Source organism: Methylorubrum populi, from assembly GCF_002355515.1.
Classification (GTDB): Bacteria; Pseudomonadota; Alphaproteobacteria; order Rhizobiales; family Beijerinckiaceae; genus Methylobacterium; species Methylobacterium populi_A.
The window spans coordinates 3,433,456-3,488,419 of the sequence record NZ_AP014809.1 but is presented as its reverse complement, the minus strand read 5'-3'; the positions used below and the strand labels follow the sequence as shown (position 1 = coordinate 3,488,419).

General features: G+C 69.0%; 54 protein-coding genes (1 of these 54 cut by a window edge). 23 read left to right on the top strand and 31 right to left on the bottom strand.

Translation table 11 applies throughout. From position 1 onward, the window contains the following. The 12 genes from MPPM_RS16035 to MPPM_RS15980 all read right to left on the bottom strand — a co-directional run. Positions 1-573, bottom strand: partial view of an outer membrane protein assembly factor BamD gene (locus tag MPPM_RS16035; protein ID WP_096485899.1) — the 5' portion only. Its footprint begins 303 nt before the window's first position; 573 of the gene's 876 nt are visible here — the first part of the coding sequence; it begins with the start codon at positions 571-573; its stop codon lies beyond the left edge, outside the window. 164 nt (positions 574-737) lie between these two features. Beyond that, a complete protein-coding gene (lpxC, locus tag MPPM_RS16030) occupies positions 738-1,679 on the bottom strand; it encodes a UDP-3-O-acyl-N-acetylglucosamine deacetylase (protein ID WP_096485898.1) in 942 nt (313 codons plus the stop codon). A gap of 363 nt (positions 1,680-2,042) precedes the next feature. After that, positions 2,043-3,806 (bottom strand): cell division protein FtsZ, encoded by a 1,764-nt coding sequence (ftsZ, locus tag MPPM_RS16025; RefSeq protein ID WP_096485897.1) that lies wholly within the window; start codon positions 3,804-3,806, stop codon positions 2,043-2,045. Positions 3,807-3,909: 103 nt separating this feature from the next. Continuing rightward, positions 3,910-5,232: a cell division protein FtsA gene (gene ftsA, locus MPPM_RS16020; RefSeq protein WP_096485896.1), complete on the bottom strand. Its 1,323-nt coding sequence runs from the start codon at positions 5,230-5,232 to the stop codon at positions 3,910-3,912. A gap of 62 nt (positions 5,233-5,294) precedes the next feature. Continuing rightward, positions 5,295-6,233: a cell division protein FtsQ/DivIB gene (locus MPPM_RS16015; protein ID WP_096485895.1), complete on the bottom strand. Its 939-nt coding sequence runs from the start codon at positions 6,231-6,233 to the stop codon at positions 5,295-5,297. After that, complete coding sequence (locus MPPM_RS16010) at positions 6,200-7,123, bottom strand: D-alanine--D-alanine ligase (RefSeq protein WP_096485894.1); 924 nt, start codon at positions 7,121-7,123, stop codon at positions 6,200-6,202. Before MPPM_RS16010 ends, MPPM_RS16015 begins: the two co-directional genes overlap by 34 nt. Before the next feature lie 67 nt (positions 7,124-7,190). After that, complete coding sequence (locus tag MPPM_RS16005) at positions 7,191-8,093, bottom strand: SMI1/KNR4 family protein (protein ID WP_096485893.1); 903 nt, start codon at positions 8,091-8,093, stop codon at positions 7,191-7,193. Positions 8,094-8,130: 37 nt separating this feature from the next. Next, on the bottom strand, positions 8,131-9,063 hold the full coding sequence (gene murB, locus MPPM_RS16000; RefSeq protein WP_096485892.1) for a UDP-N-acetylmuramate dehydrogenase: 933 nt from the start codon (positions 9,061-9,063) through the stop codon (positions 8,131-8,133). Continuing rightward, positions 9,060-9,659 (bottom strand): endonuclease domain-containing protein, encoded by a 600-nt coding sequence (locus MPPM_RS15995; protein WP_096485891.1) that lies wholly within the window; start codon positions 9,657-9,659, stop codon positions 9,060-9,062. The genes murB and MPPM_RS15995 overlap by 4 nt, the downstream gene beginning before the upstream one ends. A 3-nt stretch (positions 9,660-9,662) precedes the next feature. Beyond that, positions 9,663-11,069, bottom strand: a complete 1,407-nt coding sequence (gene murC / locus MPPM_RS15990; protein ID WP_017486195.1) for a UDP-N-acetylmuramate--L-alanine ligase — start codon at positions 11,067-11,069, stop codon at positions 9,663-9,665. Positions 11,070-11,215: 146 nt separating this feature from the next. Next, positions 11,216-12,328: an undecaprenyldiphospho-muramoylpentapeptide beta-N-acetylglucosaminyltransferase gene (gene murG / locus MPPM_RS15985; protein WP_096485890.1), complete on the bottom strand. Its 1,113-nt coding sequence runs from the start codon at positions 12,326-12,328 to the stop codon at positions 11,216-11,218. Between the two features lie 115 nt (positions 12,329-12,443). Next, entirely contained in the window at positions 12,444-13,610 is a 1,167-nt protein-coding gene (locus tag MPPM_RS15980) for an FtsW/RodA/SpoVE family cell cycle protein (RefSeq protein ID WP_096485889.1), read from the bottom strand. Positions 13,611-13,874: 264 nt separating this feature from the next. On the opposite strand from MPPM_RS15980, the gene guaB reads away from it, so the two are divergent. Continuing rightward, positions 13,875-15,368: an IMP dehydrogenase gene (gene guaB / locus MPPM_RS15975; protein WP_017486192.1), complete on the top strand. Its 1,494-nt coding sequence runs from the start codon at positions 13,875-13,877 to the stop codon at positions 15,366-15,368. Positions 15,369-15,923: 555 nt separating this feature from the next. Here guaB and MPPM_RS15970 read toward each other — a convergent pair. Together MPPM_RS15970 and MPPM_RS15965 are read right to left on the bottom strand one after the other, a co-directional pair. Further along, complete coding sequence (locus tag MPPM_RS15970; RefSeq protein ID WP_096485888.1) at positions 15,924-16,769, bottom strand: hypothetical protein; 846 nt, start codon at positions 16,767-16,769, stop codon at positions 15,924-15,926. Between the two features lie 335 nt (positions 16,770-17,104). After that, positions 17,105-18,010, bottom strand: a complete 906-nt coding sequence (locus MPPM_RS15965) for a hypothetical protein (protein WP_096485887.1) — start codon at positions 18,008-18,010, stop codon at positions 17,105-17,107. Between the two features lie 210 nt (positions 18,011-18,220). Here MPPM_RS15965 and panE point away from each other — a divergent pair, with 210 nt between their 5' ends. After that, positions 18,221-19,159 carry a 2-dehydropantoate 2-reductase gene (gene panE, locus MPPM_RS15960; RefSeq protein WP_096485886.1) on the top strand — a complete coding sequence of 313 codons (939 nt, stop codon included), beginning with the start codon at positions 18,221-18,223 and terminating at the stop codon, positions 19,157-19,159. Between the two features lie 22 nt (positions 19,160-19,181). Here the strand turns inward: panE and MPPM_RS15955 are convergent, their stop codons facing one another. After that, on the bottom strand, positions 19,182-19,370 hold the full coding sequence (locus MPPM_RS15955; RefSeq protein ID WP_096485885.1) for a hypothetical protein: 189 nt from the start codon (positions 19,368-19,370) through the stop codon (positions 19,182-19,184). Between the two features lie 154 nt (positions 19,371-19,524). Between MPPM_RS15955 and MPPM_RS15950 the strand changes: the two genes are divergently transcribed. Both MPPM_RS15950 and MPPM_RS15945 read left to right on the top strand, forming a co-directional pair. Next, entirely contained in the window at positions 19,525-20,817 is a 1,293-nt protein-coding gene (locus MPPM_RS15950) for an RsmB/NOP family class I SAM-dependent RNA methyltransferase (protein ID WP_096485884.1), read from the top strand. Between the two features lie 135 nt (positions 20,818-20,952). After that, on the top strand, positions 20,953-21,981 hold the full coding sequence (locus MPPM_RS15945; RefSeq protein ID WP_096485883.1) for an alpha/beta hydrolase: 1,029 nt from the start codon (positions 20,953-20,955) through the stop codon (positions 21,979-21,981). 54 nt (positions 21,982-22,035) lie between these two features. Here MPPM_RS15945 and MPPM_RS15940 read toward each other — a convergent pair whose 3' ends face one another. After that, complete coding sequence (locus MPPM_RS15940) at positions 22,036-22,263, bottom strand: hypothetical protein (protein ID WP_096485882.1); 228 nt, start codon at positions 22,261-22,263, stop codon at positions 22,036-22,038. Positions 22,264-22,432: 169 nt separating this feature from the next. Between MPPM_RS15940 and guaA the strand changes: the two genes are divergently transcribed. Further along, positions 22,433-23,998: a glutamine-hydrolyzing GMP synthase gene (gene guaA / locus MPPM_RS15935; RefSeq protein ID WP_096485881.1), complete on the top strand. Its 1,566-nt coding sequence runs from the start codon at positions 22,433-22,435 to the stop codon at positions 23,996-23,998. A gap of 31 nt (positions 23,999-24,029) precedes the next feature. After that, complete coding sequence (locus MPPM_RS15930) at positions 24,030-24,977, top strand: DUF6925 family protein (RefSeq protein ID WP_096485880.1); 948 nt, start codon at positions 24,030-24,032, stop codon at positions 24,975-24,977. 36 nt (positions 24,978-25,013) lie between these two features. Here MPPM_RS15930 and MPPM_RS15925 read toward each other — a convergent pair whose 3' ends face one another. From MPPM_RS15925 to MPPM_RS15905, 5 genes are all read right to left on the bottom strand, one after another. Further along, complete coding sequence (locus tag MPPM_RS15925) at positions 25,014-27,365, bottom strand: TonB-dependent receptor family protein (RefSeq protein WP_096485879.1); 2,352 nt, start codon at positions 27,363-27,365, stop codon at positions 25,014-25,016. A 39-nt stretch (positions 27,366-27,404) separates the two neighbouring features. Then, the gene (locus MPPM_RS15920; protein ID WP_096485878.1) at positions 27,405-27,770 is read right to left on the bottom strand and encodes a hypothetical protein; all 366 of its coding nucleotides are present in this window, start codon (positions 27,768-27,770) and stop codon (positions 27,405-27,407) included. A gap of 111 nt (positions 27,771-27,881) precedes the next feature. Then, complete coding sequence (locus tag MPPM_RS15915) at positions 27,882-28,289, bottom strand: hypothetical protein (RefSeq protein ID WP_096485877.1); 408 nt, start codon at positions 28,287-28,289, stop codon at positions 27,882-27,884. Positions 28,290-28,464: 175 nt separating this feature from the next. Then, positions 28,465-29,124, bottom strand: coding sequence for a 3-oxoacid CoA-transferase subunit B (locus MPPM_RS15910; RefSeq protein ID WP_096485876.1), 660 nt, complete (start codon positions 29,122-29,124; stop codon positions 28,465-28,467). 23 nt (positions 29,125-29,147) lie between these two features. After that, entirely contained in the window at positions 29,148-29,885 is a 738-nt protein-coding gene (locus MPPM_RS15905; protein ID WP_096485875.1) for a CoA transferase subunit A, read from the bottom strand. A 368-nt stretch (positions 29,886-30,253) separates the two neighbouring features. Between MPPM_RS15905 and MPPM_RS15900 the strand changes: the two genes are divergently transcribed. Further along, entirely contained in the window at positions 30,254-32,170 is a 1,917-nt protein-coding gene (locus tag MPPM_RS15900; protein WP_096485874.1) for an AsmA family protein, read from the top strand. Positions 32,171-32,416: 246 nt separating this feature from the next. Here MPPM_RS15900 and MPPM_RS15895 read toward each other — a convergent pair whose 3' ends face one another. Beyond that, complete coding sequence (locus tag MPPM_RS15895) at positions 32,417-33,673, bottom strand: D-alanyl-D-alanine carboxypeptidase family protein (RefSeq protein WP_173807919.1); 1,257 nt, start codon at positions 33,671-33,673, stop codon at positions 32,417-32,419. A 167-nt stretch (positions 33,674-33,840) separates the two neighbouring features. Between MPPM_RS15895 and MPPM_RS15890 the strand changes: the two genes are divergently transcribed. The 6 genes from MPPM_RS15890 to MPPM_RS15865 all read left to right on the top strand — a co-directional run bounded on the left by MPPM_RS15890 (position 33,841) and on the right by MPPM_RS15865 (position 38,174). Then, on the top strand, positions 33,841-34,254 hold the full coding sequence (locus MPPM_RS15890) for a hypothetical protein (RefSeq protein ID WP_173807999.1): 414 nt from the start codon (positions 33,841-33,843) through the stop codon (positions 34,252-34,254). A gap of 94 nt (positions 34,255-34,348) precedes the next feature. Further along, positions 34,349-35,503: a ribonuclease D gene (gene rnd / locus MPPM_RS15885; RefSeq protein ID WP_096485872.1), complete on the top strand. Its 1,155-nt coding sequence runs from the start codon at positions 34,349-34,351 to the stop codon at positions 35,501-35,503. 698 nt (positions 35,504-36,201) lie between these two features. Further along, positions 36,202-36,489 (top strand): hypothetical protein, encoded by a 288-nt coding sequence (locus MPPM_RS15880; protein WP_096485871.1) that lies wholly within the window; start codon positions 36,202-36,204, stop codon positions 36,487-36,489. 49 nt (positions 36,490-36,538) lie between these two features. After that, positions 36,539-37,465 carry a DNA-3-methyladenine glycosylase family protein gene (locus MPPM_RS15875; RefSeq protein WP_096485870.1) on the top strand — a complete coding sequence of 309 codons (927 nt, stop codon included), beginning with the start codon at positions 36,539-36,541 and terminating at the stop codon, positions 37,463-37,465. Continuing rightward, positions 37,462-37,899 (top strand): GNAT family N-acetyltransferase, encoded by a 438-nt coding sequence (locus tag MPPM_RS15870; RefSeq protein ID WP_096485869.1) that lies wholly within the window; start codon positions 37,462-37,464, stop codon positions 37,897-37,899. The genes MPPM_RS15875 and MPPM_RS15870 overlap by 4 nt, the downstream gene beginning before the upstream one ends. 56 nt (positions 37,900-37,955) lie before the next feature. Then, positions 37,956-38,174: a hypothetical protein gene (locus MPPM_RS15865; RefSeq protein ID WP_096485868.1), complete on the top strand. Its 219-nt coding sequence runs from the start codon at positions 37,956-37,958 to the stop codon at positions 38,172-38,174. Positions 38,175-38,291: 117 nt separating this feature from the next. Here MPPM_RS15865 and MPPM_RS15860 read toward each other — a convergent pair whose 3' ends face one another. The 3 genes from MPPM_RS15860 to MPPM_RS15850 form a co-directional block, all read right to left on the bottom strand. Next, positions 38,292-39,206, bottom strand: a complete 915-nt coding sequence (locus tag MPPM_RS15860) for a metallophosphoesterase (RefSeq protein ID WP_096487881.1) — start codon at positions 39,204-39,206, stop codon at positions 38,292-38,294. 33 nt (positions 39,207-39,239) lie between these two features. Next, the gene (locus MPPM_RS15855; RefSeq protein WP_096485867.1) at positions 39,240-39,455 is read right to left on the bottom strand and encodes a hypothetical protein; all 216 of its coding nucleotides are present in this window, start codon (positions 39,453-39,455) and stop codon (positions 39,240-39,242) included. A 331-nt stretch (positions 39,456-39,786) separates the two neighbouring features. Beyond that, entirely contained in the window at positions 39,787-41,178 is a 1,392-nt protein-coding gene (locus tag MPPM_RS15850; RefSeq protein ID WP_096485866.1) for an aminotransferase, read from the bottom strand. 119 nt (positions 41,179-41,297) lie between these two features. Here MPPM_RS15850 and MPPM_RS15845 point away from each other — a divergent pair, with 119 nt between their 5' ends. Then, complete coding sequence (locus MPPM_RS15845) at positions 41,298-41,837, top strand: hypothetical protein (RefSeq protein ID WP_096485865.1); 540 nt, start codon at positions 41,298-41,300, stop codon at positions 41,835-41,837. A 22-nt stretch (positions 41,838-41,859) separates the two neighbouring features. Here MPPM_RS15845 and MPPM_RS15840 read toward each other — a convergent pair whose 3' ends face one another. Further along, complete coding sequence (locus MPPM_RS15840; RefSeq protein ID WP_096485864.1) at positions 41,860-42,222, bottom strand: hypothetical protein; 363 nt, start codon at positions 42,220-42,222, stop codon at positions 41,860-41,862. A 639-nt stretch (positions 42,223-42,861) separates the two neighbouring features. Then, a complete protein-coding gene (locus MPPM_RS15835) occupies positions 42,862-43,665 on the bottom strand; it encodes a response regulator (protein WP_017486160.1) in 804 nt (267 codons plus the stop codon). A 179-nt stretch (positions 43,666-43,844) separates the two neighbouring features. On the opposite strand from MPPM_RS15835, the gene MPPM_RS15830 reads away from it, so the two are divergent. Beyond that, positions 43,845-44,066 carry a NepR family anti-sigma factor gene (locus tag MPPM_RS15830; RefSeq protein ID WP_096485863.1) on the top strand — a complete coding sequence of 74 codons (222 nt, stop codon included), beginning with the start codon at positions 43,845-43,847 and terminating at the stop codon, positions 44,064-44,066. Positions 44,067-44,148: 82 nt separating this feature from the next. Here MPPM_RS15830 and MPPM_RS15825 read toward each other — a convergent pair whose 3' ends face one another. Beyond that, positions 44,149-44,325, bottom strand: coding sequence for a DUF1328 domain-containing protein (locus MPPM_RS15825; protein WP_003599466.1), 177 nt, complete (start codon positions 44,323-44,325; stop codon positions 44,149-44,151). A 728-nt stretch (positions 44,326-45,053) separates the two neighbouring features. Between MPPM_RS15825 and MPPM_RS29210 the strand changes: the two genes are divergently transcribed. Both MPPM_RS29210 and MPPM_RS15815 read left to right on the top strand, forming a co-directional pair. Continuing rightward, positions 45,054-46,097 (top strand): DUF2865 domain-containing protein, encoded by a 1,044-nt coding sequence (locus MPPM_RS29210; protein ID WP_096485862.1) that lies wholly within the window; start codon positions 45,054-45,056, stop codon positions 46,095-46,097. 84 nt (positions 46,098-46,181) lie between these two features. Further along, positions 46,182-47,114: an MBL fold metallo-hydrolase gene (locus tag MPPM_RS15815; RefSeq protein ID WP_096485861.1), complete on the top strand. Its 933-nt coding sequence runs from the start codon at positions 46,182-46,184 to the stop codon at positions 47,112-47,114. Positions 47,115-47,119: 5 nt separating this feature from the next. On the opposite strand, the gene MPPM_RS15810 is transcribed toward MPPM_RS15815, so the two are convergent. Then, positions 47,120-47,899 carry a DUF1499 domain-containing protein gene (locus MPPM_RS15810; RefSeq protein WP_096485860.1) on the bottom strand — a complete coding sequence of 260 codons (780 nt, stop codon included), beginning with the start codon at positions 47,897-47,899 and terminating at the stop codon, positions 47,120-47,122. Positions 47,900-48,021: 122 nt separating this feature from the next. Between MPPM_RS15810 and MPPM_RS15805 the strand changes: the two genes are divergently transcribed. After that, entirely contained in the window at positions 48,022-48,495 is a 474-nt protein-coding gene (locus MPPM_RS15805; protein WP_096485859.1) for a MarR family winged helix-turn-helix transcriptional regulator, read from the top strand. A 118-nt stretch (positions 48,496-48,613) separates the two neighbouring features. Here the strand turns inward: MPPM_RS15805 and MPPM_RS15800 are convergent, their stop codons facing one another. After that, a complete protein-coding gene (locus MPPM_RS15800; protein ID WP_041371474.1) occupies positions 48,614-48,802 on the bottom strand; it encodes a con-10 family general stress protein in 189 nt (62 codons plus the stop codon). 609 nt (positions 48,803-49,411) lie between these two features. Here MPPM_RS15800 and MPPM_RS15790 point away from each other — a divergent pair. Further along, complete coding sequence (locus MPPM_RS15790) at positions 49,412-49,861, top strand: Crp/Fnr family transcriptional regulator (RefSeq protein ID WP_096485857.1); 450 nt, start codon at positions 49,412-49,414, stop codon at positions 49,859-49,861. A gap of 106 nt (positions 49,862-49,967) precedes the next feature. On the opposite strand, the gene MPPM_RS15785 is transcribed toward MPPM_RS15790, so the two are convergent. Then, on the bottom strand, positions 49,968-50,411 hold the full coding sequence (locus tag MPPM_RS15785; RefSeq protein ID WP_096485856.1) for a VOC family protein: 444 nt from the start codon (positions 50,409-50,411) through the stop codon (positions 49,968-49,970). 189 nt (positions 50,412-50,600) lie between these two features. On the opposite strand from MPPM_RS15785, the gene MPPM_RS15780 reads away from it, so the two are divergent. The 4 genes from MPPM_RS15780 to MPPM_RS15765 all read left to right on the top strand — a co-directional run bounded on the left by MPPM_RS15780 (position 50,601) and on the right by MPPM_RS15765 (position 54,927). Beyond that, positions 50,601-51,293, top strand: a complete 693-nt coding sequence (locus MPPM_RS15780; protein ID WP_096485855.1) for a L,D-transpeptidase — start codon at positions 50,601-50,603, stop codon at positions 51,291-51,293. Between the two features lie 91 nt (positions 51,294-51,384). Further along, positions 51,385-51,537 carry a DUF3096 domain-containing protein gene (locus tag MPPM_RS15775; protein WP_096485854.1) on the top strand — a complete coding sequence of 51 codons (153 nt, stop codon included), beginning with the start codon at positions 51,385-51,387 and terminating at the stop codon, positions 51,535-51,537. A 277-nt stretch (positions 51,538-51,814) separates the two neighbouring features. After that, positions 51,815-54,481, top strand: a complete 2,667-nt coding sequence (gene ppdK, locus MPPM_RS15770; protein WP_096485853.1) for a pyruvate, phosphate dikinase — start codon at positions 51,815-51,817, stop codon at positions 54,479-54,481. A gap of 188 nt (positions 54,482-54,669) precedes the next feature. After that, on the top strand, positions 54,670-54,927 hold the full coding sequence (locus MPPM_RS15765) for a hypothetical protein (protein WP_017486149.1): 258 nt from the start codon (positions 54,670-54,672) through the stop codon (positions 54,925-54,927). Positions 54,928-54,964: the final 37 nt, after the last annotated feature.

Genomic DNA, 54,964 nt, shown 5'->3' with positions numbered 1-54,964 from the left:
ATAGAAGCGGCCGACTTCCATCTCCTTGCCGGCGAGCTGGTCGCGGGTGATCTGGATCTTGGCCTTGGCGTCGGCGGCGTATTCCGAGGTCGGGTACTTCTGCACCAGCTCCTGGAGGGCGACGAGGGCGCGCTCGGAGCGCTCCTGATCGCGGGTCACGTCCGGGATCTGCTTATACTGCGACATCGCCATCAGGTACTGGGCGTAGGCCGCATCCTTGCTCGCCGGATGGCGCTGCAGGTAGCGCTTGGAGGCTGTGATGGCGTCGTCGTACTTCGCGCCCTCGTAGTTCGCGTAGGCCGTCATCAGCAGGCCTTTCCGCGACCAGTCGGAATAGGTGTACTGCTTGTCGAGCTGATCGAAGCTCTTGGCGGCGTTCTCGTAATCCTTGTCCTCCATCTTCGCCAAGCCCTCGCTGTAGAGCTTGTCCGCCGGCGTGTCCGGAACGGCCTCGGGCTTGTACTTCTCGGCGAAGAGATTGGTCGGGTCGAGGGCGTCGCAGCCGCCGAGTCCGAGGCCGAGGCTGAGGAGCACGGCCGCCATCGCGCCACGGGTCGGGAAGGTCAGAGGCATCGCGGTCAAATTCCCTGTCAGGTCCGGCCGCTTCGGGGCGACACGCGACCTACGCGCAGGCTTTCACGGGTGGAGGCCGATTCGGGCGTCAAAACGGCAGGGCGGCGGGAACCGTTAACGTATTCCGCCGGAAGCGTGGATCGCGGACCGATGTGGCGCGGCGGTTACAGTTCCGCGGCGAAGGCGGCGATGCCAAGGCCGAACTCGGCGCGGGCCGGTTCGCGGCGCGTGCCCTGGCCCTCGACGATGGCGTAGTTCGCGCGGTCGGCGAACAGGGCCTCAAGGATGCCGACATTCATGCGGTGGCCGCCGCAATAGGAGCGGTAGGCGCCCTGGATCGGCAGCCCGGCCAGCGCGAGATCGCCGACCGCGTCGAGGAACTTGTGGCGGACGAACTCGTCCGCGAAGCGCAGGCCTTCCGGGTTGACGACGGCGGTCTCGCCGACGGCGACGGTGTTGTCGAGGGAGGCGCCGAGCGCAAAGCCCGCTTTCCAGTAGCGCTCCACGTCCTTCATCATGCCGAAGGTGCGGGCGGGGGCGATCTCGCGGCGGTAGGCGGCCGGGGTCAGGTCCATCGCCTTGCGCGAGCGGCCGATCACCGGGGATTGGAAGTCGATCTCCACGTCGAGGCGGAAGCCGCGGTCGATCGGGCGGAGTTCGGCGAAGGCGCGGCCGGCCTCGATGCGGACGGGCTGGAGCACCTTGATCCAGCGGCGCGCCGCGCCGCAGGTGGTGAGGCCGACGCTGTCGATGGCAGCGACGAAGGGGCGGGCGCTGCCGTCGAGGATCGGCATCTCGGGGCCGTCGATCTCGATCAGCGCGTTGTCGACGCCGAGGCCGTAGAGGGCCGACATCAGGTGTTCGATGGTGGCGACGGCGCCGGTCTCGACGTCACCGATGACGGTGCACAGCTCGGTGGCGGAGACGCAGGCGAAGTGGGCCTTGATGAGCCGATCGTTGCCGGTGGTGGTGCCCGTCCGGAGGAAGGCGATACCGTGGTTGGCTTTGGCGGGGTGGATCGTGATCTCTGCCGGATTTCCGGAGTGGACTCCGATTCCGGTGAGGGTCACGGACGTTTTGAGCGTTGTTTGTTGGTTCGTCCGCATACCTTAGCCCTCGGCCAGGATCCTTCCCGCGCATGCCCGGTTCGGGGCGCGGTGTGGGAAAGTCCGTCCGCTGCTTGAAGCCTCTGCGAGCGCTGCCGGTCGGTCGACCATCCGCGCCTTCTGTCGTTCCGGCATGGTGTATAGCTGTGGCAAACAGGGCGGCCAAATCACGGATTCTTACGATCTGTTACAGCCACGGTTTCGCCACGATCTTTGAAAAGCATTTTGTGTTCAATGTCTTAACAAGCAGCTAAACCCGGGATCTTGCGATCCCGGGTCTGTTGCCGAAACACCTCACCGAGGGCCGATGGAGGTGTGGTTGCCCCCATCAATCCACAGCCGATGCGCCTCTCCGGTCGTTGATCAGTTCGCCTGGCGGCGGAGGAAGGCGGGAATCTCGAGCTGGTCGTCTTCCATCATCCGCGGCGGCAGGGCGCGGCCCTGCGGGTCGAGGTTGCCCTGGGCGGGGCGGTATTGCGGCGCTTGGGGCGCCGGGGCCCGCACGGCCGGCTCGATGCGCGGCGCGGCGACCGGGGCCGGCGCGGCGGCGCGGGCCGGCTGCGCCGGGGCCGGCTCGGCCTCCTCGCGGCGGCCGCCGAAGCCGACGGTGGCGAGCCGGCGCAGCAGGGTCATGCGCTTGGAGTCCTGGCTCGGCTCCGGCTGGGGCTCCTCGCCGCGGCTCTTGAGAATCTGCGCCTGGGTGTGGGGCGGCAGGTCCGAGATCTGCGGCATGCGCGGCGCACGGGCAAGCTGCGGGGCCGGCGGCACGTAGGGGCCGCTGGCGACCGGCGCCGGCTCGTGGGGCTGGACCCGGGCCGGCGGCTCGTAGGCCGGGACGGCGGCGCGGGCCGGCGCCTGCGTCAACACCACGTCGTGGTGATGCATCGCCGGGGCGGGCTCGGCGCGCATCGGCTCGGGCGCGACCGGCTCGGACAGCATCGCCCGCGGCCCGGCATTCGGGGCGAGCAGCGGCTCGGGGGCCGACATGCGGGGCGCCGGCTGATGCGCCGCCTGCTGCTGCACCGGCTGGTGCGTGGAGGCCGGGCTCAGCGCGGCGGAGGCGCGGGCGCGGGCCTCGGAGCGCAGGCGCTCGGCGACCTCGGCGATCCGCTGCTCGGTCTGGGCGATCTCCGGGTTGTTCGGGGAATCGGCCGAGATCAGCGCCGGCTCGATGCCGGTGGCGACCACCGAGACGCGGATGATGCCGTCGAGGCTCTCGTCGAAGGTCGCGCCGAGGATGATGTTGGCGTCGGAATCGACCTCCTCGCGGATGCGGGTGGCGGCCTCGTCGAGCTCGTAGAGCGTGAGGTCGGAGCCGCCGGTGATCGAGATCAGCAGGCCGCGGGCGCCCTTCATCGACACGTCGTCGAGGAGCGGGTTGGCGATGGCCGCTTCCGCCGCGCGGTTGGCGCGGTTCTCGCCCGACGCCTCGCCGGTGCCCATCATCGCCTTGCCCATGCCGCGCATGATCGCGCGCACGTCGGCGAAGTCGAGGTTGATCAGACCTTCCTTGACCATCAGGTCGGTGATGCAGGCGACACCCGAGTAGAGCACCTGGTCGGCCATGGCGAAGGCGTCGGCGAAGGTGGTCTTCTCGTTGGCGACCCGGAACAGGTTCTGGTTCGGGATGACGATCAGGGTGTCGACCGCCGCCTGAAGCTCCTGGATGCCGGCCTCGGCCGTGCGCATCCGGCGCATGCCCTCGAACTGAAACGGCTTCGTCACAACGCCGACCGTCAGGATGCCCATGTCACGCGCCGCGCGGGCGATGACCGGGGCCGCGCCGGTGCCGGTGCCGCCGCCCATGCCGGCGGTGATGAAGGCCATGTGCGCGCCCGAGAGCTGGTCGCGGATCTCGTCGATGACTTCCTCGGCCGCCGCCGAGCCGACTTCCGGATGCGAGCCGGCGCCGAGCCCTTGCGTCACGCCGATGCCCATCTGGATCACCCGCTCGGCCTTCGAGGAGGTGAGCGCCTGGGCATCGGTGTTGGCCACGACGAACTCGCAGCCGAGCAGACCCGACTCGATCATGTTGTTGACGGCATTGCCGCCCGCGCCGCCGACGCCGAACACGGTGATGCGGGGCTTGAGTTCCCGGATGTCCGGAGCCTGAAGAGAGATGGCCATGTGGTCGAACCCTTCGTGACTTTCGATTGCCTGAACGACGTCTTGCGACGCCTGCCCTGTTTTGCTTGTCCCGCGCTGGCCTCGCGGCGGCGCGGGGTCGTCTTCAGAAACTTTCCCGGATCCAGCGACCGACCCGCGAGAAGTAGCCGTCCGTTCCCGTGCCGGCGAAGGCGCCCTGCCCCCGCGGCTCGAAATGCTCCGCATGCGCCACCTGCGGGTAGACCAGCAGGCCGACCGAGGCCGAGAAGGCGGGCCCCTTGGCGGCTTCCGGCAGGCCGCGGATGCCGAGCGGGCGCCCGATCCGGACCTGTCCCTGGAGGATGCGTCGGGCCGTCTCCGGCAGGCCGACGAGCTGGCTGGCGCCGCCCGTGAGGACCACCCGGCGTCCGGCCTGGGCGCCGAAACCGGCCCCACGCAGGCGGTCGCGCACGAGTTCGAGCACCTCCTCGACCCGCGGCTTGACGATGCGCACGAGCTGCGAGCGGGGCACGTGGCCGGGTGCCTCGCCCTCGTCCTCGCCGACGCCGTGCACGGCGATCATGTCCCGCTCGTCGGAGGCCGTGGCGATGGCCGAGCCGTAGAGCGTCTTCAGTCGCTCGGCGACGTTGACGCGGGTCGAGAGACCGCGGGCGATGTCCATGGTGACGTGGTGGCCGCCGACCGCGACCGCGTCGCAATGGACGAGGTGCCCGCCCATGAACACGCCGACGCTGGTGGTGCCGCCGCCCATGTCGACGACGGCGCAGCCGAGTTCGGCCTCGTCGTCCACCAGCGCCGAGAGGCCGGCGGCGTAGGGCGTGGCGATCACCGCGTCGACGCCGAGATGACAGTGCTCGACCGCCAGCATCAGATTGCGGGCGGCGGCGGCCTCCGCGGTGACGACGTGGAGATCGACGCCGAGGGCGCTGCCGATCATGCCCGACGGGTCGATCACCGCGCCCTGGCCGTCCAGCGCGTAGCCGGTCGGCAGGGCGTGAAGCACGGCCCGGCCGGGGCTGACGCCGTGGGCGCTCGCGGTTTCCAGCACGCGCTCGACATCGGCGCCGGTGACGGTGCCGGAGCGGACGTTCACCCGCGCCTCGAAATGCTGCGAGGCGATGCGCCCGCCGGAGATGTTGACGATGACCGACTGGACCTCGGCCTTGGCCATCCGCTCGGCGGCGTGGACCGCCTGCCGGATCGCGCCCTCGGCCGCCTCCAGATCGACGATGGCGCCGCCCTTGAGGCCGAGCGAGCGCTGGTGGCCGATGCCGATGATGCGGGCCAGGTGCGTGCGCCCGCGCAGGGTCGACATCGCCTCGGCCGGCTGCAGCTCGGCGATGAGGCAGACGACCTTGCTGGTGCCGATGTCGAGCACCGACATCGTCGCGCTCCGGCGGGCGGAGAGCGGCTTCAGGCGCGGCGTGAGGCCGTGGTGAGTCTGCATCGGACGCTACTCGACGGATACGCGAGAGGACACGGAGGAGAGATCGTTCGAGAGGGCGGCGCTCATGTCGCGGTCCCCTTCTTCGGCTTCTTGCGGCTCTCGGCCCGGGCGGCCGCGGCCTCCTCGGTCAGGCGCACCACGACGCGGTCGGCCATGCGCAGGTCGACCGCGATGATGTCCTTCTCCAGAATCCTGCTGTCCCGCTCCAGGCGGACGAGACGGGCCAGCGCCTCGGCGGGATCGGCTTCGGGCAGGCGGATGTCGACGCCGTCGAGCTTGAGCGTCCAGCGACGGCCGGAGACGTAGGTGCCGGCGCGGATGCGCGAGCCCAACGGCCCGGCGGCCTCGATCAGGTCGAGATATTCCTTGAGGCGCTCATTGGCGCCCGCACCCACGACGAGGGGCAGGTTGACGTAGCGCTCGTCGCGCAGGTCGTCGATCACCTTGCCGTCGGCGGCGATCACCTGGATCTCGCCGTTCTGCTGCCACAGGGCGGCGGGCTCCCGCTCGACCTGGTTGATGACGATCTCGTTCGGGTACAGCTTGCGCACGGAGGCGCTGGCGATCAGCTTCTCGGCGAGCAGGCGATCGCGCACCCCATCGACGTCGAGGAACGGCACCGAGGAGCGCCAGTCGATGCCGGCGGTGCTCAGCACCTCGCGCTCGTACATCCGCGACAGGCCGGTGATGGTCACCCGCTCGACGCCGAAACCGGCGATTCGGGCGAGGATGTCGAGCGGACGGCCGTTCTCGGCGACGAAGGCGTCAAAGCGCCCGCTCATGACGAAGCCGGTCAGCGCGACGGTGCCGGCGAGGCCCGCGACTAGCGCGGTGCCCGCGAGCCGCGGCACGCGCGCCTCGATCGGCACCGCCGGCCGCAGCCGGCGCGCCGACGAGAACCGCCTGAGGATTCTCGGGAGCCTCAGGCCCGCGAGGAATCCGCCGCTGCCGGGCGTGCCGGCGGCGTTCAGCGGTTGAGAGAAGCGTCCTCCACCATCCATCGGACGAGTTCACCGAAACTCAGGCCTGCATGGGCCGCGATCTCCGGCACAAGGCTCGTCTGGGTCATCCCTGGCTGCGTGTTGACCTCGAGGACGACGAGGGCGCCGGTTCCCCCCGGCGTGTCGTCGTAACGAAGGTCGGCACGGCTGACGCCACGACATCCCAGTGCTTGATGCGCCGTTAACGCCAACTCTTGGACACGCTGGTAAATATTTAGTTTAAGATCGGCGGGGAGGACGTGGATCGACCCCCCGCCGGCGTACTTCGCATCGAAGTCGTACCACTCCCCCGAGATGGGCTTGATCTCGGTCACGCCGAGTGCCCGGTCGCCCAGCACGGCGCAGGTCAGCTCGCGGCCGGCAACGTAAGTCTCCGCAAGGACTTCCTCGCCGTAGACCCATTCGTCGGAGGCCAGGATCTGGGGCGGGTGGGAGCGCCCGTCCCGCACGATGATGACCCCCATGGAGGAGCCCTCGGCGATCGGCTTCACGACATAGGGAGGGGTTAACGGGTGTGACTTCGCCGCATCATGACGGTTAACGACCCGGCCCTCCGGAACGCTGACTCCGGCCGCGCGCATGACCGTTTTGGCACGCTCCTTGTGCATGGCGAGCGCCGAGGCCAGCACGCCGGAATGGGTGTAGGGGATCTTCAGGATCTCCAGGAGGCCCTGGATCGTGCCATCCTCGCCGGCCGGGCCGTGCAGCGCGTTGAGCGCCGCATCGGGCTTCAGCTCGGTCAGCACCGATGCGATGTCGGGCCCGACATCGACGCGGGTGACGCGGTACCCCTCCCCTTCCAGCGCCGCGGCGCAGGCATTGCCGGAGCGGAGCGAGATCTCCCGCTCGGAGGACCAGCCGCCCATCAGGACGGCGACGTGCTTGGACATCGGCTATGGGCCTTTCAGGGCTGGCTCGGCGCCTCGGGCGCCCGATTGTGGGGTGGTAGCAGGCAATTCAGGCATCCTCGCCGAGGAGACGGCTGCCGCGCATCGCGATGCCGTCCTCGACGGTGATGCCGTGCCGCCGCAGCCCGGCGAAGAAGCGCGCGAAATCCGGGCGGCGGAAGGTGATGCGGCCGGGGCCGCCATCCGGCGAGACCGCGTCGAACAGCACGATCGAGGGTTCAGGCGACGCCTCCGTGTAGTCGAGGCAGAGCCAGAGGTCGGAGCCGTGGCTGCTGATCGGGATCATGCGGTCGATCCCGGGCAGGGCGGCGCGCCAGGATTCCTCCTCGTCACCGAGTTCTGGGCCGAAATCGATTCCGTCGGCGATCGCGCCGAGGGTCTCCAGCCGCTCCAGGGGGCTGAGGCCGAAGCCGGGCAGCACCGTGTGCCAGATCTCCTCGCCCTCTCGCACGGCCGCATCGCCCTCGAATTCCATGGGTGCATCGGGCCTGTCCGTGGCGAGGACAAAGTCCGTCGCTCCGCCGTTCCGCCGCCGATAGAGCGCCCTGAGCGTCTCCGGCAGCCTCACGCCGAGGCGGGCTTCCGCCGCGCCGATCGCCGCCTCGGCGTCCGTCGCCCAGTCCGCGGCTGGCGCATCCGCCTCGAAGAACGTGGCGTGGTTCGGGGCGTCAGAGTCGATGACGAGGCGGGGCTCGGATTGAGGGACGGTATCCCGCAAGGCAACGAATCGTTCGGTCAGGTGGGCATGCGCCGCCTCGCAGCGACGCCGCAGGGCCAGGTAGACTTCCTCCGACAGGTGGGCGCCGGGCTTTGCGCCGTCCCAGCCGCGATTGAGCCCGTCGCGCAGGCGCAGGATGTCGCCGCCTGTGCGGGCCTGATCGGCTCCGGCGGCGATCGCGTCGACGAGCCTGCCGAGCTCGGCTGCCAGGGCCGTGGGGTCGGTCGTAGCCATGAGCGATCCTTCCTCCGATCTCGGTGGGTGCGCTCCCTCAGGCGGGCGAGATCTCGACGCCGATCCGCTTGATCTCCCAGTGCAGCTCGATTCCCGAATGTTCGCGCACCCGGCGGCGCACTTCCTCGCCGAGCCCCTCGATGTCGGCGGCGGTGGCGCCGCCGCGGTTGATCAGGAAGTTGCAGTGCATCTCCGAGACCTGGGCTCCACCCCGGATCAGCCCGCGGCAGCCGGCGGCGTCGATGAGCTGCCAGGCCTTGCCGCCCTCGGGGTTCTTGAAGGTCGAGCCGCCGGTGCGCTCGCGGATCGGCTGCGCCGCTTCGCGGGCGGCGGTGACCCGCTCCATCTCCGCCTCGATGTCCTCCCGGTTTCCGGGACGGCCGCGGAAGGTCGCGCCCGTGAAGATCACGTCCTCGGGCGCCGAGGCGTGGCGGTAGCGAAAGCCCATCTCGGCATGGGTGAAGCTGCGGACCTCGCCCTTGCGGTCGATGCCGCGGGCTTGGATCAGCACGTCGGTGGTCTCGCCGCCGTGCGCCCCGGCATTCATCCGAAGCGCGCCGCCGACCGAACCGGGAATGCCGCGGAAGAAGGCGAGCCCGTCGAGGCTGGCCTCCGCCGCCGCCTTGGCGAGGCGCATGTCCGGCACGGCGGTGCCGGCGCGGAGGGTCTCGCCGTCGATCTCGACCGAGCCGAACGCCTTGCCGCCGAGCCGGATCGTCACGCCGGGAATGCCGCCGTCGCGCACGATCAGGTTCGAGCCGAGCCCGATCACGGTGACCGGCACGGACGGATCGAGGGCGGCGAGAAAGACGGACAGGTCCTCCTCGTCGGCCGGGCTGAACAGCACCTGCGCCGGCCCGCCGACGCGGAACCACGTGAGGTCGGCGAGCGACTGGTTTTCGAGCAGGCGACCGCGGAGGTTCGGCGCGGCGGCGCGGATTTTTTCAATCAGATCGGGAAAGGCGGTCATCCAGGGTCTCCCCCTCTCCCCGCACGCGGGGAGAGGGCTTCGGCGACCTCGTCGTCGCCGAAGCGAGGCGGCAGCCGATGGTGAGGGGGCGAATCCGGAGGAGGCTCGCGCGTCGAGGCCCCCTCACCTTCGCCCTGCGGGCTCGTCGCGCCGACGACCCAAGTCGGGCTTGCCCGATTTGGGCAACCTAGATCGGAACTCGGGTAAACCCGAGGTCCGAGGTCGTCGCGACCCTCGCCCCGCGTGCGGGGAGAGGGGGGAAGCGCGGCAAGGATCGTGTCTAATACGCCGATGACGTTGTTCGAAACCTCCGCGTTCCAGAATCGAAGAACGCGATAGCCTTGCTCGATTAGCCAGGCATCTCGAACCGCGTCGTAACCGCTCTCCGCATGCTGGCTGCCGTCGAGTTCGATGATCAGCCTCGCCTCGCGGCAGCAGAAATCCGCCACGTAGGGGCCGACGCTCTCCTGTCGCACAAACTTGAACCCGGCGAGACGACGGTCGCGCAAACGATACCAGAGGCGGCGCTCGGCCTCCGTCTGCTCATGCCGCAGCCGCTTTCGAAACTGCCTCCGCTCGTCGTCCGCGGAGCGCACGCCTCACCCCTTCAAAGCCGCCAGTTCCCCCGGAAGCGCGTAGGCCCACTGGGTGATCGTGCCGGCGCCGAGGCACACGACGTAATCGTTCGGCTCCGCGCGGCCGGATACCAGCCGGGCGAGATCCTCGGGCCGCTCCAGGGCGACGGCGTCGCGGTGGCCGCGGGCCTTGAGGCCGGCGATCAGCGAGTCGCGGTCGATACCCTCGATCGGCGCCTCACCCGCGGCGTAGACCGGCGCGACGATGACCGTGTCGGCATCGTTGAAGCAGGTGCAGAAATCCTCGAACAGCGACTGGAGCCGGGTGTAGCGGTGCGGCTGCACCACCGCGATCACCTTGCCGTCGGTCGAGGACCGGGCCGCGCGCAGCACCGCGGCGATCTCCACCGGGTGGTGGCCGTAATCGTCGAAGATCGCCGCGCCGTTCCACTCGCCGGTGCGGGTGAAGCGGCGCTTGACGCCGCCGAAGCCGGCCAGCGCCTTGCGGATCGCGTCCTCGGAGACGCCGAGTTCGTGGGCGACGGCCAGCGCGGCGGTGGCGTTGAGCGCGTTGTGGCGGCCGGGCATCGGCAGGACGAGATCCTGCATCTCCAGGCGAAAACCCGGGCGGCGGTCGCGGATCATCACCCGGAAGCGGCTCTGTCCACCCTTCAGGTCGATGTCCAGCAGGCGCACGTCGGCCTGCGGGTTCTCGCCGTAGGTGATGATGCGCCGATCCTCGATATGGCCGACCAGATCCTGGACGATCGGGTGGTCGATGCACATCACCGCGAAGCCGTAGAACGGGATGTTGTCGATGAAGCGCCGGAAGGCGTCCTTGATCGCGTCGAACGAGCCGAAATGGTCGAGATGCTCGGGGTCGATATTGGTGACGATGGCCACATCCGCCGGCAGTTTGAGGAAGGTGCCGTCGGATTCGTCGGCCTCCACCACCATCCAGTCGCCGGCGCCCATGCGGGCATTGGTGCCGTAGGCGTTGATGATGCCGCCGTTGATCACCGTCGGGTCGAGGTTGCCGGCATCGAGCAGCGTCGCGACGAGCGAGGTCGTCGTGGTCTTGCCGTGGGTGCCGGCCACCGCGACGCAGGACTTGAAGCGCATCAGCTCGGCGAGCATCTCGGCCCGGCGCACCACCGGCAGGCGGCGCTCGCGCGCCTCGATCAGCTCCGGATTGTCGCGGCGGATCGCGGTCGAGACGACGACGAGGGCCGCGTTCTCGACGTTCTCGGCGCGATGGCCGACGAAAGTGCGGATGCCGTTCTCGGACAGACGCCGGACATTGGCGTTGTCGTTCGCGTCCGAGCCCTGCACCGTGTAGCCGAGATTGGCCATCACCTCGGCGATGCCGGACATGCCGATGCCGCCGATGCCGATGAAGTGGATGGGGCCGAGCTTTTCGGGCAGCTTCATATCGAAAACCTTTTGAGTCCGGGGCTCTGACGAGTCTCGGCTGTCTCGTATCGAACCCCGACGATCCTGAATCGCCGAAGCCCACCCCGCGCCTGCGGGGCGGCGGTCGTCCGCCGGGCGCGGCAAGCCTTTCGGACTTGCCGCCTTTATGAAGTCGCGGTCGCGGTCTCGACGACGAGGGCGGCGAGGCGGTCGGCCGCGTCGAGGATGCGGGCGGTTTTGGCCGCAGCGGCGGCCTGGGTCAATTTCCGCGGCGCCTCGAACAGGTCCACCAGCTCGGCAGCGAGCCGATCGGGGGTGAAGGCGCTCTGCGGGATCGACAGAGCGGCGCCGATCTGCGCCAGGGTCGCGGCGTTGGCCGCCTGATCCTGATCCAGTGCGCCGGGCAGCGGAACGAGGATAGCGGGCCGGCCGATGGCGGCGAGTTCCGAGACCGTCGAGGCGCCGGAGCGCGCCACCACGAGGTGCGCGGCGGCCATGCGGCCGGGCAGATCCTTGAAGAAGGGCGCCGCCTCGATGCCGCCGAGCCCCATGGCGAGGTAGCGGTTCTGCGTGGCGGTGAGATCCTCGGGACGGGCCTGCTGCACGAGGTGGAGCCGGCCACGCAGGTCCTGCGGCAGCCGCTCGATCGCAGCCGGCACGACCTCGCTCATGACGCGAGCGCCCTGGCTGCCGCCGAAGACCAGGAGGCGCAGCGGTGCCTCCGCGTCGAGGGCCGGATAGGGCGTCTCGGCCACCGCCAGCACCGCGGGGCGGATCGGGTTGCCGGTATGGACGCGGCGCGCCGTCGCCTTCTCGGGGACGCCGCGAACCTCCTTGAAGCCGGTGGCGATGACCCGCGCGCCCTTGGCGAGGAAGCCGTTGGCCCGACCCATCACCGCATTCTGCTCGTGCAGGATGGTGGGCACCCGGAGCAATTGCGCAGCCAGCATCGGCGGCACGGTCGGGTAGCCGCCGAAGCCGACGACGGCGGCTGGATTCAGGCGACGCACCGCGCGGGCGGCCTGTCCGAACCCCCGCCCGAGCGTCACCACGGCGCCGGCCCGGCGCAGCATCGAGCGGCCCGACGGCGTAGCGGACGCGATGGTGACGATCTCCTCCGCCGGGAAGTCGCCGGCGATCGAGTCGACGCGGGCATCGGTGGCGAGCGCCACGCGGATGCCGCGCGCCTTCAGGGCGTAGGCGAGGCTCTGGGCCGGGAATAGGTGGCCGCCGGTGCCGCCGGCACAGACGAGAACGAGGGGCGTGAAAACGGTCATGACGGTTGTCCTCGATGCTGTCGCCTCGAGGACGGTCCGCCGCAGGGGCGGCGGCGCGCATTCGCGCCGGCCGGTGGCATCCGGCAGACGGATTCCATGATGATTGCCGCCGGGATCACTGCATCAGTCCCGGAACGGCCGAGGGCATGGTGCCCGGCGGACGCTGGTTGACCGTGGTGGTGCGCGGACGCTTGCGGGTGAGCGCCACGAGGAAGCCCATTCCCAGTGCCAGCGAGATCAGCGAGGAGCCGCCATAGGAGACGAATGGCAGGGTCATGCCCTTGGCCGGCATGAGCTGCGTGTTCACCGCCATGTTGATGCAGGCCTGGAGGCCGAAGAGCGTGGTCAGACCGGTGATGGCGAGCCTCGTGAAGGTATCGTCGGTGCGGCGCGCGAGCTTCAGCCCGCGGATGACGATGTAGGCGAAGAGCGCGACGAGGCCCAGGCAGACCAGCACGCCGAATTCCTCGCCGGTCACCGAGAAGATGAAGTCGGTATGCGCGTCGGGCAGGTGGCGCTTGGCCACGCCCTCGCCGGGGCCGGTGCCGAACCAGCCGCCGGAATTGAACGATTCCCTCGACCAGACCTCCTGGAAGCTGTCGCCCGATTCCGGGTCCATGAAGCGATTGATGCGCTCGCGGACGTGGTGAAGGAAGGTGTAGGCGGTGAACACGCCGATCATGCCGGCAAAGCCGAGGCCCGCCACCCAGAACCAGTGCAGGCCGGCGACGAAGAACAGGGTGCACCACACCATCGTGATCAGCATGGTCTGGCCGAAATCGGGCTGGAGGATCAGCGGCACGATGGTGAGCGGCAGGAGCAGGAAGGCGAGGGTGACGCCGGGCATGTCGCGTCGGTTGGCGCCTTCCGAGAAGGCCCAGGCGGTGACGACGACGAAGGCGGGCTTCACGAATTCCGACGGCTGGAGGCCGAAGGATCCGAACTGGATCCAGCGGTGCGCGCCCTTGATCTCGGGGCCGAACTTGCCGGCGAGGATGCAGAGCACCACGCCGAGCATCCACGTCACCAGCGCGAAGCGCCGGATATGGCGCACCGAGAGGAACGAGACGGCGATGATGAGCAGGATCGTCGGGGCGAGGTACATCGCCTGACGGTTCAGAAAGTAGAAGGTCGGCAGGCCGATGCGCTCGGCCACCGGCGGACCGCCGCCCATCAGGAAGACGAGGCCGGCCACCATCAGGCAGCCGAGGCCCGCGAGGAGGCCGCGATCGACCGTCCACCACCAATCCGCGAGGGGACTGCGTTCGGCGCGCGACATCATGGCGAGGGCTCGTCTCCAGCCGGCCGGTCCCGCGACAGGACGCGGGCGGTCCGCCGTGATCGTGGAACGTAAGGGTTAATGGGGGGTTGCCGCGACGGATCAGAACTGCGTCGAGTCGCTCCGACCGCCCGTCAGCCATGCACGGCAAAGGATGGCTGCGGCTTTGCGTGCCTCGTGCACCCATGATACTGGCCCCTGCCAACCCGATCCCGCTGGCCGGACGTTTCCGGCCCGGCGCAACACCCGTCTCCGGAGTTGGTTTCCATGGCCCGTATCAGCGCTGACACGATCATCGAGGGCCTCACCTTCGACGACGTGCTGCTGCGCCCCGCCGCCTCCTCGGTGATGCCCACCGAGGTCGACGTCGCGACCCGTCTCACCCGCACGATCCGGCTCAACCTGCCGATCATCGCGTCGGCGATGGACACCGTCACCGAGGCGCCGATGGCGATCGCCATGGCGCAGAATGGCGGTCTCGGCGTGATCCACCGCAACCTCGAGCCGGCCGAGCAGGCCGAGCAGGTCCGCCTCGTCAAGAAGTACGAATCGGGCATGGTGCTCAACCCGATCACCATCCACCCCGACGAGACGCTGGCCGACGCCTTCGAGGTGATGAAGAAGAATCGGATCTCCGGCATCCCGGTGGTCGAGCGCGGTCCCAACGGCTCCCGCGGCAAGCTCGTCGGCATCCTGACGAACCGCGACGTGCGCTTCGCCACCAATATCGGCCAGCCGGTGGCCGAGCTGATGACCCGCGACCGGCTCATTACCGTGCGCGAGGGCGTGACGCAGGACGAGGCCAAGCGGCTGCTGCATCAGTTCCGCATCGAGAAGCTGCTCGTCGTCGACGACCATTACCGCTGCATCGGCCTGATCACGGTCAAGGACATCGAGAAGCAGGTCGCCTACCCGAGCGCCGTGAAGGACGAGCAGGGCCGGCTGCGGGTCGCGGCCGCGACGACCACGGGTGATTCCGGTTTCGAGCGGGCCGAGCGTCTGATCGATGCCGGCTGCGACGTGATCGTGGTCGACACCGCCCACGGTCATTCCCGCAAGGTGCTCGACAGCGTCGCGCGGGTGAAGCAGCTCTCCAACGCCGTGCAGATCATCGCCGGCAACGTCGCCACGGCGGAAGGCGCCCGCGCCCTGATCGACGCCGGCGCCGATGCGATCAAGGTCGGCATTGGCCCGGGCTCGATCTGCACGACCCGCATCGTCGCGGGTGTCGGCGTCCCGCAGCTCACGGCGCTGATGGAGGCGGTCGAGGCGGCGCAAGGCGCCGACGTGCCGGTGATCGCCGACGGCGGCATCAAGTTCTCGGGCGATCTCGCCAAGGCGATCGCCGCGGGCGCCTCCGTGGCGATGCTCGGCTCGCTTCTGGCGGGCACCGACGAAGCGCCGGGCGAGGTCTTTCTGTATCAAGGCCGCTCGTACAAGAGCTACCGCGGCATGGGCTCGGTCGGCGCCATGGCCCGCGGCTCCGCCGACCGCTACTTCCAGGCCGAGGTCAGCGACACCCACAAACTCGTCCCGGAGGGCATTGAGGGGCAGGTGCCCTACAAGGGCCCGGTCGCGGCGGTGCTGCACCAGCTCGCCGGTGGCCTGCGGGCGGCGATGGGCTATGTCGGCGCGGCGACCGTGCCGGAGTTCCAGGAGCGGGCGCAGTTCGTGCGCATCACCAATGCGGGCCTGCGCGAGAGCCACGTCCACGACGTGACGATCACCCGCGAGAGCCCGAACTACCCGAGCCGGGCCTGAGGCGGCCGCGAGGCTCCTCCCTGGGGAGCCTCGCGGGATCGGCGTCAGAGCCAGATCATACTGCCCAGCAGGATCAGGCATTCCAGAAGGATCAGCACGCAGAGCGTGGCGTTAACGGCGCGCTCACGCACCGTGGCCAAGACCGTTGAGGGGTACCGCATCGTCGGCCTCCGCGAGGCGACAAGCGTAGACGAATATTGATTTCCAGAACTTAGTGATTATCAATTTTATCCTAGAAAAATCTCGCTCGCATTTGAAAAAATCTCCGCGCCCTGGGGGGCTGCGGAGAACAAGTATCGGGAGGAACGCGTCTGGTGAAGATCTGTCACAGTCGCTCTATGACATGTCGATGATCTCGCCCAACGCCAAGGAAGCTTTCCACCGATGAGCGCTGGCGCTCAATGATTTGAATCAAGCCGCGCGGCGGCCGTCACGCCGATTTCGCGCCTCTCAAGCTGACGGATCCGGCCTCCGCTCGAGCGCAGCGCCGGCTTGCCGCTACGGTCCCCATTCGGATCGAGTGGATACCGCAACGGTCGGCATGTTCCCGATCGGCTACGGCTTCGTCACCGGCGCGCCGGGTGCGGCCTCCGCTTGACGGTCGATCGCGCTCGCGAACTCGTCCGGGCTAAGTGTGATGAACCTGCGCAGCGCTTCTTGAAATTCCGCCTCCTTGTCGGCGGTCGGGCAGGTGAAGCCGCGGGACCTCGTGACCTGCGCCCGCATCGCCGCCTCGTAGGGCGCCATCTCAGGGCGGAGCGCGGCCATCTTCGCTTCGACCGCTTCACGCTGCGCATCGGTCGCACCCGCACCGCACGTCCTCAACACGCCCTGCAGAGCCAGCCCCACCGTGTAGGCCGCCATGCGCGCCCGCGGCGGAAGCGGGGGCTCCGCCGCCACGCTCGGCTCGCTCGACGGCCCTGCTGCGCAGAGCCGCAGGGCGGCGACGGCCGCCGCGAGATCGGGGACAGCGAGCGGCATGTCGCCGTCGGCGAAGCGAAGAGCCAGCGCCCGCGCGCCGAGCAGGTCCGGCACGATCGTCTCCGGCAGCGCCGTGCGTAGGATCTGTCCGTCACCGGTCCAGATCAGCGTTGTCGCGGCCGGTCTTCCGTCGAGGAGCAACGGCACGGAAAATCGCGCGCCCGCCGGAAAATCCCAGTTCCGGTCGGCGACCGCCAGGGTGAGGCCGCCCCGGTCGAGGGAGACGATCACCAAGCCGGCGATCTCACCCTGTGCGTCCTTCTCGGTTCGGGTCATCCGGCAGGCGGGCGCAGCCGCCGCGCCCGTGCGGCGCTCGACCGTCCAACCGCCGACGGTCTCGAACGGCGCACGGTCTGCGGCCGCGAGGGGGCCGCCGAGGAGCGTCGCCAGCATCGCTGCCGTGACGGGTGAGAGGCGCACGCGACATCTCCGCGGGGGGGCAGCCGGTCCGTGCTGCCCGCGGAATGCGGGATGGCCAGCCGGCTGACGAAGCCTAGCCGCAGCGGGCCGGCGCAACCAGCCACGAAGACAGCATCCCTCACAGGGTTCTGCGAGGTAGCGAGGAGAGAAGAATTCCCCTTGCCCCGCGGATCGGACGTCCCGCGGGGTGGTCCTGGCCGAGAGTTCGGGCGCGCGAAGCCTTGCGTCCGATCCGGGATTGCTTCGGGCCGGTGGAACGAGGCTTCGCCAAGGCGCCGCGCGGACGCGCCGATCCGATGTCCGCTTCGAACCAGCGGGTGCCGGATCGGAACGCGTCAGAGCTGCGATCCGGTCGCCCCTTCCGGCGCCTTTCGCGGCCCGGAATTCTTTTCCAGGGCGGTGACGAGGTCTTCCGGGCTCAGCTCGATGAACTTGCGCAGGACGTCCTGGAATCCCGCCTGGTCGTCCGCCACCGGGCAGGACTCACCGTTGCGCTTCAGTTCGTTGCGCAATTGCGCGTCGAGCGGCGCCATCTCGGGCTGAAGCGCGGCCATTTTCGTATCCACGGCAGCGCGCTGCTTGCCGGTCGAGGGCACGTCGCATTCCCTCAGCACGCGCTGCACCGACAGGCCGATCACGTAGGCGGCGATGCGCTGCTGAGACGGCGCGGAGGGCTGGGTCGGCGTGGCCTGGAGCGCGGGGCTGCCGGGCGGGGTCGGCCGCGGTCCGGCGACGGCGGCCGGCGTGGCATCGCAGCGCCTCAGGGATTCATAGCCGGCCGCGAAATCCGGGATCTTGAAATCCGCATCGCTGTCCTCGAAGCGCAGAATCACCGTTTTGGCTGCGAGCAGGTCCGGCACGACGCTGTCGGGCAATTGGGTGCGCAGGGTCTTCCCGTCGCCGATCCAGGTCGTCTTCACCTTGATCGGCTTCTTGTCGAGGAAGAGCGGAACCTTGATCGACTCCTCCTTCTCGAAATCCCAGCCCTGATAGACCAGCACGAGTGCGACGGAGGAGCCCTGCAGGGCGAAGACCACCGCATTGGCGGCGTTGTTGTCGTCCTTGTCCTCGTAGGCATGCGTCATCAGACAGGGATTGGCGCTGGTATCGCCGACCGTCCGCTCGACTTCCCAACCCTTCACGACTTCGAAGGGCTGGCGTTCGACCGCCGACGCAGCCTGTGAGCCGAACAAGGGAAGACAGCCCGCGGCCAGAACGGCCAGGATCGATCGGGTGCGCATGGACGAAATCCGCTGAAAGCCAGCAATCGCCGGTGCGGAATGCAGGGGCCGTCTGGTGAGACAAGCTTAACCGCAGCGCGATCGCGACTCCAGTTCTGTTCAGTGCGCCCGTCGGTCCATCGCGAAAGCTGATGACCGGATCGCTAAGCCGGCGGGGTGCGGGGCGCCGGGCTTCGCTGTATGTGGGAGGCCAGCGAAAGGGGAAGGACGATGCGGATTCTCGTGGTCGGGGCCGGCGCGACCGGCGGCTATTTCGGGGCGCGGCTCGCGGAAGTCGGGCGGGACGTGACCTTCCTCGTGCGCCCGGCGCGTGCCGAGCGGCTGGCGACGAACGGCCTGCGGGTGCTCAGCCCGGTGGGCGATCTGCACATCGCGAGCCCGCAGACGGTGACGGCCGACCGGCTCGCCGGCGCCGGTCCGTTCGACCTCGTTCTCCTCTCCGCCAAGGCCTACGACCTCGATGCGGCGGTGGCGGATGTCGCGCCCGCCGTCGGAGCCGGCACGGCGGTGCTGCCGATCCTCAACGGCCTGCGCCATCTCGATGTGCTGGACCGGGCCTTCGGCGCCGACAAGGTGCTGGGAGGCAGCTGCGCCATCGTCGCGACGCTGACCGGGGACGGCGCGATCCGGCAGATGACCGACCTGCACAGCCTGACCTACGGTGAGCGCGACGGCACGCGCTCCGAGCGGATCGGGCGCATCGAGGCGCAGATGGAGGGCGTGCGGTTCCAGCCGCGCGCCAGCGACAGGATTCTTCTGGAGATGTGGGAGAAGTGGGTCTTCCTCGCGACGCTGGCCGGATCGACGACCCTGATGCGGGCGGCACTCGGCGACATCGTCGCGGCGCCCGGCGGCCGGGCCTTCATCGAGGCGCTGCACGACGAATGCCAGGCGGTGGCCGGCGCCAACGGCAACGCCGCCCGTGAGAAGGTCTTCGCCGGGGCCCGCAAGATGCTGACGGCGGAGGGCTCGGCGATGACCGCCTCGATGCTGCGCGACATCGAAGGGGGTGCCCGCATCGAAGCCGATCACATCATCGGCGACCTGATCGAGCGCGGGCGAGCCCGGGGCGTGGAGACGCCGGCACTCGAACGCGTGCTGACGCACCTCAAGGCCTACGAGCACCGGCGTGCCCGCGAGGCGGCCTGAGCCGCCCCGCTGACCCGCCGTCTCAGTAGCGGCCGGAACGCAGCGGCGGCGGGTTGCCGTATTCGAGCTGCGTCTTGGCGTCGGGGCGGGGCGCCGGCGGCGGCACCGGATCGAGGGCGGGCGCCGCCGGGGCGGTGGAACAGGCGGCGAGCGTGAGTGCAAGCAGGCCGGCGCAGACGACCGGGTTCAGAATCGGCTTCAGGGACGGCATCCGAGGGTCCTTTCCTCACATGTCCTTGACGGACGGGGCCATCGTGCCGTTCTGGACGGCCAAAGAGCCGGAAGCTCGGCCGTAACGTGTCGGGCCGCAGGTCCAAGCGTGGCCGCACGGTGGCAAGTTTAACGAAACGTTTCCGGAGCCGATCCTGACCCCCTCCGCCCGACTCTCCGCCGCCATCGAGATCCTGGACGACATCGCCGGGCGCCGCCGCCCCGCCGCCGACGCCCTCAAGGATTGGGGCCTCGCCCACCGCTTCGCCGGCTCCGGCGACCGCGCCGCGATCGCGAGCCTCGTCTATGATGGGTTGCGCCGCCGGGCCTCCGCCACCTGGATCATGGGCGGGGAGACCGGCCGCGCCATCCTCATCGGCATGCTGCGCCTGCAGCGCGGGCTGGCCGAGCCGAGCATCGCCTCGCTGTTCGACGGCGCGCGCTTCGCCCCCCCTCCCCTGACCGAGGACGAGCGGAAGCGGCTGGCGGAGGGAAGCCTCGCCGAGGCCCCGCCCGAGGTCGCCGGCGATGCGCCGGCCTTCGTGCTGCCGTCGTTGACGGACCTGTTCGGTGACGCGCTGCTGCCCGAATTGCGGGCGCTCGGGCGGCGGGCGCCGCTCGACATCCGCGCCAACAGCCTGAAGCTGAGTCGCGACGCCGCGCTCGAGGCGCTCGCGGATCTCTCGCCCGAGGCGACGCCGCTCTCGCCGCTCGGGCTGCGCATCCCCCTAGGCGAAGATGGACGCGGGCCCGCGCTGCACGTCGATCCCCTCTTTCTGGAGGGCGGGTTCGAGATCCAGGACGAGGGTTCCCAGATCGCCAGCCTGCTCGCGGCGGCGAAGCCGGGCGAGACGATCGTCGATCTCTGCGCTGGCGGAGGCGGCAAGTCGCTGGCGCTCGCCGCGATCACCGGCAATGCCGCGCGGCTCATCGCCACCGATGCCGATCCGCGCCGGCTCGCCCCGATCCACGAGCGCCTGCGCCGCTCAGGCGCGCAGGTCGAGGTGCGCACCCCGCGCACCGGCAAGGCGCGCGCCGACGTTCTGGCCGATCTCGACGGCACGGTCGATCGAGTGCTGGTCGATGCGCCCTGCACGGGCACGGGCACATGGCGCCGAAACCCCGACGCCAAGTGGCGGCTGCGGCCGGGCAGTCTCGCCGGCCGGATCGCCGAACAGGCCGAGGTGCTCGACCGCGCGGCCCGTCTCCTGCGGCCCGGCGGACACCTCGTCTACGTCACCTGCTCCCTCCTGCCCGAGGAGAACGACGCCGCCGTGGAGGGCCTGCTCCGCCGTGGAGGCGGCGCGATCGAGGCGGTCGCGACCGATCTCGCCTCCGTCCCCGGCCTCGATGCCAAGGTCCGCCGGACGGTGCGCGGCATCCAGATGAGCCCGGCGCTGACCGGGACCGACGGCTTCTATGTCGCGACGATGACACGCAAAAGCTGATCCGGAGCCGGATCGGTCGCGCGCCTTCGCCGTTGTCCCGGGGAGCCGCGTGCGGGACACGCGGGGGCTGCCGTCACGGACGAGATTCCTGCGCGGTGCCGCGGCGGGAGTTTCGATGACGGCGAGGCCGCAACCATGACGCTTCACCGGCGCGCCCTCCTCGCGGGGACGGCGACGGTTCTCGCCGGGGCCGGCGCGCGGGCGCAGCAGCCCGACGCGCGCCCGGCCCTCCGGCTTCCGTTGCGTCCGCAGACCGGCGACGTCGTCCAGCCTCTGCCGAAATCCGCGCCCGGCTCGGACCTCGAAGTCATCGACCTTTGGCCGGACCTGCCGCCCGGCGGCGGCGGGCCGTACCGCTCGGAATACCGGTTCGACGAAACCCTGACCGGCGTCATCACCGCGGTGGCGCGCCCCTGCCTTCTCGTCATACGACCCGAGCGCCCGAACGGGGCCGGCGTTCTGATCGCGGCGGGCGGCGGCTATCTGCGCATCGACATCGGCAACGAGGGGCTGCCGGTCGGGCAATGGCTGGCGCGCGCCGGGATCACCGCCTTCGTGCTGGTCTACCGGCTTCCGAGCGAGGAATGGCGCGACGGCCCGGACGCGCCGCGCCAGGATGCGCAGCGCGCCATGCGCCTCATTCGCTGGAAGGCGGAAGAGTACGGCCTCGACCCAGACCGGGTCGGCGTGCTCGGCTTCTCCGCCGGCGGCCATCTGATGGGCGTGACCGCGACCGACGCCGAGCAGGATCTCTACGACGACCTCGACGACGCGGACGGTCTCAGCGCCCGCCCCTCCTTCGCCGGATTGATCTATCCGATCATCACCATGCGGGCGCCGTTCGACCGGACCATGTCGAGCCGTCGGGTGCTCGTCGGCGACGATCCGCCCGACGCGCGGCGGCGGGCGTACTCGGTGGAGGTTCAGGTCAACGCGCGCACGCCGCCGGTCTTCATGGTCCAGGCCTCCGACGACCGGATCGCCGTCACCGACCATCCCCTACTGATGTACGCGGCCCTTCGGGCGGCGCAGGTGCCGGCGGAGATGCACCTGTTCGAGCGCGGCGGCCACGGCTTCGGGCTCGGCGTGCCGGGAAGCCCGGCGGCGGCATGGCCCGCCCTGTTCATGGCCTGGATGCGGGGCCACGGCCTGTTGAAGTCATAAAAAACGGCCCCCGTCTCCGGGGGCCGCTCGCATTCTCCGATCGGGTGGCCCGGATCAGAAGCAGCGGCGCTCGCGGGTGATCACCACCCGGCCGAACCGGCCGCGGCGCTTGGTGACGACGGTCTTGCAGCGCGGGCCGCGGATGACGCGGCGGCTGTATTGGGCCTGCTGGAAGAGGCCGTCCGTGAGCGGAGCGGCACCGGAAAGAGGAAGGGCCTGGGCCGGCGCGGCAGCGCCGAAACCTGCGATCGTGACGGCGATTCCGAAGAGGGCAGCTCTCATGGTCGGATGGCTCCTGTCCGTTTCGAGGGGTGTGCCGTGTCGCCCCGAAATCGTGAACGTGAGATTAACGGCCGCGACCTGAGGGCCGCCGCATGTGCCCCCCGACACCGCGCGCGTTGCGCCGTCCCGAGGCCTCGTCTAACCGGTATCGCAGAAGGCCCGAGGCAGCATGACCATCGACACGTCCCACCACGACAAGATCCTGATCGTCGATTTCGGCTCCCAGGTGACGCAGCTCATCGCCCGCCGTGTGCGTGAGGAGGGCGTCTATTGCGAGATCGTGCCGTTCACGAAAGCCGATGCCGCCTTCGACGAGCATCGGCCCAAGGGCGTGATCCTGTCGGGTGGACCGGAATCGGTGACGACGGATCTCTCGCCGCGCGCCCCGCAGAAGATCTTCGAAGCCGGCGTGCCGGTCTTCGGCATCTGCTACGGCCAGCAGACCATGGCCGCCCAGCTCGGCGGCGAGGTCGAGGGCGGTCATCATGCCGAGTTCGGCCGGGCCGAGGTCGAGATCCTGTCCGACTCGCCGCTGTTCAAGGGCGTCTGGCATGTCGGCGAGAAGTATCCGGTCTGGATGAGCCACGGTGACCGCGTCACCAAGCTGCCGGACGGGTTCACCACCATCGCGCTCTCGCGAAACGCTCCTTTCGCCGCCGTAGCCGACGAGGCTCGCCACTACTATGCGGTGCAGTTCCACCCGGAGGTCCACCACACGCCCCACGGCGCCCTGCTGATCCGCAACTTCGTGCGCGACATCGCCGGCTGCTCCGGCGACTGGACCATGGGCACCTACCGCGAGGAGGCGATCGCCAAGATCCGCGAGCAGGTCGGCAAGGAAAAGGTCATCTGCGGCCTGTCTGGCGGCGTCGATTCCTCGGTCGCGGCGGTGCTGATCCACGAGGCGATCGGCGATCAGCTCACCTGCGTCTTCGTCGATCACGGCCTGATGCGCCTCGGCGAGGGCGAGGAGGTGGTCCGCCTGTTCCGCGACCACTACAACATCCCCCTCGTCCACGTTGAGGCGCAGGACCTGTTCATCGGCGCGCTCGAAGGCGTCGACGACCCGGAGGTCAAGCGCAAGACGATCGGCCGCCTGTTCATCGACGTGTTCGAGGCCGAGGCCAAGAAGATCGGCGGCGCCGCCTTCCTCGCCCAGGGCACGCTCTATCCGGACGTGATCGAGAGCGTCTCGTTCTCCGGCGGCCCATCGGTGACGATCAAGAGCCACCACAATGTCGGCGGCCTGCCCGAGCGCATGAACATGCGCCTCGTCGAGCCCCTGCGCGAGCTGTTCAAGGACGAGGTGCGGCTGCTGGGCCGTGAGCTCGGCCTGCCCGAGGCCTTCGTCGGCCGCCACCCCTTCCCCGGTCCCGGCCTCGCCATCCGCTGCCCCGGCATGATCACCCGCGAGAAGCTGGAGGCCCTTCGCAAGGCCGATGCGATCTATCTCGACGAGATCCGGCAGGCCGGCCTGTACGACACGATCTGGCAGGCCTTCGCGGTGATCCTGCCGGTCAAGACCGTCGGCGTGATGGGCGACGGGCGCACCTACGACCATGTCTGTGCGCTCCGCGCCGTCACCTCGGTCGACGGCATGACCGCCGACTTCTACCCGTTCGACATGGCCTTCCTCGGCCGCGTCGCCACGCGGATCATCAACGAGGTGAAGGGCATCAACCGGGTGACCTACGACATCACCTCGAAGCCGCCCGGCACGATCGAGTGGGAGTGAGGCGCATCCGGGCAGGATTGCGGGCCGGGTGATGGCGCCGGCCGGCGCAGCCGCGGTCGCGGCGCTCCTGCGCGAGGCCCTGACCGATCCCGACACGGCCTGGAGCCTCGGCAGCTTCGGCGCGCTGGCCGAGTTCATGCGCGCGCCGGGGGAGGCGGTGCGCCCCCTGCCCGACGCGCGCCTGGGGTTCGCCACCGCACGCGGTGCGATTGCCCTGACACCAACCGCCGATCTCAGGCCCGTCGCCTACGAGACCGGCTTTTCCGGCGGCTACAATCACGCCGTGGCGCTCTGCTTGCCGGCCTCCGCCTGCGCCATGGGCGGACGGACGACCGTGACCGAACTCGGCCCCGACCGGGAGGCGGCCCGCGCGGAGGATCGCGCGGCGATCCTGTTCGATCTCGGGCTCGGATTGCGCGCCGCCGACGCCTGCTTGCGCGCGCATGACCCGGAGGTCATCGCCTGCCTGCGCGCGGGCGCCGGAAAGCCCCTCTTCGCGGCGGACAACCCGATCGGTCCCCGGCTCGTGGCGATGTGCCCGCACCGTGTGTTCCGTGCGCGGATCGGGCGGATCGAGGTCTACGCGCCGATCCCCGGCCCGGGCGAGATGAGCCCGGAAGGACCGTGCACCCGCGTTCTGCCGCAGCTCCTGCGGGCCGGGCGTACCCATGCGGCGACGGCTCCGATCCCCGACGGCTTCGTGCCCTGCGGTGGGCTTCACCCGCCCCACCCCTACAAGGACGCCACGGGTCGCCGGATCGCGTTCGATCCGGCCCGTCACGCGTCCTTCCAGGCCCTGCTTGAACGCTGGGGCGACCCGGAACTGCTGGCCGTCAAACGGGGAATGGCGCCTTCCCGGCCCGTCTCGCCCAGGCACGCCCGATCGGCCCTGCGGGTCGCGGCGCTTCAGGCGCAACTGCTTGGAAGCCGGGCGGAGTACTCCACCGGCCTCGATCCATTGCCCGCGGCGGATGCGTGACATCGCTGGCAGGTGCGAAGCCTGCCCCTGCCTCTCTCAGAACGACAGCCTCATTCCCGCCACGAAGGTCCGCGGTGCGCCCGCGAAGATCGAGCCCGTGGTGCCGGCCAGCACGGCACGGCCGTTCTGCGCACCCGTCGCGGCATTGATCGTGTTGGCCAGCGGGTTGGCCGAGCCGACATAGGCCGCATCGAGGACGTTGCGCAGCTCGCCGTAGAGATCGATGCGCCGCGCATATCCGTTCGCCAGCGCGGCCGAATAGTGGATGTTGAGGTTGAGAATCGCGAAGCCCGGCGCCTTCAGGAGATTGGCGTTGTCGACGAAGTAGCCATCCTGCGCCACCATTTCGGCGAAGCCGCCGAGCCCGGCGAGCGTCCCGGCCGGCACGTCGTAGCCGACCCGCGCGAGGATCTGATGGGCAGGCACGCCGGGGATGCGGTGGCCCGTCCGGTCGAAGCGCGCGGTGAGGCTGCCGGCGCTGATCTGCTCGACGTAGTCGGTGTAGACCTGATCATCGTAGGTATAGGCCAGCACGCCCCGCCATCCCGGAGCGAAGGTCCATTCCGCCCCGACCTCGATGCCGCGATGCTCGGAGGCCGGCGCGTTGAAGGTGTAGTTCAGCAGGCCCGCGCCCGGTGACTGCGTGACGAACTCGTTGTGGAAGAACTCGTAGAAGCCTGTGACGCTGAGCCGCAGACCCTCGAAGGGGATGGCGTCGATGCCGAGATCGAATCCGAGATTTTCCTGCGTCTTCAGGTCGGCGTTGTTGCCCGGAAGTCCGGTCGCGTTCACGAACAGGCTCGAGAAGGAGGGCGTGGCGTAGCCCGTGGCCACGCGTCCGCGTAGCGCCCAATCCGGGTCCGGCCGGTAGACCAGGGCGAGTTCCGGCGCGACGTTGAGGAAGCGGCGGTCGGCCGTGGCCAGGGTCGATGTCGTGCCGAGGGCGTTCGTCGCGAAGGTGCGATTGCGCCCGGTGATGCTCGAGTCCTCGGCGCTCAGTCCGGCGACCGCCGTCCATTGCGGCGCGAGTTCGACTTCGAGTCGGGCCCGTCCCCCGAGATTCGATTGCACCGCGTCCTGAAGTCCGATGAGCGCGCCGAGGCGGGCTCCCCCATAGGGCGCCCGGTTGAAGGCCGAGGCGGTGATGTCCACCGCACTGTAGGCGAGCGCGACGTAGCCGACGGACGGCAGGCCGAACAGCTCGCCGCGCCGGGTCAGATCGGTCTGCACGAAGTACGAGGGCAGGCTGCCCCGGCCGGCGGTGGTGTAGAACGGTTGATTGTAGTTGCGCTCGTCGAAGCCGACCTGCAGCCGCCACGTGGTCTGGGCGTCGATGTCGTGCTCCCAGCGCCCGGCGATGATCGTGCGTCGGTCGTTGCGGCGGAACGCGCCCTCCGTCGCCGTCACCGGCACGCGCGGGCCGAAGGCGCCGTTCGCAAACAGGCCGAAGGTGGTGCAGCCGGGGGCTGCCGTCGCCGCCGCGCCGCAGCCGCGCTGGTAGGGATTGATGCCGAACTGGTCGAGCGAGGCGCGGGCCGGGACGTTGGCCGTGACCTCGTTGTTGATGACCTTGAGGGTGAAGCGGTTGTCGGGGGTCGGCGTGTGGCTCGCCAGCAGGTTGACCGTCTGCGTGTCGTAGGAGCTGTTGTTCTGGTAGCCGTTGGCCCGCACGTCGCTGGCGAACAGGCTGATCTCGAACGGGCCGCTCACGCCGCCGACGGTGAAGAAGTGGCTGAGATAGCCGAAGCTGCCGGCATCGACGCCGATCTCGTAGCCGTCGATCTCCCGTCCGGTACGGGTGCGGAAGGCCAGCGCCCCGCCGGTGGCGTAGTTGCCGAACAAGGCCGATTGCGGCCCGCGGAACACGTCGATGCGCGCATAGGCGCGAGGATCGACCAGATCGAAGCGGGAGGCGCCGTCGGGCTGGGTGACGGGGAAGCCGTCCTCCAGCACCACCATGTTGCGGGTCACGCCGGTGGCGCGGGCGTTGTTGCCGCGGATCGAGATCACCACGTCGCGGCCGCCATTGCCCTGGCGCAGCGTGACGCCGGGACTGTCGAGCAGCACCGTGCCGATGGAGGTGGCGGGGCGGTTGGCGATGGTTCCCTCGCGGCCCACCGCGGTGACGACCTGACCGACCGGACGCTCGATGACGAGGGGGGCCGCGCCCGGCGGGCCGGCAACGCCGAGGCCGGCGGTGCCGGGACCCTCCGCCACCTGCCCCTTCGGTGCGCCCTCGCCGGTGACGGCGAGTTCTTCGAGGGTCACGGAATCGGCTGCGCGCTGCGCCGCGGCGGGGCCGGCCACGATGAGGGGCGTTGCGGCGAGGAGCCGAGCTGCACGGCGCGCGGCAGCGAGGCCGGCGGTGCCCGACGAGAACGATGGCATGGAATCGACGTCCGTCTCCGAGGGATCGAGGGGATCGGCTCAGACGGTGGGCGGACCTCGCGGGCTGATGCCCTGATCGGGCGGGGCGCGGGCGTGGATCGACTCGGCGGATCGCCGGGTAAGCGGTGCGGCGCGCGGCGGCCACGCGGCGAGGGAAATGGCCACCCGTGACGGCGGCAGGAGGTTCGCGGCCTGGACCTGTATGCAGCAGGCGCGATGACCGCAGGCCTGGCTCTCGTCCCCGGCGGGCTCGCCGGTCACGGCGTGCTCGGCGCACAGGAGGCCATCGATGCGAGGCTCGGCGGGCGCGAGGACCGTCAGGAAAGCCTGGAACACGAGCGCGTAGAGCGCGATCATCCCGATGATCGCACGGCCGGACACGGATCGGTGCGGGCGCTCACGCATGGCCACGCTTCTAGGAGGCGTTGGCGCGCCCGGTCAACGCGGCGGCGCCCGCGAGTCCGCGACGGCGCCCGGGACCGGTGGACAGCCGGCCACCGGTCACAAGCGAGGAGGTCAGGCCGGCAGGCCCGCGGGTTCGAACAGGAAGTCGTCCACGGAGGGGATCGTCACCGCGAGGCCTGTTCCGTAACCGGCCTTCGACAGGCGCCACGGCCGCTCGGAGCGGGCGCGGATCGCTTCGGATGGGCGCAGGCGACGCAGCGAGCCGTCCTCGCCCATCTCCTCGATGGTCAGAAAGCCGTAGACCTGGAGGCGCGAGGCGATCAGCTTGGTTTCGCGGTCGCCCGCCGGCACCCGCAGGCTGCCCGTCGCGTAGACCGCGTCCATCAGGCTGCGCTGGTCGGCCCGCGAGCGGCTCCGCGGTGCCTCGACGGCTCCGAACTCGGTGGCGATGGCTCCCTGCCGCGCGGCGGCCGGCCGGCGGAAGGGGATGACGTTGTCCGTTCCCGGAACGCTACGCATACACACAGCACCTTCGTATCGCGAAAAGCTCCCCGACCGGTGCGCTCTCACGGCGCCGTCCCGGCCGATGCGAAGCTTTCGACGATCCCGATTAATGCCTGCTTAGCCATGCCCGCCCGCGGCGGGCGGAAGGCGTCCCGAAACGGGCCGCCTCCCTCGGTTCGGGCTCCGCGCCTCAGCGCAGCGCGACCTTGAACTCGCCTTCGGTCTTGGCGCGGATCTCGTCCTCGGTGACGCCGTCGGCGAGCTCGACCAGGGTCATCCCGCCATCGCCCTTCTTGTCGATGGTGAAGACGCCGAGATCGGTGATCACCATGTCGACCACCTGCGTGCCGGTGAGCGGCAGGTCGCAGGCCTTCAGCAGTTTCGGGCTCTCGGAGCCGTCCTTGCCCTTGGCGACGTGCTCCATCACCACGACGACCTTCTTGACGCCGGCGACGAGATCCATCGCTCCGCCCATCCCCTTCACCATCTTGCCGGGGATCATCCAGTTGGCGAGGTCGCCGTTCTGCGCCACCTGCATCGCGCCGAGGATCGACAGGTCGATGTGGCCGCCGCGGATCATCCCGAAGGAATCGGCCGAGGAGAAGTAGCTCGTGGTCGGCAGCGCTGTGATGGTCTGCTTGCCGGCATTGATGAGGTCGGGATCCTCCTCGCCCTCGTAGGGAAACGGCCCCATGCCGAGCATGCCGTTCTCGGATTGCAGCTGAACCGACATGCCCTCGGGGATGTAGTTCGACACCAGGGTCGGAATGCCGATGCCGAGATTCACGTAGAAGCCGTCCTCCAGCTCCTGCGCAGCGCGTTCCGCCATCTGTTCACGGGTCCAGGCCATCTTCTCGTTCTCCCCTGCCCTGCTCAGATCTGGCCGCCGCCGGCCGCCGCCGCTTCCGGCTCCTTGCGCTTGCGCACGGTGCGCTGCTCGATCCGCTTCTCGCGCGCCGGCACATGGATGATGCGGCCGATGAAGATGCCCGGCGTGTGGATGTGGTCGGGGTCGATCTCGCCGGGCTCGATGAGATGCTCGACCTGGGCGACGGTCACCTCCGCCGCGGTGGCCATCATCGGATTGAAGTTCCGCGCGGTCTTCCGGTAGACGAGATTGCCCTCGGTATCGCCCTTCCAGGCGTGGACGATGGCGAGATCCGCGAACAGCCCGCGTTCCATCACGTAGCTCTCGCCGTCGAACTCGCGCACCTCCTTGCCCTCGGCGACCTTGGTGCCGACGCCGGTCTTGGTGAAGAAGGCCGGGATGCCGGCGCCCCCGGCGCGGATGCGCTCGGCCAGCGTGCCCTGCGGGTTGAACTCGATCTCGAGCTCGCCGCCGAGATACTGGCGGGCGAATTCCTTGTTCTCGCCGACGTAGGACGAGATCATCTTCTTGACCTGACGGGTGTCGAGCAGCTTGCCCAGTCCCACGCCGTCGATGCCGGCATTGTTGGAGATGACGGTCAGATCCTTGACGCCCGAGGCCTGGATCGCGTCGATCAGCTCGTCCGGAATGCCGCACAGGCCGAAGCCGCCGGCCATGATCGTCATACCGTCGCGCAGGAGGCCGGCGAGCGCCGCCTTCGGATCCGGGTAGACCTTCTTCATCGACAGCGTCCCTTCCTCGTCTTCCGCCGTAGCGGGCGTGGCCAAGCTTCGGGCCTTATGATTCGGTTGTCGGCCGCAGTCCCGATCGATGGCGATTGGGTGTGCAACGCAGGACCGTCTTCGTCAAACCGCCGACGCATTTGTGCGCGATGCAAAAATCCTTCGCCGTAACCGCCCGTCGCTTTGGAGGGTCCGCGTTCGATCCCTCTCCACAGGATGCGATCCGCGCCATCCACCGCAATGCGGGTCGGTCGCCCTTCGGTTGCAAGACACAAGGACCGGAACCGGCTAAGCAGTCGGATCGCACGGCTCGTCAGGCTGACGCGGTCCGGCCAGATCCGATCCGCATCGCCCGTCCACGGAGTGCAATGTCGCTGCGCCGCACCCTTTCCGCCCTCGGACTCGGGCTTCTCGCCACGGCGCTGGTGGCCGCCTGCCTGCCGTGGTCGATCGAGGCGCCCAACGTGGCCCGCTTCGTGAGCCGTGCTCTGCAGCAGAGCTGGGGCGTGACCCTCGCGGCCCGGGGGCGCACCGAGGTGGTGCTGCTTCCCCTGCCGCGGATCGTGTTCCGGGATATCCGCCTCAACGAGGGTGATGCGGCCGGGCCGGTTCTGGCGTCCGGCGGTAACCTCTCGCTTCAACTCGGCCCCGCTGCGCTGCTCCTGGGACGGGTCGAGGTCGACTCCCTGACCCTCGACGGCGCCGAGGTGATGCTGCCGCAGAACGCGCGCGACACCCGATGGTCCGGTGCGACCGACCGTCTGACCCACAGCATCGCCGGCGAAGACGGGGACCGGCCGCGTCGGATCATCCTCGCGCGCTGCTCGGTCACGGGCCCCGATCCGCGGGACGGCACGCTGCGGACCGCTCGCGACGTCGATCTCACGATCTCCTGGCCGGCCTGGAGCGAGAGCCTCGCTATGACCGGAGGGTTTCGCTGGAGCGACGGCAGCACCCGGATCACGCTCGCGGGTCTGCGCCCTTACACGCTGCTGTCCGGGGGGGAGAGCCCGTTCTCCGTTGCCGTGACGTGGCCGACCGGCTCTTTGAACGCCGAGGGCAGGGGCAGTGTGCGCGACGGTCTGCGGGCGTCCGGTACCGGCAGCCTTCAGACCCGCTCCCTCCACCAGACGCTCGCGCTCACCGGCGGCGGCCTTGCCCTGTCACCTTTCGTCCAAGACTTCTCGGTGGAGGGCAGCTTCGAGGGCGGCTCGGGCCAGGTCCAGTTTCCCACCGTCACCGTCCGCAGCGACGGCAACACCCTCGAGGGGGCCGGCTCGGCCACCTTCGGCACGGGGCGCACCGTCGTGCAAGCCACGCTGGCGGCCGAGAACCTGAACCTCTCCCCGCTGTTCGCCGGCGTTATGCGGCTGACGGGCTTCGACCATTCGGACGACGCGGCGGGGCCCACGCAATCTCTCGATCTACGGCCCTTCACCGGGGGCGATCTCGATCTGAGGATCTCGGCCGGCAACGCCCGGATCGGCCCGGTCCAGCTGACGGACCTCGCCTCCAGCGTTCTCGTCCGCGAGGGCGGTGTCGAGGCCTCCCTCGGACGGGCCAGCCTGCGTGGCGGCATCGTCAAGGGACGGATCTCCTTCGCGGCCGACGAGGGCGACGCGGCACTGACCCGCGTCAAGGCCCAGGGCAGCTTCGACCGGCTCGATCTCGGCGCCCTGCTGGACGATCTCGGGCAATCCCGCTGGATGCTCGGCGCAACGCGGGGGAGCCTCGCCCTGGAAGCCGCCGGCCATGACGCCGGGGCGCTGGCGCGATCCGTTTCGGGCCGGGTCGCCCTGGAGAGCGAGGACGGCGCCCTGTCCGGGCTCGACCTCGCCGATGTGATCCATCGCGGAGGGACAGTGGCGCCGGGTGCGCTGGCGCGGCGCAACGGCCGCACGCCGTTCGAGCGCGCCGCCGTGACGCTGCTGTTCGCCGACGGCGTCGGTGAGATCGTCGAGGGTCGCCTCGCCTCCCGGACTCTCGGGGCCTCCCTGAACGGGCGGATCGCCCTGGCCGACCGCCGCTTTCAGGCTCGAGCCGAGATCCAGCCGCGGTCGAATGCCGCCCCCGACGGAGCGCCGCCCGCGGCCACGCTGTTCGAGATCGCCGGCCCCTGGAATGCGGTCAGCGTCCGTGCGAGTGCGGACCCGCATGCGGGAGGCCATGCGGGAGGCGATGATGCATCCCGGCGCGCCACCCCCGATCTCGTCCGGCGCCCGGGAGCGGACCTGCCGCTCGGTATTCGCGCCTACGCACCGGCGAACGCCTCCGCGGGGCCGTGACGGCACCCCGGGCCGAACGGGTTCCGGTGTCTCGGCGATCCCCGAGCCTCGAAGCCCGCCGCGGCGCATCTTCAGGCTGATCGGTGGAATTGGATCGACCGGCTATGCCGGGTCCGGTCGATCGCTTCGGAATGGTGGATTCGGGCTTGGCGCCCAGGCGCTTGCCCGGCGATCCGCTCCGAGGAGCGAGCAGCTCGCCGTATTGCTCGGACGGATGGAACCTGACCCGCTGCCCTTGGAACAGCGTCAGGAGTTGCCGTTCACCGCGCCGGTCGCGGAGGTTCCGCTCGAACCATTGCCGCCCTTGGCCTTTTCAAAGGCGCGGCGGACGAGATCGGTGCCGACCTCCAGCGCCGCGTCGAGCGCCCGCTGCGACAGCGTTCCGGCCTCGACTGTTTCGCCGGCATAGAGCGGCTGTTCGAGCGCGACGGCGTCGCCGCGGGTGACGCGCAGCCGGCCGACCTCGCGACCCTGCTCGACCGGCGCGACGAGCGGTCCCTGATAGACGACCTTGGCCGTCACGCGGTCGGACGTGCCGCGGGGAAGCAGCAGGCGCACCGGCTTCTTGGCGACCACCGGAACCGACCCCTTCTCGCCGCCGAACACGGAAAGATCCGCCACCGTCTCGTTCGCCGCGAAGACCTGCCGCGGCTCGAACGCGCGGAAGCCCCATTCCATCATCTTGCGGGCTTCCGCCGCGCGGTCGCGGGCGGTCTTCAGGCCCGACACGACCATGATCAGCCGCTGGCCGTTCTGAACCGCCGAACCCGTGAGCGCGTAGCCAGATTCTTCGAGATAGCCGGTCTTGAGGCCGTCGGCGCCGATGTCGAGGGTCAGGAGCGGGTTGCGGTTCTGCTGCTTGATCTTGTTCCAGGTGAATTCGCGCTCGGAGTAGATCTTGTAGAATTCGGGATAGGTATCGATGAGGTACTGCGCGATCCGCGCCATGTCGCGGGCGGTCACCTTCTGGTCGGGTGCCGAGTAGCCGGTCGCGTTGCGGAAGGTCGAGCGCGTCAGTCCGATCTCCTTCGCGCGCTGGTTCATCATCCCGGCGAAGGCTTCCTCGGTGCCGGCCATGTTCTCGGCGATGGTGATCGCCGCGTCGTTGCCCGACTGCACGATCAGGCCGCGCAGGAGGTCGGACAGCTTGATGCGGCTGTTTACCTGCGCGAACATCGACGAGCCGCCGCCCCCTGCCCCGCCGCGGCGCCACGCGTCCTCGGTCACCGTGAATTCGGTGTCCATCGAGAGGCGTCCCTCCTTGATGGCGCGGAACACGAGCTCCGCCGTCATCAGCTTGGCCATGCTGGCCGGAGAGAACGGCTCGTCGGCTGCCTTCTCGAACAGCACCGAGCCGGATTCGGCGTCGATCAGGATCGCGTGGAGGGCCGCGGTCTGGAAGCTCTGGGCGCGCGCGGGCGCCGGAGGAAGGCAGGCGCTGAAGACCGCAGCCAGCATCCCCGCGAGCGCCCAGCGCGCCGCTCGGAACCGAATCTCACCCATTTTCGCCTCTCCCGCGAACCCGCTTCCGCCCGTCCCCGCCAAGCGTGACCTTAGCCCGGATACAATCCGATTTCGAAGGCAAAGTTCGTTTTCGCACCGCGTCATGACGGCACCGATGATCGGCGTGCGCGCTTGTGGAAAACAAGGTCAAATCCCATATCAAGTCCATGGAATATCGAGATTTTCACCCCGAAAGGACGTCCCGCGTCCGGGGCCGGCGACCGGCCTCTCCTGCGCCGGCTGCGCCCCCCGTCGGCGAGGCCCGGGACGCGTGGCGGACGTTGCCCCTCGAGGGAACGTTCGAGGTGGTCTACGAGGATGCCCGCGGCGCCTGGACGACCCGCACCCTCGATGCGCGCGAGCTCAAGCTTGGGCCAGGCCGCACGTTGCTCGGCGGGACCGACCGGGCGCACGGTCTCTATCGCGGCCTGCGCGCCGACCGCATCCGGCGGCTGACCGAACCCGCCTCCGGTACGCGCATTGAAACCGGCATTCTCGATTGGCTGCTCGCACGCGCGCAGGCGCAGCGGCAGGCGCAGCGGAAGGTCCGAAGCCCGCGCAGCCCTCGTCGGACCGCGTGAACGGGCGAAGTTTTCGCGCTTCCATGCAAACGCGTGGGGACAAGGGGCCTCACGTCGTCTCGCGATAGCGCACGACCTTCGGTATAGCCGGTATATGGAACTGATCACCGCAACGCAGGCTCTGTCCGACGCCTGTGCCCGGCTCGCCGCGCAGCCCTTCGTCACCGTCGATACGGAGTTCATGCGCGAGACGACCTATTATCCGAAGCTCTGCCTGATTCAGATGGCGGGTCCGGACGGCTTCGCCTGCCTCGTCGATCCGCTCGCCAAAGATCTCGACCTCAAGCCGTTCTTCGAACTGATGGCCGACGAGAGCACCGTGAAGGTGTTCCATTCGGCCCGGCAGGATCTGGAGATCATCTGGCTGCTCGGCGGGCTTCTGCCGCATCCGTTCTTCGACACCCAGGTCGCGGCCATGGTCTGCGGCTACGGCGACTCGGTCTCCTACGAGCAACTCGTCAATGACGTCGCCAAGGCGCGGATCGACAAGTCGTCCCGCTTCACCGACTGGTCGCGGCGTCCGCTTTCCGAGGCGCAACTTGCCTATGCCCTGTCGGACGTCACTCACCTCGTGACGATCTACCAGGTGCTCGCCGCCGAACTGGTGCGCACCGACCGCGGCCTCTGGCTCGACGAGGAGATGGCGGTCCTGACCTCTCCCGAGACCTATCAGGCCGAACCCGCCCAGGCCTGGCGCCGGCTCGCGGGCCGGATGCGCAAGCCGCGCGAGATCGCGGTGCTGATGGAGGTCGCCGGTTGGCGCGAGGCGGAGGCGCAGAGCCGCAACGTGCCCCGCGGACGCATCCTCAAGGACGAGGCGGTGATCGATATCGCGACCGCTGCCCCGCGCAGCGTCGAGGCGTTGGGGCGGTTGCGCACCATTCCCGCGGGCTTCGAGCGGTCGCGCACCGGTGCCGAGATCCTGGCCGCGGTCGAGCGGGGCTTCGCCCGCGATTCATCGCAGATCGCCATGCCAGAGCGCAGCCGGTCGCGCGGCGGCGGCAGTGGCGCCCTGGTCGATCTCCTCAAGGTGCTGCTCAAGGCGGTGGCCGAGGCGGAGGGCGTGGCGCCCAAGATCATCGCCACCGTGGACGATCTCGAGGCTCTGGCCGATGACGACGCGGCGGACGTGGCCGTGCTGCAGGGCTGGCGCCGCAGCCTGTTCGGCGACAAGGCCCTCGCCCTCAAGCATGGGCGGATGGCGCTCTCGGTAGAGCGCGGCCGGGTGACCGTGCGCGAATTGCCCTAGCGCGTTGTGCTGGATAACGGATCCAGCACGACGCGCCAGGGATCTGTTTTTGCATCATCTTTTTCCGAAAGCCGCAAACCACCTTTCGGGATGATGCTTTAGCCGCTCCCGCCCGCTTCGAACCGGATGCGGCTTCGCAGCCGCTCCGGGTGCTGATCGGACTATTATCAGTCGCCGCCGGGCGTTGGACGTTCATGCCGACCTAAGGCTTTCGCGCGTCGGCGATACGGTGATAGCGCCACTCACCCGGCTCGGACGCGTTCGACGACGGACGTGCAGCGCAGCCCTTGTCGCCGAGGATCGGCCCGCAATCGTATCGCGGCTGCGCCTGACGTGCGCGAAGCCCGTCGAAGCGCCACCCGAATACACCGTCGCTTACGCGACCCGCAGGCGCCGCTGATCCTTCGCCCTTGAACTGCGCTGTCCGCCCGGAGCGAAGCTCGGACGCGGTCCCGCCGCCGTTGCGGAGCCGTCCGAACTCGGCTGACATGGCCGCAATGCTTCTTGAGCGGGGTTTCCTTCCCGGCCCACCTTGCGTCGCGGCGCCTTCGCTCATCCGTTGCCGGATGCGAGAGAAGAAGGGGGGAGAAGCGCGCGTCTGTCATCGCCGCATCTTGGCGACGCCGCCGGAGTGACGTAGTTCGGGATTAAATGGCAATAGTTTTTGCCTCTCGTTCCCGGTCGCTGCCGCCAGCCTTATGTTCGAGCCGAACGAAGTTCTCCAGGTTCTGAGCGGCCGCGGTGCCGTGTCCGCGGAGGGGATCGAGCCGGTCAAAGTCCGCTACAAGCTCATTGTCGAGCGGCGTGACGGCGTCGTTCGCGCCCATGGAAGCGTGACGGGGCGCCACAACGCCCTGTATCCGCTCTGGCTCACGCCGGATGCGACGCTTCATCTGAAGGATGCGCGTCTTCTGGCCGTGTCCCTGACCGATCTCGTGGGCGATACCGCCGAGTTCGAGAGCACCGAACCGGTTGCGCGGCGCTGAGACAGGCCGGAGAGTGCTATCGCCTCTCCTGCCATGTCTTTCCTGAACGATGATGCTCGCCCCGACGCCCCCGATCCGAGAGGACGGCGCCCGCTTCGCGCTCGCTGTTCGGCCGCCCTATGATTGGGCGCATCTCGAGCGCTTCTTCGCCGATCACGCGAGCCCCGGCGTCGAGATCGTGACGCCCGGCCGCTACGCCCGCAGCTTCGTCCTTGACGGGCGGCGCGGCACGCTCTCGGTGACGCCCGAAGCGGACAGCCTGTCTGTGCGCATCCGCAGCCGCGGTTCGAACGAGACCCACAGCGCCGTTCTGGCGCGGGTGCGGGCGATGTTCGATCTCGACATCGATCCGCGGTTGATCGCCGACGGCCTCGGCCGCGATCCGCTCACCGTTGCCCTCGTGACGCGCCGGCCGGGATTACGGATGCCGGGGGCTTTCGACGGATTCGAGTTGGCGGTCCGGGCGATCCTCGGGCAGCAGGTTTCGGTGGCCGCGGCCACGCGCCTCGCCGGCCGGCTGGTGGCCGCCTTCGGCACGCCGCTCGCCCCGGAGGAGTGTGATGCCGAGCCGGGCCTGACCCACCTGTTCCCGACGCCGGAGCAGCTGCTGGACGCCGAGATTTCGCGCGTGCTCAACATGCCCCGCGCCCGCGGCCGGGCGATCCAGGGTCTCGCCGCGGCGATGCTGGGGACACCTGATCTGTTCGCCAAGACCGGCGATCTCGACGGTACCGTCGCCCGGCTGAAGGCCCTACCCGGCATCGGCGAATGGACGGCGCACTACGTTGCCATGCGCGCGATGGCGCAGCCCGACGCTTTCCCGGCGGGTGATGTCGGGCTGATGCGCGCCCTCGACACCGGCGCCGGCCGGCCGAACCGTGCCGCGCTCCTCGCGCGGGCCGCGTCCTGGCGGCCCTGGCGCGCCTACGCGGCTATCCATCTCTGGGCCGAGGATGCCGCGCGGAGGATGACGTGACGATCCGTGATCCCATCGCCGCCGACGAGGCCGGCTGGCGCCGCCTCTGGGCCGGCTATCTCGCCTTCTACGGTGAGGACCTTCCGGAGGCGATCACCGCCGCGACGTGGCGGCGGATCCTCGATCCCGCCTCGCCGGTCTTCGCGCGTCTCGCGGAGCGGGACGGGACGCTCATCGGCATGACGGTCAGCGTCCTCCACGAAGGGACGTGGACGGCGGCGCCGATCTGCTACCTGGAGGATCTCTTCGTCGCACCCGAGGCGCGCGGCGCCGGGACCGGCCGGGCGCTGATCACCGATCTGATCGCCCTGGGGAAGGCGCGGGGCTGGTCGCGGCTCTACTGGCACACGAAGAGCGGGAATCTGCAGGCCCGGAAGCTCTACGATCGCTTCGTCGCCGCCGACGACTTCTGCCGCTATCGCCTCGTCCTGTGACCGTTAACGTCTCGTTTACCATGGCCGCATCACGGTCGGGTTCAGAGGAGAGAGCCATGAACCGACGAGTCGGCCGTAGTTTCGATGTCCTCAGCGAGGCGCAGCTCCGGGCGGGTCGCACCGCTGCCCGCCGGGTCGTTCCGGAAGCCCTGACGCCGCAGGCCGGGCCGCGGCCGATCGCCCAGCTTCTCGACACGATCCAGCAGGTCGCCGAAGCGGCGACCGGTGAGCGCAGCTTTCTTCACGTCGGTACGACGGTGTCGCGGACGGGTTGAGGGACGGCGGGTCTAGCGCATCGTGCCGGATATCGGATCCGGCACGATGCGCTAGGCTATTGTTTTTGCATAATCTTTTTCCGAAAGCCGAAAACCACCTTTCGGGATGATGCTCTATCATGCGGCGGGCGTCGCGCCGCCGAGCTCGATCAGCACGATTTCCGGCGGCACCCCGAACCGGACGCCCACCCCGCTGACGCCGAGGCCGCCGGAGATGATCAGGTGGCGCCCATCCTCGACCACGTGGCCGTAGGCGAAGCGCTGCCCGTAGCGGGAGGGCAGCACCGGCGAGTAGCCCAGCACGCGGATCTGGCCGCCATGGGTGTGGCCCGACAGCGTGAGCGAGACGCGGGCGGGCACCTTCACGAAAATGTCGGGCTCGTGGGCCATCAGGATCACGGGCGCGGCGTCGGATACCTGCGCGAGCGTGGCCGGGAGGTCAGCGAGGCTGCGCCGACTGCCGATCGGAACGAACGGCTCCTGGTCCGCGAGACCGGCGACCCAGAAGGGGCGGCCGTTCTGGATGAGCTGCACCGCATCGTTCTCCAGAACCGGGATGCCGCGGGCTTCGAGCAGGCGTCGGATTTCGACCGGTCCCTTGCCAGCCCGCATGGCCTCGACGTCGTCCCACCAATCATGGTTGCCGAGGACGGCATAGGTGCCGAGCGGCGCGTGAAGACCCTCGGCGAGACGCGCGAAATCGGAGAGCGGCACGCGGTGCCACGTCACCTTCCGCCCCGCCGGATAATCGCCGAGCAGGAGGATCAGGTCGGGCTTGAGCGCGTTCGTCGCCGCGACGATCTCGGCGACGCGGTCGAGCGGCATGTAAGGCTCGCAGACATGGATGTCGGCGAGCACGGCGATGCGAAGGCGGAGGTCAGGGGCCCAACCCGGCGGCGTCAGGCTGTAGCGCGTCAGCGCGAGCCGGAAGCGCGGCTCGACGACGAAGGCGTAGGCGCCGCCGGAGCCCAACGTCAGTGCCGAAGCGCCGAGTCCGCCGAGAACCTGCCTGCGGTTCGGGAGGATGAGCATGCCGCCGGAGCCGGCGGTGCAGCGGCTCAAGCCTCAGTCGACGGGCTCGTCCTCGTGTACGAAGCGGAAGGCGTTCCGGGCTTCCGCCTTGGCGCGCGCGGCCTTGATGGCGCTGCTGCTGACGTGGACGGCGGCGGCCAGCGCCGGGAGGGCAACGGGGCGGAAGTTCTCGCGATCCCCGGCCACGGTCACCGGGGCGCTGTGGCCCGGCTCTGCCGCGAAGGTCGGGGTTCGGCTGGGGGCGTACATGGTTCCTGTCCTGTTTGCGCGTCTGGACGGCCGGTGCCCGGCCGCGGCGGCTGATCTCTCACCTCGCTCGTGAGCGAGGACGACCGTTACACACCCGCCTCATGGCAAGATTGCGAAGATGCGGTGTCCGCTTTGATCGGTCCGCCGACATGAACGAAAGCTTAAGACTTCCGGCGCGCCGGAAATTCGAGCAAGGCGATAAATCGGGCAGGGCGTACCGTGGCTTTCCGGCCACGCGATAGTGCATTGCAACGGAGACCATCTTGCAATGCGCTCGGGAGATTTATGCCGGAAGAGCCTGCGACTTGATCTGACGTTCGGCGCGAGCGTCTCAGGTTGCTGCCGCCGGCTGTAAGCCCTCATGGGCGATCCAGGCCGCCGTGCGGTCGAGCGCGCGGGTCAGGCGCTCGAACAGGGTGTTGATCTCATCCGGCTCGATCACCAGCGGCGGGCAGACGGCGATGCGGTCGCCGGCCAGGAAGCGCACGATCAACCCCTCGTCCTGGGCGAAGGCGACGCAGCAGGCCGCCACCGCCGCCTTCGGCTCGAATTGGCGTTTCGACGCCTTGTCCGCGACGATCTCGATACCGCCGATCAGCCCCATGCCCCGAGCCTCGCCGACGAGCGGATGGTCGGCCAGCCGCGAGAGCGCCGCCTGGAAATGCGGGGCCCGCTCGGCTGCCCGCTCTACGATGCGGTCGCGCCGGTAGATGTGGAGAGCGCGGTTGGCGACCGCGCAGGCGACCGGATGGCCGGAATAGGTGGTGCCGTGGCCGAAGCCGCCTAGCTTGACGCTTTCGTCGAGCATCGCCCGGTAGAGCGGCTCGTCGATGCTGATGCCACCGAGCGGCAGATAGCCGGAGGTCAGGGCTTTCGCGAAGGACAGCGTGTGCGGACGCATGCCGAGCGCCTCGCCGCCGAACCATGTGCCGAGGCGGCCGAAGCCGCAGATCACCTCGTCGGCGACGAGGCGCACGTCGTACCGGTCGAGCACCGCCTGGATCGCCGGGAAGTAGCCGGCGGGCGGGACGATGGCGCCGCCCGCCCCCATCACCGGCTCGGCGAAGAAAGCGGCCACCGTGTCGGGATCCTCGGCGAGGATCTGCGCCTCGAGTTCCGCCGCGAGCCGCTGCGAATACGCCTCCTCGCTCTCGCCGGGTTCCGCGCCCCGGTAGTGGTGCGGGCAGGCCGTGTGCAGGAAGCCGTCGATCGGCAGATCCCAGTCGGCGTGGTTCGCGGGAAGGCCGGTGAGCGAGGCGGTCGCGACCGTGACGCCGTGATAGCCCTTCCTCCGGGCGATGATCTTCTTCTTGCGCGGCCGCCCGAGGGCGTTGTTCATGTACCAGACGAGCTTGACCTGAGCGTCGTTGGCTTCCGAGCCCGAGGAGGTGAAGAAGATCTTCGAGGTCGGAACCGGCATCAGCTCCTTAAGGGTCTCGGCCAGCTCGATCGCCGGATCGTGGCTGCGGCCCGAGAACAGGTGCGCGAAGGGCAGCCTTCCCATCTGCTCGGCGGCCGCCTCGACCAATTCCTCGTTGCCGTAGCCGAGGGCCGTGCACCACAGCCCGGCCATGCCTTCGAGGTAGGGACGGCCGTCGGTGTCGTAGACCCAGACGCCGTGGCCCCGCTCCAGAACCAGCGGGCCGGTCTCCCGAAAGGTCGAGAGATTGGTGTAGGGATGGATCAGGGTCTCGACGTCGCGGGCGGCGATGTTCGACAGCATGATGCGGCAGCCGGAAGACTTCGCCGACAGGATGCGCCGGCAGCACCGCCACACTAACGGCCGCAATCTCCCTCAGGAAGGCGCCGTCCGCCTCACTTGAGACGCAACGACCGCTCGCGATGCTCGATCCGGCCACCATCGTCGCCACGCCCGCCCCAGGTCGGGCCTGCGGTCCCTGCACGCTCTGCTGCAAGGTCTATGACGTGCCTGCGGTCGAGAGTCCTGCGGGGCGTTGGTGCCGGCATGTCCGCGTCGGCGGCGGATGCGGCATCCATGCGGAACGCCCCGACCATTGCCGGGCCTTCCACTGCCTCTGGATGACGGAGGCCTGGATCGGGCCCGAATGGCGGCCGGATCGCTCGAAAATGGTGCTGAGTCTCGACCCCGTCACGCGGTTCATGAACGTGCAGGTCGATCCGGGGCAGGCCGGAGCCTGGAAGCGCGCGCCCTACCATGATCAGCTGCGGCGCTGGGCGGCGGCCTCGCTGCCGCTGCGGCGCTACGTCCTGGTGCATGTCAACGCGCTGACGACGGTCGTACTGCCCGATCGGGACGTGCCCCTCGGCACCTTCGCGCCGGGCGATCGGCTCGTCGCCCGCGAGCGGATGGGGCCGGCGGGATTGACCGCCGACGTCGAGAAGACCTCCCAGCCGGTCTGACGTGTCATCGGCCGACGGCCATTCAGGTCATGCAGCGGCCCGGAACCATGCGGCGCGCCTCGGGTCCGACGAGCGAGCTGAGCGGAGCCTCGCAGCCCTCCTTCGTCATGCGGCGGGGCTTGGCCGGGAGTTCCTCCTGGGCCGAGCGGGTCGGGACCGTTTCCGTGCGCGAGGACGGGCGCGGCGCAGTCGCCACGTGGATCGGGCTGAGAGCCGTCGAGTAGGGACGCATGCCCGGCAGCGGTGTGGCGGAAGCCTCGTAGGCGACGCGCGGGGCGGTCGGAGCCCCCATCGCATCGGCTTCCTGCCGGACCACCGGCAGCAGCAGCAGCGTCATGATCGCAGCGGGAACACTCACACCGAGGACAAGGCCGGTCCGAAGCATCTTTGCGATCTCCGATGGGAGCTTGACAGGTTGTCATCACAACGCTGTTTTCGGATCTCCGGTTCCTTCACTGTCCCGCTTCGGATCAAATCAGTATTCTGACCATGATCGGTCATCTCTTTCGCGGGCCGCGGACGGCGGACGCGGCGCGGCGATCGTGGCAAAAAAGCACCTGTGGACGAAAATGAGCGTTTCGGTGTGGCTTCCGGAACTCAGCTCCCCGACAATCGTTGAAGAAGCACCCGGCCACCTGGTCCTCCCCGCATTCCCCTTGTGCATCGGCCGGAACCTCTTCACGGGTCGGACAATCGTCCGGCCCGTTTTTTATGTCCGCTCTCCAGAGTGTCCGGCGCCCGGTCGCCGCCCTCGTGCAGGCGGGCGAGGCTCTTGAAGCAACGCGGCTGCGATGTCGGTCCGGATGCCCGACTGCCATTCTTCGGCCTTCGTCGAGACCGGATACGTGTGACGTGGGGGGGCTCGATGCGTGTCGCACCGCTCCTGGATGCCGGGGCGGCATCGGGAAGCGATCGGACGCGTCGCACACCCGTCCGTGAAGCTTATCGATGCGCCCGATCCAAGAGAAAGGGCGCCGGCTTCACGACCGGCGCCCCCTCTTCTTTTCCGCTGAGAACCGTCGGTTCAGGCGTTGTGCGCCTCGCGACGGCGTGCGCTCTGCTGGAAGAACAGCGCTTGGCTGATAACGGCCGACACGTTGGCGGGCTGGAACGGTTTGGCGATGAGGAACGCCGGCTCCGGCCGCTCGCCGGTCAGGAAGCGCTCGGGATAGGCGGTGATGAAGATCACCGGCACTTCGAAGGTCTTGAGCAGGTCGTTGACCGCGTCCAGGCCCGAAGAGCCGTCGGCGAGCTGGATGTCGGCGAGGATCAGCCCGGGGCGCTTGCTCTCGGAAGCGATCTTGACCGCCTCGCTCCGGGTGCGCGCCACGCCGATCACGTTGTGGCCGAGGCCCTCCACCAGGGCTTCGAGATCCATGGCGATGAGCGGCTCGTCCTCGATGATCAGGATCTCGGTCGCCATGTCGGCGGCGAGTTCGCGGCCCGCCTCGTCGACAAGATCGCGCACCTTGTTCACGTCCACATCCAGGATCACGCCGGCATCTTCCTCGGAGAAGCCTTCGAGGCAGGAGAGCAGGAAGGCCTGCCGGGGCAGCGGGGTGATCTGGCCGAGCCGAACCTCGGCCGGCAGGTCGTGCTGCACCTGATCGCTGTGACCGTTGACGGAGAGCGAGTTCCAGATCCGCGTGAAGACGCGGAAGAGGTCGGCCTTGACGTTCGTGCTGCGACCCAGGGTTTCAGGCTCGTTCACCAGCGTCTCGAGCGTGGCCGCGACATAGGCGTCGCCCGCCACCTGACTGCCCGTGAGCGCGCGCGCATAACGGCGCAGGTACGGCAGATGCTGCACGACCAGTTGTGCTGTCGACATGAGTTCCCCTGAGCCTCTTCGCTCTTCGTTTATCGATGCGCCCCTAACGCGGGGCATCGACGTCCGTTCCTGGCCCATGCGGAACCCTGGCCGCATGGCCGCGTTGCTGCTGCAGCCATGACTCATGTCAAGCTGCAAGACAATCGCGGCAGATGTGGCGCCAAGGGGATCTTGAAAGCATGAACGAGGACGAGCCGGCCGGCGCGTTCCCACCCGGGGACCGGCCCACTCGATTGCGTGGCGAAAATGGTTTGAATGACCAGACGCAGAGGCGCATCGGCAACCATCTGCGAGCTCTCTACGATTCCGTCGTCCAGCAGCCGATTCCAGACCGCTTCCGCGATTTGATCGCCCGTCTCGAAGACGACGGACCGAAATCGGACGAACCGGCTGGCTCCTGATGTCGCCCCGCCCGATCGTTGAATGCCTTTCTGAATCTCGAGCCGCCTCCGCGACCGGGGCGGCTCGATCATCAGGCGATGGCTACAGGGTCGGTGAGCGACCGCGCATCAGGCCGATCACGGCCGAGATGGCGAACAGGACGATCGCCACGAAAAACACGAGTTTGGCGGCCTCCATGGCCGTGCCGGCGATGCCGCCGAAGCCCAGCAGGGCCGCGACCAGGGCAACCACCAGGAACGTTACAGCCCAACCGAGCATGTCGAACTTCCTTCCAACAACTGGCGCGGCACGTGCCGCCGCCTCTTGGAAGCAATAACGCCAAGTTTTCGCCGCGAGTTCCTTTTGCGGCCCCGGTGGCGTGAAGAGATTATTACGATCCGCGTGCGAGCGTCGCAGTCTGTCGGAACCGACTGGCGAATCCGGCCGTTCGTCACCATCTCTCGGCAAGACGACGACCAGACTCGATGATGTGAAGGAGGCCTCTGGCGTGCCCGCACAGAAAAAGCCCTTAGTTCCCGGTATCGCTCAGGCGAAAGCCGCCCTGGAGGCCGCCGCCCGGCTCGTGTCGACGCTCGCGCCGCAGCCGGTTCTGCAGCCCATTCCGGTTCGTGTGAAATCCGCCCGCCGCCGTTGAGCCGGGCCGACATCGGTTTAACCTGTTTTCGATCGCTTTGAGGCGGTCGCAGCAAGCGCCGTCCCTCGGACGGCGCTTTTTTCTTGCCAGCGTTTCCGACGTCGCCTTTCCACCGCTTTTCGCTCGAAGACCCGATTGTTCGGTCGCGGGCGGATGGGCCGACCCAAACCCCTCAGTAATTCGGAACGCGAAAAGCCTTTTCGTCGCTCGAGCGCGAGGCGGTCATCCGTTTCTGCGTGGTCTTCCGAAATTGTCACCGCCGGGATCGGCGGCCTAGCTGTCGGCCGGACGATAGATTCGACCGGTCTCGCTTCGTCGGCAGTCCGGATCGCAGGCGGCGGGGGCGGCGAGGATGGGATTCGGCAAGCGCAAGCCCGGAGCATGGGCGGCGAGACGCACCGTACGCCCATCCGCGGCACCGCGCCGACGCCTCGTCACGACCGCTGTTCTCGGCCTGCTGATCGGTCTCTGCGCGACGAGCGCGGCGACCGGGGTGCGGGCGTCCGAGGGCGGCCTCCTACACGGTCTGTTCCAGACGATCTTCGGTGGCGGAAGCGCCGCTCCGGCGCCGGTCGCGAGCCCGGCGCCGAAGGCGCCCCGTCGCTACGCCTCACTCCCCGATACGCGCCGCCCTGCCGGACATCGCTTGGTTCAGCGGACGCCGCGTCTCGATGCGCGGCCGGTAAGGTCCGGCCGGCGGGAGAGGGCCGTCACTCCGGTCTCCTTCGCGAGCGCTGCCGTTGTGGCCGGGACGCGGACCGTGTGCGTGCGGCGCTGCGACGGATACGTGTTCCCCCTTGGTCGCCTGCATGCTCGGGCGGACCTTCCCGTTCACGCCGCGGCCTGCGCCGCCGCCTGCCCGAGCGCGCCGACGGACCTGTTCACCCTGGCGCCAGGGCGGAGCGAGCTCGAACACGCCGTCGGCCTCGACGGCCGTCCGTACCTGCGCATCGCCTCGGCCAACCTCTATCGCCGCACGCGTGTGGAGAATTGCTCTTGCCAGCCGCCGGGTATCGCGGGACCGTCGATGCCCCTGGTCGACGACCGCACACTTCGCGCCGGCGACGTCATCGCTTCGGAAGAGGGAGCCGACCTCGTCGCCGGCCTTTCCCGAGCGGGGCCGCGGCTCGTCGATTATCGGGCGGCGGCGTTGAGCCCGCGCGGTCGCGGTCTTATCGAGGAGCGGGTCGGGGCCATGCGCCGCGACGCGGCGAGCGCGGCGTTTCAGGAGGTGCTTCGGGCCCAGAGGTCTGGCGCCCGGCGCCTGCGCGTCGCCGAAGCGCAGAACATGAAGCTGCGGATCGACATGGCCGCCACGGACTTCGCGCCCGTCGTCGCGAGCGGCGGTGGTTTCACACAGATCCGCGTCGTCACGCCCTCGCCGTTCGGGCGATGATCCCCCGTCCCTCGGGGGCATGAGTTGGCGAAAACGCCGAGCTGTCGTAGGCGGGCGGCACCATCGCCGTTTGAAGCCGTCGCCATGAGTGAACCGTCCAAGGACGCGCAGGCCCCCTCCCCCAGCTTCGAGAGCGCCCTGCCGTTGCCCGAGCGGACCGAGACGATGAGTGCCCTCGTGCGGCGGCGGATCTGCCCCAATGGCGGTCCGTTCACCGCGAGCGGGACCTGCAGCTATCTGGTGGGACGCGGCCAGGTCGCGGTGATCGATCCGGGACCGGCCGATGCCGGGCATATCGAGGGGCTTCTGGCCTCGCTCGAGGGTGAGCGCATCGAGGCCATCGTCGTCACCCATACCCACCGCGATCATTCCCCGGGCGCCCGCCTCCTGCAGGCGCGCACGGGCGCGCCGATCGTCGGCTGCGGCCCGCACCGGGCCGCCCGGGTACTGGCCGAGAATGAGTTGCCCGCCCTCGATGCCAGCGCCGACCGCGCGCACCGGCCCGACCGCGAATTACGGGATGGCGAGAGCCTGACCGGCGAGGGATGGACGCTGACCGCGGTGGCGACCCCTGGCCACACCATGAACCATCTCGCCTTCGCCCTGCCCGAGGAGAACGTGCTGTTCTCCGGCGATCACGTGATGGCGTGGTCGACCTCGATCGTCGCGCCGCCCGACGGCTCGATGCGGGCCTACATGGAGTCGCTCGAACGTCTGCGCGAGCGCAACGAGACGCTGTACTGGCCGGGCCATGGCGGGCCCGTGCGCGATCCGCGGCGCTTCGTGCGCGGGCTCGCCGCCCACCGCCGTCAGCGCGAGGCGGCGATCCGCGCCCGGCTGGCCGCGGGCGACCACGACATCGCGGCCATCGTCCGCACGGTCTATCAGGGGCTGGCGCCGCATCTGCGCGGTGCGGCGGCGCTGTCCGTCTTCGCCCATCTCGAGGATCTGGTGGAGCGCGGCCTCGCCGTCACCGAGGGGCCGCCCCTGCTCGGCGGAACGTTCCGGCCCGCTTGAGCACGCTACTTCAGGGCGATGGCGAGGTTGGCGACTTCGTCCAGGTAGGAGCGGATCCGATCGGCATTGTCGCCGAAATCGCGGTCGCCGATCCGCGAGGCTGAGCGCACGTCGATGCGGGCACCGTCGGCCCGCGGATGCACCCGCACCGTGATGTCGGCGGGCAAGTTCAGGATCCGGGTATGGGCCACCGCCTCGATGCGGCCGTTGCCGATCCGCCCGCCGGGCCGGACCGCCTCGATGATCTGCCACTTGCGGTTCACTGCCGCCTTGCGGGCCAGCTCGAACGCTTCATCGGCCTCCACGTCGAGGGTCAGCGGCGCGATCTGAGGATAGGCCGCCCGCTGCGCTTCCCGGATCGCCGGCCCCGGCTCCGGGGGGGAGCGGCCGTCGCGGGCGGCGAAGGCGAGGCGTGAGCGCGAGAAGGCAGGCGGCCGTTCGGTGTCCGTCGACACATCGGTAAGCGCCGGCAGGCGCACACCCTTGAGCGCGGCGTAGGCCGGATAGGCCAGGACGAGGCTCGCCAGAAGCAGGCCCCCAACGGCAGCGCCGAGGCCGCCCGCGCCTTCTCGCCAGACTCGCACCATGGCGAACAGAGCGAGCGCCACGGCGACCAGGGAGAGGGCGATCCCGCTTCCGAGCACGGCAAGGGCCGGGGCCGGCTCGGCCGAGGGGCTGCGCACGATCAGAACCGCCATGGCCGTGACGATCAGGGAGAACAGGGCGAGCGTCCGCGCGTAGCGGCCCGCCCGCGTCACCGGTTCATCGAGAAGCTGACGACGCATGGTCCCGGAAGCGGATGGTGGAATGTAAGGGGTGGATAAGCTGCCGGGCAGTCTACAGGTTGGGGGACAGCCGCGCCACTCGGCTGCCCGGCGCACTCCCCTCTGCTACAAGCTGGACGGACATGTCCGAGCGTCAAGTCCGTCCCGCCTCAAGCGCCGAACCCGTCGATCCATTGCGGGTGTGGTTCCGCTTTATCCGCCTCAGCCGGCGCGTCACGGCCGCCGTCGCCGGTGAGCTGCGCGAGATCGGTCTGTCGATCCCGCAATTCGACGTGCTGTCGACGCTCAGCGAGCGTGAGGGTCTGACCCAGCAGGAATTGGCCGCCCGGCTTTATGTGACGAAAGGCAATGTATCGGGTCTGATCGATCGCCTCGTCGAGGCCGGATTGGTCGAGCGTCGCGCGATCCCCGGCGATCGCCGCTCCCACGCGCTCCATCTCACGGGGGCCGGTTCCGAGATCGCGGCCCGCGGGATCGCTGCCCAGGCCGCCTACGTCGCGCGAACCTTGGGCCGGCTCGATGAGGCGGACCTCCGAGCCTTCGAGGAACTCGTCGTCAAATGGCGCGAACTGGCGCGCGCCGAGGCCACGACCTGAAGGCCGGCCGAAAAAGAAACAGACGCCCAAGGCGCCCGTAGTAAGAGATATAATTCTGTATTGCCAAAGGGTCGGGCGGTCGAACGCGATCGACGCGCCCGGAACCGCCTCGACCGGTTTACGCTTCGCCGGTGCGACCCGTCGATTGACCGCCCTTGCGGCCAGCGGACGAGGCCAGCTCACGATCTTGCGAGAAAGACCGCTTCTCGGCCGGAACCGAACGACCGCCCTTACTGGCGATTTCGCGCTGCCGTTCGATATTCATGGAAGCGAAACCTCGCTTCGAGGTGGAATTACCAGATGCCATCAGCGCCTCCTCAGGCTAACTCTTCACACCCTCCTCAACCGTCATCCCTTTCGATTGTTCCTTGGCCGTATCGGCGGTCAAGGTGTGGGAAACACCTGTTCCGTCCAAACGTTAGCTCCACTCACACCAGCGCGTCGCGCGGAGTTGTGAACAGGTCTCCACAGGCCGGTCCACACCCATGAGGAGCCGGGATGACGAACCGATATATGGTGAAGCGTTCGCTTGTGGCCAAGTCTGGCGCCGTTGCCAGAGCCAACGGACTTCCCGAACCGAACACCGCGCCGTTGCCGGCGATGCCGGCGCCAGAGGATAGCCGGACGCCGACAACCGATCAGGAGCCTCTCGATTCGCCGCAGCCGAATTGCAGCGCGAAGCGCAGCCCGCCGAGTTCCGGCGAGCTCGGCTTGTCGACCCGCCGAGATTCGTAAAACGGCACTATCATGCCGATGCCGTTTGGGCCGGCAGCGTTTCGCGGATGCGGCGGCGCCGTTGCAACTCCTTCGTCGCGTGCCGCGGTCTCGCCGGCACGGTCGCTTTGACACGATCCGCCCATGCGTCTACCCGCGGGCCTTTCCGCCCGCCGCCCTGGAGGCGCATCGGAGTGTGTCCATGACCCTCGACACCGAGGTGATGTCGCTGCGGCAGGTGCCGCTGTTCCGTGAGGTCGAGCCGTCTCGCCTCAAGCTTCTCGCCTTCACCAGCGAGCGGGTGCATTTCGAGGCGGGCCAAGCCTTCTTCGCGCGCGGCGAAACGGCGGATGCCGCCTACCTGATCCTCGAAGGCGCTGCCGCCGTGTCCATCGACGGCCCGTTCGGCCCCGTGCGTCTCGCCCTGCTGGGCCCCAACGCTCTCGTGGGAGAGATGGGTATCCTGGCCGATCAGCCGCGCTCGGCGACCGTGACCGCCGACACGGCGACGACGGCTCTGCGGATCGACCGCGACGTGTTCATCGAGCTGCTCGCGCAATTTCCGCAGATCGGCATCGCCGTCATGCGCGAACTCGCGCTGCGCCTGGAGCAGACCAATCAGCGGCTGGCAGAGCAGGTCGGCAACGCCTGACCAGCGGACCGCATCAGCGATTGATCGCCCGTCCTCATCGTCGAACACCGCTCGTTCAGGGGCGCGCGAGCAGCGGAAACGCCGAGCTGCGGAGCCGGTCGGTGGCTTACGGCGTCGGATACGTGATGAACTCGATGAGCGAGCCATCGGGATCGCGGAAGTAGACGCTGACGCCCTGCCCGGCCGCTCCGTTCCGCTCCACCGGACCCAACTCCACCGGCACGGCGTGGGCGGCGAGATGCGTCATCGCATCCTCGATCGAGCCGGACCATCGAAAGCACAGATCGCTGCCGCCGGGCATCACGGGGTGGCGGGCGCGTGGCGTCCCGATCTGGCCCGGACCATGGACGTTGAGCTGGACGCCGCCGAAGCGAAACACCACGCCCTTGCCGAAGGGGATCACCTCGGCCCGCAGCACGTCGCGATAGAATGCCGTCGCGCGCTCCCAATCGGAGACGTGGATGACGCAGTGATCGAGATGGACAGCCGGCGCCAGCGCCGCGACATCGACGCCCGCTTCTCCCACGAGTTGTGTCTCGGTCTCGGGCATCCGCCCCCTCCTGCTCACGCGATCTTGCGCGGCAGATAACGCGCTCCGTCCCCGGGACGAGGCGGGTTCAAGGCAACGTTCCTCGCTCGATGCGGCCCCGAAGTCACACCCGATCGGTCCCGGGGCGGGTAGTCATGGCGGATGATGTGCAACGCTAACCCGCCGTCAGCGGCGGTGACAGGAGCCGCTATGGCATCTCCCAAGACCGCCGGCACGGCCGCCTCCATGACGGTCCGGACGTCGACCCGTCGCGTGATGCTCGCCGCTCTCTGCCTCGTCCCGCTCGCGGCCTGCCAATCGTCGAAGCCGGGACCGATGGCCGGCGGCGACGATGACGCGGCCTGGTACATCGGCACGATGCCCGACAAGCCGTTCGACGTGCCGCTGGTCGACCGGTCGCGGATCGATCCGAAGTATCGCCGCCAGGAGGTCGCCTATAGCGGCCCGGAGGCACCGGGCACGATCGTCGTCGACATCGACAAGCGTCAGCTGGCTCTGGTTCAGGAGGGCGGCACGGCGCTGCAATACGGTGTCGGGGTCGGCAAGGCCGGCTTCTCCTGGAAGGGCGACGCGCGGGTCGGCCGCAAGGGTGTGTGGCCGGACTGGAGCCCGACCACGACGATGGTCTCGCTGAATCCGAGCATCGAGCGTTCGCGCAAGGGTGGTATCGACAACCCGCTCGGAGCGCGCGCGCTGTACCTCTATAACGGCAATCGCGACACTCTGTTTCGCATCCACGGCACCAACGAGCCCTGGAGCATCGGCGAGCAGATGTCCTCCGGCTGCGTGCGCATGCTCAACGAAGATATCGTCGATCTCTACGAGCGCGTCCCCGTCGGCGCCCGCGTGGTGGTGAAGCGCAGCGGGAAGTACCGCGCCTGATCCGGCCGACGGCAGGGAACCTTCTGCATTCGTCGCGCGTCCTCATCCTGCGGCCAAGCTTGGCCGCAGGAGCGCTCCCGAACCTTCGTCCATGACCATCACCATCTCGCATCTTCAGCCGATCATCGCGATCCTGGCCGGCGTGCTGATCCTGATCGCGCCGCGGCTGCTGAACTACATCGTCGCGATCTACCTGATCGCGGTCGGGCTCATCGGCCTCGGCGTCCTGCGCCACTTCTCCTGACAGGAAGCGGCGAGATACGATCGACGGAGAGGACGGTGAAGGTCGTCCAGCGACGGGCCGACATCTGGTCCTCGCGGTGCGTCGCCCCTGTCTCGTGCTGCTCCGCGCCGGAGACCACTCCCCTTTTGCGCCCCGCGCACTACGCTCTGACAGAGCCATCACATCGTCACTCCTCGTTACGGAGTGGCATGAAGCTTATCCTTGCACTGCGACAGGAGATGCGCCACGCCCGCGTGAGCGGCGCTCAGGTCGCCATATCCGTCCAGCGGAGAGACTGATGACGAAATGGGTCTATTCCTTCGGTGACGGCAAGGCCGAGGGCGAGGCGTCGATGCGCAACCTCCTCGGCGGCAAGGGGGCCAACCTCGCCGAGATGTCGAACCTCGGCCTTCCGGTGCCCCCCGGCTTCACCATCACCACGGAAGTCTGCACCTACTACTACGAGCACGGCGAGACCTATCCGGCGGAACTCAAGGACGCCGTGAATGCGGCGCTCGACACCGTCGGCCGGCTCACCGGCCGCCGCTTCGGCGATGCCGACAAGCCGCTGCTGGTCTCGGTCCGCTCCGGCGCCCGCGCTTCGATGCCGGGCATGATGGACACGGTGCTCAATCTCGGTCTGAACGACACCACCGTCGAGGCCCTGGCCAAGGACGCCGACGACGAGCGCTTCGCCTACGATTCCTACCGCCGCTTCATCACGATGTACTCGAACGTCGTCCTTGGCGTGGAGCACCATGCCTTCGAGGAGGCTCTGGAGCACTACAAGGAACAGAAGGGCCTCAACCTCGACACCGATCTGAAGGCCGACGACTGGAAGCACCTCATCGGCGTCTACAAGAAGATCGTCCGTGACGAGCACGGCTCGGACTTCCCGCAGAAGCCCGAGGACCAGCTCTGGGGCGCCATCGGCGCGGTGTTCGATTCCTGGATGATCCCGCGGGCCAAGAAGTACCGCGAGCTGAACAACATCCCCGAGAGCTGGGGCACGGCGGTCAACGTCCAGGCCATGGTGTTCGGCAATATGGGCGACACCTCGGCCACCGGCGTCGCCTTCACCCGCAACCCCTCCACCGGCGAGAGCGCGCTCTACGGCGAGTTCCTCATCAACGCCCAGGGCGAGGACGTGGTCGCGGGCATCCGCACGCCGCAGGACATCACCGAGAAGGCCCGCATCGAGGCCAAGTCCGACAAGCCGTCGATGGAAAAGGCAATGCCCGAGAGCTTCGCCGAGCTGACGCGGATCTACGGGATCCTCGAAAAGCACTACCGCGACATGCAGGACATGGAGTTCACCATCGAGCGCGGTAAGCTCTGGATGCTCCAGACCCGCAACGGCAAGCGCACCGCCAAGGCGGCCCTGCGCATCGCCGTCGAGCTCGCCGGTGAGGGTCTGATCTCGAAGGAAGAGGCGATCAAGCGCATCGAGCCCGGCGCCCTCGACCAGCTCCTGCACCCGACCATCGACCCGAATGCCGAGCGCAAGGTGATCGCCACCGGCCTGCCGGCCTCGCCGGGCGCGGCGGTCGGCGAGATCGTGTTCAACTCGGAAGCTGCGGAAGCCGCCAAGAAGGCCGAGCGCCGCTGCATCCTCGTGCGCATCGAGACCTCGCCGGAGGACATCCACGGCATGCACGCCGCCGAGGGCATCCTCACCACCCGCGGCGGCATGACCAGCCACGCGGCGGTGGTCGCCCGCGGCATGGGCAAGCCCTGCGTCTCCGGCGTCGGCTCGATCCGGATCGACTACAAGGCGCAGACGCTCACCGTCGGCGGCGTGACGCTCAAGGCGGGCGATGTCATCACCATCGACGGCTCGACCGGCCAAGTGATCCAGGGCGAGGTCAAGATGCTCCAGCCCGAGCTGTCGGGCGACTTCGCCGCCCTGATGGAGTGGGCCGACGCGGTGCGGACCATGAAGGTGCGCACCAACGCCGACACCCCGGCCGATGCCCGCGCCGCGCGCAAGTTCGGCGCGGAGGGCATCGGCCTGTGCCGGACCGAGCACATGTTCTTCGAGGGCGACCGCATCGTGGCGGTGCGCGAGATGATCCTCTCAGATGATGCCGAGGGCCGTCGCGGCGCGCTCGCCAAGATCCTCCCCTATCAGCGCCAGGACTTCGTCGAGCTGTTCACGATCATGTCGGGCCTGCCCGTCACGATCCGCCTGCTCGATCCGCCGCTGCACGAGTTCCTGCCGCACACGGACGAGGAGATCCGCGAGGTCCAGTCGGCCACTGGCATCCCGGAGGACAAGATCCGCAACCGCATCCGCGAACTCTCCGAGCACAACCCGATGCTCGGCTTCCGCGGCTGCCGGCTCGCCATCGCTTTCCCCGAGATCGCCGAGATGCAGGCCCGCGCGATCTTCGAGGCCGCGGTGCAGGCCGCCAAGGATACCGGCGCGCCGGTGACCCCGGAGGTGATGGTGCCGCTGGTCTTCACCCGGATGGAGTTCGACATCGTCAAGGCCCGCATCGACGCCATGGCCAAGGCCGTGACGGAGGAGACCGGGGCCGAGCTCGAATATCAGGTCGGTACGATGATCGAGCTGCCGCGCGCGGCGCTCAAGGCCGGTGAGATCGCCGAGACCGCGGAGTTCTTCTCCTTCGGCACCAACGATCTCACCCAGACCGCGCTCGGCATCTCCCGCGACGACGCCGCGACCTTCCTCGGGCCCTACACCCAGAAGGGCATCCTCTCGGTCGATCCGTTCGTGTCGATTGATCAGGAGGGCGTGGGCGAGCTGGTGAAGATCGGCGCCGAGCGCGGCCGCGCGACCCGGGACGGGCTCAAGCTCGGCATCTGCGGCGAGCACGGCGGCGACCCGGCCTCGATCGGCTTCTGCCAGGAAGTCGGCCTCGACTACGTCTCCTGCTCGCCCTTCCGCGTGCCGATCGCCCGCCTCGCGGCGGCGCAGGCGGCGCTCGGCAAGGACGCCTGAGAGCAATGGTCGACGACCCCGCGGGCTCCGGCCCGCGGGGGCCACGTCACGGTCGGGCAAGCTTCGCAATAATTTTGCGGACAGCCCCCTGAACCCGTGTCGCCCGGGCACGTTACCTGCTAGCGGAAGACCCAGCGCGGCGAGCGTCGATTGGTCTTCCGGCCAGGGCACCCGCGGGACTTCCAGCCATGTCGCATCCCGACTCCCCCACGGCCCTCCTCGATCATCGCGCCATCGTTCCCGGTCACCGGGCGATGCAGGCCGCCTATCTCTGGATCCTCGCGACGCTCGCCACCGCCACCGGTGTGATCGGGCTGATCTACCTCGAGGCCGATCGCAACGAGCGCGAGGCCGGCCGGGCGATCATCGCCTCGCAGAACGGGAGCGGCTATGTCGCCGTCCTCGTGAATGGTCTCGCTCAACGCCACGGCCGACCGACGCCTTAACCGTCCGGCAACCACGTTCGCGATTAAACTCCCCTCC

Bases quoted from the DNA above. Each gene is read 5' to 3' on its own strand.
- lpxC (WP_096485898.1), bottom strand. From the start codon at position 1,679: ATGCGGACGAACCAACAAACAACGCTCAAAACGTCCGTGACCCTCACC.
- ftsZ (WP_096485897.1), bottom strand. From the start codon at position 3,806: ATGGCCATCTCTCTTCAGGCTCCGGACATCCGGGAACTCAAGCCCCGC.
- ftsA (WP_096485896.1), bottom strand. From the start codon at position 5,232: ATGCAGACTCACCACGGCCTCACGCCGCGCCTGAAGCCGCTCTCCGCC.
- MPPM_RS16015 (WP_096485895.1), bottom strand. From the start codon at position 6,233: ATGGATGGTGGAGGACGCTTCTCTCAACCGCTGAACGCCGCCGGCACG.
- MPPM_RS16010 (WP_096485894.1), bottom strand. From the start codon at position 7,123: ATGTCCAAGCACGTCGCCGTCCTGATGGGCGGCTGGTCCTCCGAGCGG.
- MPPM_RS16005 (WP_096485893.1), bottom strand. From the start codon at position 8,093: ATGGCTACGACCGACCCCACGGCCCTGGCAGCCGAGCTCGGCAGGCTC.
- murB (WP_096485892.1), bottom strand. From the start codon at position 9,063: ATGACCGCCTTTCCCGATCTGATTGAAAAAATCCGCGCCGCCGCGCCG.
- murC (WP_017486195.1), bottom strand. From the start codon at position 11,069: ATGAAGCTGCCCGAAAAGCTCGGCCCCATCCACTTCATCGGCATCGGC.
- murG (WP_096485890.1), bottom strand. From the start codon at position 12,328: ATGACCGTTTTCACGCCCCTCGTTCTCGTCTGTGCCGGCGGCACCGGC.
- MPPM_RS15980 (WP_096485889.1), bottom strand. From the start codon at position 13,610: ATGATGTCGCGCGCCGAACGCAGTCCCCTCGCGGATTGGTGGTGGACG.
- guaB (WP_017486192.1), top strand. From the start codon at position 13,875: ATGGCCCGTATCAGCGCTGACACGATCATCGAGGGCCTCACCTTCGAC.
- MPPM_RS15965 (WP_096485887.1), bottom strand. From the start codon at position 18,010: ATGCGCACCCGATCGATCCTGGCCGTTCTGGCCGCGGGCTGTCTTCCC.
- panE (WP_096485886.1), top strand. From the start codon at position 18,221: ATGCGGATTCTCGTGGTCGGGGCCGGCGCGACCGGCGGCTATTTCGGG.
- MPPM_RS15955 (WP_096485885.1), bottom strand. From the start codon at position 19,370: ATGCCGTCCCTGAAGCCGATTCTGAACCCGGTCGTCTGCGCCGGCCTG.
- MPPM_RS15945 (WP_096485883.1), top strand. From the start codon at position 20,953: ATGACGCTTCACCGGCGCGCCCTCCTCGCGGGGACGGCGACGGTTCTC.
- MPPM_RS15940 (WP_096485882.1), bottom strand. From the start codon at position 22,263: ATGAGAGCTGCCCTCTTCGGAATCGCCGTCACGATCGCAGGTTTCGGC.
- guaA (WP_096485881.1), top strand. From the start codon at position 22,433: ATGACCATCGACACGTCCCACCACGACAAGATCCTGATCGTCGATTTC.
- MPPM_RS15930 (WP_096485880.1), top strand. From the start codon at position 24,030: ATGGCGCCGGCCGGCGCAGCCGCGGTCGCGGCGCTCCTGCGCGAGGCC.
- MPPM_RS15925 (WP_096485879.1), bottom strand. From the start codon at position 27,365: ATGCCATCGTTCTCGTCGGGCACCGCCGGCCTCGCTGCCGCGCGCCGT.
- MPPM_RS15920 (WP_096485878.1), bottom strand. From the start codon at position 27,770: ATGCGTGAGCGCCCGCACCGATCCGTGTCCGGCCGTGCGATCATCGGG.
- MPPM_RS15915 (WP_096485877.1), bottom strand. From the start codon at position 28,289: ATGCGTAGCGTTCCGGGAACGGACAACGTCATCCCCTTCCGCCGGCCG.
- MPPM_RS15910 (WP_096485876.1), bottom strand. From the start codon at position 29,124: ATGGCCTGGACCCGTGAACAGATGGCGGAACGCGCTGCGCAGGAGCTG.
- MPPM_RS15905 (WP_096485875.1), bottom strand. From the start codon at position 29,885: ATGAAGAAGGTCTACCCGGATCCGAAGGCGGCGCTCGCCGGCCTCCTG.
- MPPM_RS15900 (WP_096485874.1), top strand. From the start codon at position 30,254: ATGTCGCTGCGCCGCACCCTTTCCGCCCTCGGACTCGGGCTTCTCGCC.
- MPPM_RS15895 (WP_173807919.1), bottom strand. From the start codon at position 33,673: ATGGGTGAGATTCGGTTCCGAGCGGCGCGCTGGGCGCTCGCGGGGATG.
- MPPM_RS15890 (WP_173807999.1), top strand. From the start codon at position 33,841: ATGGAATATCGAGATTTTCACCCCGAAAGGACGTCCCGCGTCCGGGGC.
- rnd (WP_096485872.1), top strand. From the start codon at position 34,349: ATGGAACTGATCACCGCAACGCAGGCTCTGTCCGACGCCTGTGCCCGG.
- MPPM_RS15880 (WP_096485871.1), top strand. From the start codon at position 36,202: ATGTTCGAGCCGAACGAAGTTCTCCAGGTTCTGAGCGGCCGCGGTGCC.
- MPPM_RS15875 (WP_096485870.1), top strand. From the start codon at position 36,539: ATGATGCTCGCCCCGACGCCCCCGATCCGAGAGGACGGCGCCCGCTTC.
- MPPM_RS15865 (WP_096485868.1), top strand. From the start codon at position 37,956: ATGAACCGACGAGTCGGCCGTAGTTTCGATGTCCTCAGCGAGGCGCAG.
- MPPM_RS15860 (WP_096487881.1), bottom strand. From the start codon at position 39,206: ATGCTCATCCTCCCGAACCGCAGGCAGGTTCTCGGCGGACTCGGCGCT.
- MPPM_RS15855 (WP_096485867.1), bottom strand. From the start codon at position 39,455: ATGTACGCCCCCAGCCGAACCCCGACCTTCGCGGCAGAGCCGGGCCAC.
- MPPM_RS15850 (WP_096485866.1), bottom strand. From the start codon at position 41,178: ATGCTGTCGAACATCGCCGCCCGCGACGTCGAGACCCTGATCCATCCC.
- MPPM_RS15845 (WP_096485865.1), top strand. From the start codon at position 41,298: ATGCTCGATCCGGCCACCATCGTCGCCACGCCCGCCCCAGGTCGGGCC.
- MPPM_RS15840 (WP_096485864.1), bottom strand. From the start codon at position 42,222: ATGCTTCGGACCGGCCTTGTCCTCGGTGTGAGTGTTCCCGCTGCGATC.
- MPPM_RS15835 (WP_017486160.1), bottom strand. From the start codon at position 43,665: ATGTCGACAGCACAACTGGTCGTGCAGCATCTGCCGTACCTGCGCCGT.
- MPPM_RS15830 (WP_096485863.1), top strand. From the start codon at position 43,845: ATGAACGAGGACGAGCCGGCCGGCGCGTTCCCACCCGGGGACCGGCCC.
- MPPM_RS15825 (WP_003599466.1), bottom strand. From the start codon at position 44,325: ATGCTCGGTTGGGCTGTAACGTTCCTGGTGGTTGCCCTGGTCGCGGCC.
- MPPM_RS29210 (WP_096485862.1), top strand. From the start codon at position 45,054: ATGGGATTCGGCAAGCGCAAGCCCGGAGCATGGGCGGCGAGACGCACC.
- MPPM_RS15815 (WP_096485861.1), top strand. From the start codon at position 46,182: ATGAGTGAACCGTCCAAGGACGCGCAGGCCCCCTCCCCCAGCTTCGAG.
- MPPM_RS15810 (WP_096485860.1), bottom strand. From the start codon at position 47,899: ATGCGTCGTCAGCTTCTCGATGAACCGGTGACGCGGGCGGGCCGCTAC.
- MPPM_RS15805 (WP_096485859.1), top strand. From the start codon at position 48,022: ATGTCCGAGCGTCAAGTCCGTCCCGCCTCAAGCGCCGAACCCGTCGAT.
- MPPM_RS15800 (WP_041371474.1), bottom strand. From the start codon at position 48,802: ATGGCATCTGGTAATTCCACCTCGAAGCGAGGTTTCGCTTCCATGAAT.
- MPPM_RS15790 (WP_096485857.1), top strand. From the start codon at position 49,412: ATGACCCTCGACACCGAGGTGATGTCGCTGCGGCAGGTGCCGCTGTTC.
- MPPM_RS15785 (WP_096485856.1), bottom strand. From the start codon at position 50,411: ATGCCCGAGACCGAGACACAACTCGTGGGAGAAGCGGGCGTCGATGTC.
- MPPM_RS15780 (WP_096485855.1), top strand. From the start codon at position 50,601: ATGGCATCTCCCAAGACCGCCGGCACGGCCGCCTCCATGACGGTCCGG.
- MPPM_RS15775 (WP_096485854.1), top strand. From the start codon at position 51,385: ATGACCATCACCATCTCGCATCTTCAGCCGATCATCGCGATCCTGGCC.
- ppdK (WP_096485853.1), top strand. From the start codon at position 51,815: ATGACGAAATGGGTCTATTCCTTCGGTGACGGCAAGGCCGAGGGCGAG.
- MPPM_RS15765 (WP_017486149.1), top strand. From the start codon at position 54,670: ATGTCGCATCCCGACTCCCCCACGGCCCTCCTCGATCATCGCGCCATC.